The 55,954-nt window shown below is 59.7% G+C and carries 54 protein-coding genes (1 of these 54 running past the window's edge); 19 read left to right on the top strand and 35 right to left on the bottom strand.

What is annotated here, in order from left to right; translation table 11 throughout:
* From AB5Y99_RS09600 to AB5Y99_RS09550, 11 genes are all read right to left on the bottom strand, one after another.
* Positions 1–87 carry the start of a GIY-YIG nuclease family protein gene (locus AB5Y99_RS09600; protein WP_182963254.1) on the bottom strand. Its footprint begins 720 nt before the window's first position, so only the first 87 of its 807 coding nucleotides appear in the window; the start codon lies at positions 85–87; the stop codon falls past the left edge of the window.
* Between the two features lie 119 nt (positions 88–206).
* The gene (locus AB5Y99_RS09595) at positions 207–1,385 is read right to left on the bottom strand and encodes a DUF2971 domain-containing protein (protein WP_335853940.1); all 1,179 of its coding nucleotides are present in this window, start codon (positions 1,383–1,385) and stop codon (positions 207–209) included.
* A 493-nt stretch (positions 1,386–1,878) separates the two neighbouring features.
* Complete coding sequence (locus tag AB5Y99_RS09590) at positions 1,879–3,516, bottom strand: PAS domain-containing methyl-accepting chemotaxis protein (protein WP_368209569.1); 1,638 nt, start codon at positions 3,514–3,516, stop codon at positions 1,879–1,881.
* Positions 3,517–3,792: 276 nt separating this feature from the next.
* Positions 3,793–4,653 (bottom strand): TIGR03899 family protein, encoded by an 861-nt coding sequence (locus AB5Y99_RS09585; protein WP_005354697.1) that lies wholly within the window; start codon positions 4,651–4,653, stop codon positions 3,793–3,795.
* A 104-nt stretch (positions 4,654–4,757) separates the two neighbouring features.
* Positions 4,758–5,231, bottom strand: a complete 474-nt coding sequence (locus tag AB5Y99_RS09580) for a DUF3299 domain-containing protein (protein WP_026034852.1) — start codon at positions 5,229–5,231, stop codon at positions 4,758–4,760.
* 32 nt (positions 5,232–5,263) lie between these two features.
* Positions 5,264–6,511, bottom strand: a complete 1,248-nt coding sequence (locus AB5Y99_RS09575) for an ABC transporter permease (RefSeq protein ID WP_368209566.1) — start codon at positions 6,509–6,511, stop codon at positions 5,264–5,266.
* A complete protein-coding gene (locus tag AB5Y99_RS09570) occupies positions 6,505–7,194 on the bottom strand; it encodes an ABC transporter ATP-binding protein (protein ID WP_042063153.1) in 690 nt (229 codons plus the stop codon). The genes AB5Y99_RS09575 and AB5Y99_RS09570 overlap by 7 nt, the downstream gene beginning before the upstream one ends.
* A 4-nt stretch (positions 7,195–7,198) precedes the next feature.
* Positions 7,199–7,795, bottom strand: a complete 597-nt coding sequence (locus tag AB5Y99_RS09565; protein ID WP_100645132.1) for a DUF2796 domain-containing protein — start codon at positions 7,793–7,795, stop codon at positions 7,199–7,201.
* A 33-nt stretch (positions 7,796–7,828) separates the two neighbouring features.
* Positions 7,829–8,128, bottom strand: coding sequence for a hypothetical protein (locus AB5Y99_RS09560; RefSeq protein WP_368209564.1), 300 nt, complete (start codon positions 8,126–8,128; stop codon positions 7,829–7,831).
* A gap of 44 nt (positions 8,129–8,172) precedes the next feature.
* A complete protein-coding gene (locus AB5Y99_RS09555; protein ID WP_005343253.1) occupies positions 8,173–8,715 on the bottom strand; it encodes a YtfJ family protein in 543 nt (180 codons plus the stop codon).
* Positions 8,716–8,935: 220 nt separating this feature from the next.
* Complete coding sequence (locus AB5Y99_RS09550; RefSeq protein WP_043821720.1) at positions 8,936–9,826, bottom strand: hypothetical protein; 891 nt, start codon at positions 9,824–9,826, stop codon at positions 8,936–8,938.
* Positions 9,827–9,965: 139 nt separating this feature from the next.
* On the opposite strand from AB5Y99_RS09550, the gene AB5Y99_RS09545 reads away from it, so the two are divergent.
* Positions 9,966–10,313 (top strand): hypothetical protein, encoded by a 348-nt coding sequence (locus tag AB5Y99_RS09545; protein ID WP_204478167.1) that lies wholly within the window; start codon positions 9,966–9,968, stop codon positions 10,311–10,313.
* 29 nt (positions 10,314–10,342) lie between these two features.
* On the opposite strand, the gene ppa is transcribed toward AB5Y99_RS09545, so the two are convergent.
* The 3 genes from ppa to AB5Y99_RS09530 all read right to left on the bottom strand — a co-directional run bounded on the left by ppa (position 10,343) and on the right by AB5Y99_RS09530 (position 13,661).
* Positions 10,343–10,873: an inorganic diphosphatase gene (ppa, locus tag AB5Y99_RS09540; RefSeq protein ID WP_005335667.1), complete on the bottom strand. Its 531-nt coding sequence runs from the start codon at positions 10,871–10,873 to the stop codon at positions 10,343–10,345.
* A 216-nt stretch (positions 10,874–11,089) separates the two neighbouring features.
* On the bottom strand, positions 11,090–12,670 hold the full coding sequence (locus AB5Y99_RS09535; protein ID WP_236356782.1) for a DUF3369 domain-containing protein: 1,581 nt from the start codon (positions 12,668–12,670) through the stop codon (positions 11,090–11,092).
* 109 nt (positions 12,671–12,779) lie between these two features.
* Positions 12,780–13,661 carry a LysR family transcriptional regulator gene (locus AB5Y99_RS09530; RefSeq protein WP_021229560.1) on the bottom strand — a complete coding sequence of 294 codons (882 nt, stop codon included), beginning with the start codon at positions 13,659–13,661 and terminating at the stop codon, positions 12,780–12,782.
* 158 nt (positions 13,662–13,819) lie between these two features.
* On the opposite strand from AB5Y99_RS09530, the gene AB5Y99_RS09525 reads away from it, so the two are divergent.
* Together AB5Y99_RS09525 and AB5Y99_RS09520 are read left to right on the top strand one after the other, a co-directional pair.
* Complete coding sequence (locus tag AB5Y99_RS09525) at positions 13,820–14,206, top strand: multidrug efflux SMR transporter (RefSeq protein ID WP_021229559.1); 387 nt, start codon at positions 13,820–13,822, stop codon at positions 14,204–14,206.
* A complete protein-coding gene (locus AB5Y99_RS09520; RefSeq protein WP_368209561.1) occupies positions 14,203–14,523 on the top strand; it encodes an SMR family transporter in 321 nt (106 codons plus the stop codon). Before AB5Y99_RS09525 ends, AB5Y99_RS09520 begins: the two co-directional genes overlap by 4 nt.
* Before the next feature lie 78 nt (positions 14,524–14,601).
* On the opposite strand, the gene AB5Y99_RS09515 is transcribed toward AB5Y99_RS09520, so the two are convergent.
* The 3 genes from AB5Y99_RS09515 to hrpB form a co-directional block, all read right to left on the bottom strand.
* The gene (locus AB5Y99_RS09515) at positions 14,602–15,003 is read right to left on the bottom strand and encodes a VOC family protein (protein WP_005362902.1); all 402 of its coding nucleotides are present in this window, start codon (positions 15,001–15,003) and stop codon (positions 14,602–14,604) included.
* A gap of 58 nt (positions 15,004–15,061) precedes the next feature.
* The gene (gene mrcB, locus AB5Y99_RS09510; protein WP_042052390.1) at positions 15,062–17,380 is read right to left on the bottom strand and encodes a penicillin-binding protein 1B; all 2,319 of its coding nucleotides are present in this window, start codon (positions 17,378–17,380) and stop codon (positions 15,062–15,064) included.
* Between the two features lie 73 nt (positions 17,381–17,453).
* Positions 17,454–19,901, bottom strand: coding sequence for an ATP-dependent helicase HrpB (hrpB, locus tag AB5Y99_RS09505; RefSeq protein WP_368209559.1), 2,448 nt, complete (start codon positions 19,899–19,901; stop codon positions 17,454–17,456).
* 178 nt (positions 19,902–20,079) lie between these two features.
* On the opposite strand from hrpB, the gene thpR reads away from it, so the two are divergent.
* The 9 genes from thpR (at position 20,080) to AB5Y99_RS09460 (ending at position 28,461) form a co-directional block, all read left to right on the top strand.
* Positions 20,080–20,622, top strand: a complete 543-nt coding sequence (thpR, locus tag AB5Y99_RS09500; protein ID WP_139436865.1) for an RNA 2',3'-cyclic phosphodiesterase — start codon at positions 20,080–20,082, stop codon at positions 20,620–20,622.
* On the top strand, positions 20,619–21,362 hold the full coding sequence (gene sfsA, locus AB5Y99_RS09495; protein ID WP_019444756.1) for a DNA/RNA nuclease SfsA: 744 nt from the start codon (positions 20,619–20,621) through the stop codon (positions 21,360–21,362). Before thpR ends, sfsA begins: the two co-directional genes overlap by 4 nt.
* 119 nt (positions 21,363–21,481) lie before the next feature.
* Positions 21,482–21,931, top strand: coding sequence for an RNA polymerase-binding protein DksA (gene dksA / locus AB5Y99_RS09490; protein ID WP_005335644.1), 450 nt, complete (start codon positions 21,482–21,484; stop codon positions 21,929–21,931).
* A 111-nt stretch (positions 21,932–22,042) separates the two neighbouring features.
* Positions 22,043–22,951 carry a tRNA glutamyl-Q(34) synthetase GluQRS gene (gene gluQRS, locus AB5Y99_RS09485; protein ID WP_368209557.1) on the top strand — a complete coding sequence of 303 codons (909 nt, stop codon included), beginning with the start codon at positions 22,043–22,045 and terminating at the stop codon, positions 22,949–22,951.
* 255 nt (positions 22,952–23,206) lie between these two features.
* Entirely contained in the window at positions 23,207–24,673 is a 1,467-nt protein-coding gene (pcnB, locus tag AB5Y99_RS09480) for a polynucleotide adenylyltransferase PcnB (RefSeq protein ID WP_139440709.1), read from the top strand.
* An 11-nt stretch (positions 24,674–24,684) separates the two neighbouring features.
* A complete protein-coding gene (folK, locus tag AB5Y99_RS09475; protein ID WP_005354659.1) occupies positions 24,685–25,194 on the top strand; it encodes a 2-amino-4-hydroxy-6-hydroxymethyldihydropteridine diphosphokinase in 510 nt (169 codons plus the stop codon).
* The gene (gene panB / locus AB5Y99_RS09470; protein ID WP_042063124.1) at positions 25,191–25,985 is read left to right on the top strand and encodes a 3-methyl-2-oxobutanoate hydroxymethyltransferase; all 795 of its coding nucleotides are present in this window, start codon (positions 25,191–25,193) and stop codon (positions 25,983–25,985) included. The genes folK and panB overlap by 4 nt, the downstream gene beginning before the upstream one ends.
* Before the next feature lie 113 nt (positions 25,986–26,098).
* Positions 26,099–26,953, top strand: a complete 855-nt coding sequence (gene panC / locus AB5Y99_RS09465; protein WP_019445357.1) for a pantoate--beta-alanine ligase — start codon at positions 26,099–26,101, stop codon at positions 26,951–26,953.
* A 143-nt stretch (positions 26,954–27,096) separates the two neighbouring features.
* On the top strand, positions 27,097–28,461 hold the full coding sequence (locus AB5Y99_RS09460; RefSeq protein ID WP_368209599.1) for a cation:dicarboxylase symporter family transporter: 1,365 nt from the start codon (positions 27,097–27,099) through the stop codon (positions 28,459–28,461).
* An 83-nt stretch (positions 28,462–28,544) separates the two neighbouring features.
* On the opposite strand, the gene AB5Y99_RS09455 is transcribed toward AB5Y99_RS09460, so the two are convergent.
* From AB5Y99_RS09455 to hpt, 8 genes are all read right to left on the bottom strand, one after another.
* Positions 28,545–29,072: a rhodanese-like domain-containing protein gene (locus AB5Y99_RS09455; RefSeq protein ID WP_368209555.1), complete on the bottom strand. Its 528-nt coding sequence runs from the start codon at positions 29,070–29,072 to the stop codon at positions 28,545–28,547.
* 4 nt (positions 29,073–29,076) lie between these two features.
* Positions 29,077–29,496, bottom strand: coding sequence for a MauE/DoxX family redox-associated membrane protein (locus AB5Y99_RS09450; RefSeq protein ID WP_368209553.1), 420 nt, complete (start codon positions 29,494–29,496; stop codon positions 29,077–29,079).
* A 14-nt stretch (positions 29,497–29,510) separates the two neighbouring features.
* Positions 29,511–29,819 (bottom strand): DUF3343 domain-containing protein, encoded by a 309-nt coding sequence (locus AB5Y99_RS09445; RefSeq protein WP_213388010.1) that lies wholly within the window; start codon positions 29,817–29,819, stop codon positions 29,511–29,513.
* Positions 29,816–30,598, bottom strand: a complete 783-nt coding sequence (locus AB5Y99_RS09440) for an acyl-CoA dehydratase activase (protein WP_368209551.1) — start codon at positions 30,596–30,598, stop codon at positions 29,816–29,818. Before AB5Y99_RS09440 ends, AB5Y99_RS09445 begins: the two co-directional genes overlap by 4 nt.
* Before the next feature lie 9 nt (positions 30,599–30,607).
* On the bottom strand, positions 30,608–31,759 hold the full coding sequence (locus AB5Y99_RS09435; RefSeq protein ID WP_368209549.1) for a double-cubane-cluster-containing anaerobic reductase: 1,152 nt from the start codon (positions 31,757–31,759) through the stop codon (positions 30,608–30,610).
* A 226-nt stretch (positions 31,760–31,985) separates the two neighbouring features.
* Positions 31,986–32,759, bottom strand: coding sequence for an ABC transporter permease (locus AB5Y99_RS09430; RefSeq protein ID WP_368209547.1), 774 nt, complete (start codon positions 32,757–32,759; stop codon positions 31,986–31,988).
* Complete coding sequence (locus AB5Y99_RS09425) at positions 32,756–33,673, bottom strand: ABC transporter ATP-binding protein (protein WP_368209545.1); 918 nt, start codon at positions 33,671–33,673, stop codon at positions 32,756–32,758. Before AB5Y99_RS09425 ends, AB5Y99_RS09430 begins: the two co-directional genes overlap by 4 nt.
* A 111-nt stretch (positions 33,674–33,784) precedes the next feature.
* Positions 33,785–34,315, bottom strand: coding sequence for a hypoxanthine phosphoribosyltransferase (gene hpt / locus AB5Y99_RS09420; protein WP_005335618.1), 531 nt, complete (start codon positions 34,313–34,315; stop codon positions 33,785–33,787).
* A 201-nt stretch (positions 34,316–34,516) separates the two neighbouring features.
* Here hpt and AB5Y99_RS09415 point away from each other — a divergent pair, with 201 nt between their 5' ends.
* Positions 34,517–35,131: a TetR/AcrR family transcriptional regulator gene (locus tag AB5Y99_RS09415; protein ID WP_042052376.1), complete on the top strand. Its 615-nt coding sequence runs from the start codon at positions 34,517–34,519 to the stop codon at positions 35,129–35,131.
* Between the two features lie 72 nt (positions 35,132–35,203).
* Here AB5Y99_RS09415 and AB5Y99_RS09410 read toward each other — a convergent pair whose 3' ends face one another.
* Positions 35,204–35,815 carry a flavin prenyltransferase UbiX gene (locus AB5Y99_RS09410; RefSeq protein WP_167565406.1) on the bottom strand — a complete coding sequence of 204 codons (612 nt, stop codon included), beginning with the start codon at positions 35,813–35,815 and terminating at the stop codon, positions 35,204–35,206.
* The gene (gene mpl, locus AB5Y99_RS09405; RefSeq protein WP_368209543.1) at positions 35,812–37,182 is read right to left on the bottom strand and encodes a UDP-N-acetylmuramate:L-alanyl-gamma-D-glutamyl-meso-diaminopimelate ligase; all 1,371 of its coding nucleotides are present in this window, start codon (positions 37,180–37,182) and stop codon (positions 35,812–35,814) included. Before mpl ends, AB5Y99_RS09410 begins: the two co-directional genes overlap by 4 nt.
* A gap of 258 nt (positions 37,183–37,440) precedes the next feature.
* On the opposite strand from mpl, the gene AB5Y99_RS09400 reads away from it, so the two are divergent.
* Positions 37,441–38,142 (top strand): phosphatase PAP2 family protein, encoded by a 702-nt coding sequence (locus AB5Y99_RS09400; protein ID WP_368209541.1) that lies wholly within the window; start codon positions 37,441–37,443, stop codon positions 38,140–38,142.
* A gap of 69 nt (positions 38,143–38,211) precedes the next feature.
* Here the strand turns inward: AB5Y99_RS09400 and galE are convergent, their stop codons facing one another.
* The 7 genes from galE to barA form a co-directional block, all read right to left on the bottom strand.
* Positions 38,212–39,225: a UDP-glucose 4-epimerase GalE gene (gene galE, locus AB5Y99_RS09395; RefSeq protein WP_005335608.1), complete on the bottom strand. Its 1,014-nt coding sequence runs from the start codon at positions 39,223–39,225 to the stop codon at positions 38,212–38,214.
* 94 nt (positions 39,226–39,319) lie between these two features.
* Complete coding sequence (locus AB5Y99_RS09390; protein WP_368209539.1) at positions 39,320–40,309, bottom strand: FAD-binding oxidoreductase; 990 nt, start codon at positions 40,307–40,309, stop codon at positions 39,320–39,322.
* Between the two features lie 121 nt (positions 40,310–40,430).
* Positions 40,431–42,080 carry a hydroxylamine reductase gene (gene hcp, locus AB5Y99_RS09385; protein WP_100645152.1) on the bottom strand — a complete coding sequence of 550 codons (1,650 nt, stop codon included), beginning with the start codon at positions 42,078–42,080 and terminating at the stop codon, positions 40,431–40,433.
* A gap of 289 nt (positions 42,081–42,369) precedes the next feature.
* Positions 42,370–42,837 carry a Dps family protein gene (locus AB5Y99_RS09380; RefSeq protein ID WP_005362843.1) on the bottom strand — a complete coding sequence of 156 codons (468 nt, stop codon included), beginning with the start codon at positions 42,835–42,837 and terminating at the stop codon, positions 42,370–42,372.
* 155 nt (positions 42,838–42,992) lie between these two features.
* Positions 42,993–43,880 (bottom strand): N-acetylmuramoyl-L-alanine amidase, encoded by an 888-nt coding sequence (locus AB5Y99_RS09375; RefSeq protein ID WP_368209537.1) that lies wholly within the window; start codon positions 43,878–43,880, stop codon positions 42,993–42,995.
* A 34-nt stretch (positions 43,881–43,914) separates the two neighbouring features.
* On the bottom strand, positions 43,915–44,394 hold the full coding sequence (locus AB5Y99_RS09370; RefSeq protein WP_368209535.1) for a DUF1456 family protein: 480 nt from the start codon (positions 44,392–44,394) through the stop codon (positions 43,915–43,917).
* Positions 44,395–44,483: 89 nt separating this feature from the next.
* Positions 44,484–47,201, bottom strand: a complete 2,718-nt coding sequence (barA, locus tag AB5Y99_RS09365; protein ID WP_368209533.1) for a two-component sensor histidine kinase BarA — start codon at positions 47,199–47,201, stop codon at positions 44,484–44,486.
* A gap of 153 nt (positions 47,202–47,354) precedes the next feature.
* On the opposite strand from barA, the gene rlmD reads away from it, so the two are divergent.
* The 5 genes from rlmD to eno all read left to right on the top strand — a co-directional run bounded on the left by rlmD (position 47,355) and on the right by eno (position 55,322).
* Positions 47,355–48,677, top strand: a complete 1,323-nt coding sequence (gene rlmD / locus AB5Y99_RS09360; protein ID WP_368209531.1) for a 23S rRNA (uracil(1939)-C(5))-methyltransferase RlmD — start codon at positions 47,355–47,357, stop codon at positions 48,675–48,677.
* A 390-nt stretch (positions 48,678–49,067) separates the two neighbouring features.
* Positions 49,068–51,281 carry a GTP diphosphokinase gene (gene relA / locus AB5Y99_RS09355; protein WP_005335588.1) on the top strand — a complete coding sequence of 738 codons (2,214 nt, stop codon included), beginning with the start codon at positions 49,068–49,070 and terminating at the stop codon, positions 51,279–51,281.
* A 73-nt stretch (positions 51,282–51,354) separates the two neighbouring features.
* A complete protein-coding gene (gene mazG, locus AB5Y99_RS09350; protein WP_236351245.1) occupies positions 51,355–52,152 on the top strand; it encodes a nucleoside triphosphate pyrophosphohydrolase in 798 nt (265 codons plus the stop codon).
* Between the two features lie 141 nt (positions 52,153–52,293).
* The gene (gene pyrG, locus AB5Y99_RS09345) at positions 52,294–53,931 is read left to right on the top strand and encodes a glutamine hydrolyzing CTP synthase (RefSeq protein ID WP_005343329.1); all 1,638 of its coding nucleotides are present in this window, start codon (positions 52,294–52,296) and stop codon (positions 53,929–53,931) included.
* A gap of 89 nt (positions 53,932–54,020) precedes the next feature.
* Positions 54,021–55,322 (top strand): phosphopyruvate hydratase, encoded by a 1,302-nt coding sequence (gene eno, locus AB5Y99_RS09340; protein WP_005335583.1) that lies wholly within the window; start codon positions 54,021–54,023, stop codon positions 55,320–55,322.
* Between the two features lie 123 nt (positions 55,323–55,445).
* Here the strand turns inward: eno and AB5Y99_RS09335 are convergent, their stop codons facing one another.
* Positions 55,446–55,931: a GNAT family N-acetyltransferase gene (locus AB5Y99_RS09335; protein WP_368209529.1), complete on the bottom strand. Its 486-nt coding sequence runs from the start codon at positions 55,929–55,931 to the stop codon at positions 55,446–55,448.
* Positions 55,932–55,954 lie beyond the last annotated feature (23 nt).

Here is a 55,954-nt window from a genome sequence, read left to right as displayed (position 1 = left end):
ACGTGTGCCTTCGGGCTCCTGTTTTGCTAAATGAAACCTGTAAAGAGAATTGTTATTCAATTCAGGAAATATTAACTCTAACTTCATAGGTGTCTCTATATATTGGTGGCGTATAGTGCTGAGTTAAGGGAACGGTGCTGCATAAATCAACGTTCCACAAGAAACCTTTATCATATAATCCATCACGCACTAAACTGGTAGCTTAGTTAGCGTTGTTCTAAAATACTGTTGCTTAACTTGTCCAAATACTCTTTTTGATCCGAGTTTAAATATTTGTACTCTTGTAGGGGGAGATATTTTGATGAAAAAAACGTTGATACTATACCTATGGGAGAGACTCGATAAGAGTAACTTTCGTGAGAATCTAAAGCCTGAAATACAGCTAAGCTCGGGTTGCCTTTAGTAAGTTCTAATAAATGAGCACAAGCCATTAAAACTCTCTCTTTTGAGCTGTCTGAAGTCTTAGAGCCGAATATAACCCCTTTTATGTGACGACTATTTACTTGTAAGCAACGATGCTCTGAAGGTATCTCTTCATAAGCGGGGAATAGTAAACGGACCTCTTTCTCATACTTCCAATCAGTATACTTAACTAATCCAACTTTATTTTCTTCCATTCGGTCAATTACACCAAGAAGGCTTTCAGGTACATCGTAATGATCTTCTCTTTCGCTGTAGCGAAATTTATGTATAAGCTTTTCAAAAGCGTTAACCTTGCAAGGTCGATTAGAGTAATTAACGTCTTGTAACAACAAGCGTTCGTTAGCGTAGCTACCTATCTCAGTCCACCCTTCCTCTTTTTCTCTATAGCCAGATAAGTTGGACAGTGACGATTCAACATCAACAAAGCCATCAGAGCTCTCATATATAATTACAAAGCCAGTTTCAGCTGCACCATAGTGCCCCCACATTGTAGGATTTATAGCGTTTTTGGAAAAAGAACAAATATGTTTGTTTTCCAGGAGTTCGTTCTCACTTAGCGCTAACAAGTAGTGTTCCGTACATTGTTTGATCTTCTTCCTTTCATCGGGACTAAACTCTTCACCTAGAGCGTTATCGAACCCATACTTAAAAAGTAAAACAGCATCATATATAGTCAGATTTCTTTTCTTTATTCTGCTACGACCAGCCTCAAAGATAGGCTCAGCTAACTTAATTAACTTGTAAGCATCCTGAATAGAACGATAAAGTGGATATTCAGAGCAAACTTTACACAGCACATAATCTACAAATCGAACCCAAACATCTTTTGGAGCATTAAATAAATATCTAGCTCTGCACTCATGCCTGTCATTCAACTCGCTTGCAGAAGCAAAATAGACTTCACCACGCTTTAGCATCATTAAAGACAGAGGACTAACACTCTGATATTTGTAAAAGTACATTTGTAAAAATCTCGACTTCCATACACTCTAAAAAGCTAACTGTGATTAGATGGGAGGCGGTACTAACACATTAGTGCCTCCAGAGGTATAACTCCACTCAGCCCTTATCCCCACTATCTGCTTATCTATTTCCTCAGCCAAAGCTACCGCCCCTGAATTCCAGCCTCCAGTTTGCTGTTTTTTACCTGCGATATAGCTCTGCACTGGCTCATGGCTGACTCCTGCGAGAGGCCACCAAGCGGCTATGTTACCAAATGGGGCTGGGGTGAGAAGTGCAAGCGGGCGGTTTTCTGAGCAAGATCAATAAATTAATAAATAACGGACGGTGATATAACTACACCACCGCACCACCGCACCACTGCAGCAGCCTATCCGCGCAGAGTGAGATTGGAAGGTGAAAGCAAGAGTGCCGCCAGCTTGTTGGCGGGTATGAAAAAACCCTATGGGCCCAAAGGCCCATAGGGTTTGTCTGCGGTGATTGTTTGGGTAGTGGTTATCTGGCTTGGCGTACCGGCACGGCGCGGGTGGTGGCCACTTCGTAGCGGCTCTGGTTTGCCGGAGCCCCTTTCTGGAACTGGCGTACCAGCCGGTCGAGATCGCTCAGCTGGTTTACCAGCTGGGTGATGCCGTGCACGGCGTGCTGGCTGCCGACGCTGGAGTCATCGGCCAGGGTCTTGATGCTGAGCACGTTGCGGTTGATCTCGGCGGTGACGTGGAACTGCTCCTGTACCGCCTGGGCAATCTGGCCGCTGCCAGAGGCCACCTGCTGCAGCATATCGTTGATCTGCTGGAGTATGGTGCCGGTCGCCGAGGCTTTTTGCTGGCAGCTTTCGGAGAGTTGGCAGCCCTTCTCCATCGCCTGCTCTGCATCCCCGGCGCTGGTTTGCAGCTCGGTGATCATCTTCTGGATTTCGCTGGTCGAGGATTGGGTCTTGATGGCGAGCGTGCGGATCTCGTCAGCCACTACCGAGAAACCCCGACCCGCTTCGCCAGCCCGGGCCGCTTCGATGGCGGCATTGAGGGCCAGCAGGTTGGTCTGGTTGGCGATGTTGTTGATCACATCGAGGATGCCGTCGATATCGCGGCAGTGGCCGACCAGCGCACTGATCACGCTCTTGGAGGTGGTCAGCTCGCTGTTCATACCCGCCACGGCAGCCACGGTTTCGGCCACGCTGTGGTTGCCGCTCTTGAACAGGTCGGCGGTCTCGTCCAGCAGGCTGGAGGATTCGCTGGAGCTCTGTGAAACCTCGCGAATGGATTCCGACATCTCGGTCACGGCGGTCGCTACCTGATTGGTTTCGGCCTGCTGCTGTTGCAGGTTGTCGGTGATGGATTCGGCGTTGCGCAGATCCCCCTCGGCGGCCTGCAGGATCTTGCTGCAAGTCTGCTGGGTACGGGCCAGCACGGCGTTGAACTCGGCCTGATTCATCACCATCGAGAGTTCGATGGCGGCGATGTTGTCCACCTTGTTGGTGTAGAGCAGCTGCATCAGCGGGTTGTCAAAGCGGCTGCGGGCCATCTTGTTGAGCTTGCCGAGGCGGCGGGAGAGGGCATTCAGGGTGATGGCCGCTATCGCCAGCGGCAGGGCGACCAGCGCCAGTTGCCAGTTCATGTCGTGGTTGTAGCCCAGGGCAAACATGGCGAGCAGGCTCAGCAGCAGGCAGAGGTTGATGGTCAGGGTATGGGAGAAGGTGGGCAGCTTGAGCGCCAGCGGCAGCTTGTTGTTGCGAAGGTCGGCATAGACCTTCTCGGCCCGCTGTTTGATCTCCTCGCTCGGGGCGGTGCGCACCGACTGATACTCCACCACCCGGCCACTGGAATCCTTGATGGGGGTGACAAAGGCGCTGACCCAGTAGTGGTCGCCACTTTTGCAGCGGTTTTTCACCGGCCCCATCCAGCTTTTGCCATCCCTGATGTGACCCCACAGATCGGCAAAGGCCTGTTTCGGCATGTCAGGATGGCGCACCAGATTGTGGTGTTCCCCCTTCAGCTCGTCGAGCGAGAAGCCTGCAATATCGCAGAACTCATCGTTGGCGTAGGTGATACGACTCTCCAGATCCGTGGTGGAGATCAGGCTCTGGTGGTCTGGATAGAGACGTTCTCTTTGGGTAACCGGTTGATTGATTCTCATGGCCTTGCTCCCGAGCTGTGGTGGTTAAATTTTGATCTGCATCAAGACATGAGCAAAGGGCGGGCCAGCTGGCAAAAAATAATGATTGATGTGTTATTAGCGAGGTTTGGAGAGGAAAAACGCGTGGTTGTTTGCAATATGCAACGGATCTGACGGGGTGTGCCTCTGCGGCATCTGCAATTTGCAACCTATTCTGGACAAGCCCATGAGCTTGGAGCCAGCAGCTGGATGCGAAGGAACCACGAACCGACGGGGCATCAGCTGCCCCGCCAGAGCTCAGGGGAGAGGGTCGGGAGCGGGTGAGGAGGGGGGGCTGACGAGCTGCATCACTTCAATCTGGATCCCCTGCACCAGCACGGTTTTCAGATCCTGCAGGTACTCCTCCAGCGGCGACTCTTGCAGCAGCTGGGCGAGCTCGTTGCCCACCGGGGTGAGGCGGTAGTAGAGCAGGGTGATGTTGTTCTGCTTGCACTGCAGCCGCCATCGCTGGTTGCCGAACTCCAGCTCGACCCCATCGGCGGGCAGCGGGCCGGACTCCAGCTCCGCGCGATGCAGCAGCCCGAGCTCAAACAGTTGCAGCAGGGCGTTGTAGGGCAGTCGGTATTTGCCAAGGCCAAGGCGGGTTGCCTTGGCGCGACTCAGCAGGGTGGCCCCCTTGTGCAGCCCCAGCAGCAGTCGCTGCTCGTCGCTGCCGGTGTAGTGGCAAGTCAGTGAACAGATGCGCTGAAACAGCTGGGCCTCGCGCTGGGTCATCTCTTTGAGGGTGGCGAGCGCCCGGATGGAGAAGCGGCCCGGGGTGGCTACTTCCAGCGCGAAGATCCGCCCCCACAGCTGCTGCATCGGCACCATGCTGATATCTTCCGCCAGTTGCAGGAAGCGGGTCAGCCAGTCGCTGTCCATCTCGCCGCCGGCCGCGGTCTCTTCGCAGTGGCGGGAGGCCATCACCATGATGGCTTCCAGATTGCGCTGGCGGGCGGCCTGATCCGCCAGATGGCGAAAGGTGGCGCGCTGTTCGAAGGTGCTGTCGGTATTGCGGGTGAGCATGCCGTCGATACCGCGACTGCGGGCCAGACGCAGGGTCTGCTCCTGGCTGCTCAGGATCGAACTCTCTTTTTTCGGGGGGGGGAGGTCTGCCATGCTGACTCCATTCGCACAGGTTCTGGAGCTGAATGTTACTCCAACCGGGATGCCAAGATAACAAAGCGGCCTCCGTGGAGGCCGCTTTTTTTGCAACGGGAGGATTACTCCTCGTAGACGCTCACCTCGACCGCTTCCATCGAGTAGGAGGCGGTGGCCATCTCGTGGCTGGAGCTGACCGTGCGCATCTTGCCCTTTACCCAGATGGCATCCCACAGATCATCCACCGGCGCACCCTTGGGGTAGCTCACATAGATCACCTGATTGGTGGGGGGCGGCGGCACATGGATGCAGGCGCCGAAGTAGGGCACCAGCAGGAAGGCGGTGATCTTCTTGGCATCCCCTTCCAGCGGCACCACGAAGCCCGGAATGCGCACATCCTGGTTGTCCAGCTTCTTGTTTACCCCACCCACCGGTTGCGGCACCGACATGGGATCTTCGTGATTGACCTGGGGTGGTGGCAGCAGTTTCTCCCCTTCCGGGATGAGCACATCCCAGTCGATGGTCTTGTAATCGGCGGCCAGGGCGGGCAGCACCAGCAGGCTGGCGAGCAGCGCCACAATTTTCCACTTCATCATCTGTCCTTCTGTTTCGATTTTTGGGCGTCTCGCTAGACGCGAATGCTCATACCATCGCTCAGGCTGTAGCGGTAAGCGCGTGCAGCAGGGAGCAGGCCGATCACCATGCCTGCCAGCCACACGACCCCCAGCAACTGCCACTCGTAGGCGCTCGGAAGCCCCAGACTCAGTTGCAGGCCATAGTGGCTGAGCAGCCAGGGCGAGGCAAGCCCCTGCCCCAGATAGAGCACGGCGACCCCGAGAGCGATGCCAACCGTGGTCAGCGCCATCGCTTCCAGCGCCAGCAGCAGGAACAGGTGGGCAGGGCCCGCACCGAGGGATCGCAATATGGCGAGCTCCCGGCGCCGCTCGTTAAGCCCCGCCAGCAATGTGGTCAGCATGCCGATCAGGCCCGCCACCACCACGAAACCGGCGATGACCGAGAGGGCGGTTTCCGCCACGCTCATCAGGCTCCACAGCTCCTGCAGGGCGGCCCCCGGCAGGATCGCCATCAGCGGCTCTTTGGGATAGGTGTTGACGTTACGTTGCAGCTGGAACGCCAGGATCCGGTTGCTCAAGCCCACCATAAAGGCGGTGATGGTTTTCGGGGTGAGATCCTGCGCCAGCGCCTGCTCCGGCGTCACGTTCTTGCTGTGGCGGCCGGTATCCCAGCCCAGATGGATCGCCTCTATCCCCGCCAGCGGCACATGGATGGTGCGATCGATGGGCGTACCGGTCGGTGCCAGAATACCCACCACCTTGAACGGCAGATTGTCGTGCTGGCTGAACGAGGTGTTGCCAGCGCCGTGGGCGATGACGATGGATTGGTCGAGGTGATAGCCGAGCTTCTCGGCCACCTGAGCGCCGAGCACCGCTTCAAATGGCGTCTCGAATGGCCGCCCCTCGCGCAGTTGTAGCGACTGCTGCTGACCGTACTTCAGGTGGGTGAAGTAGTCGCCATTGGTGCCGAGCACCCGAAATCCCTTGTGGGAGTCACCAAGGGAAAGCGGGATGGTCCAGGCGACGCCCGGTTTCTGTTTGATGGCCTGATAGGAGTCCCACCCCACGTTGTTGGTGGGGTTGCCGATGCGAAACACCGAGTAGAGCAGCAGGTTCACCTGACCGGAGCGGGCGCCAACGATGAGATCGGTGCCCGAGACGGTGTTGGAGAAGCTTTCGCGGGCCTGGGTGCGCACCCGCTCCACCCCGAGTAGCAGGGTGACGCTGATGGCGACAGCCAGCAGGGTGAGCCCGGCGGTAAGGCGACGGGCCCAGAGACTTTGCAGGGCGAGCTTTAGCACGTAGCCCTCCGGTTAAGTTGTTGCAGGTTTTCCACCCGTGGGAACAGGGGTTCGAGGTAAGGATCGTGACTGACGAAGATCAGGGTCGAGCCCTGTTTGTCGCACTCCTCGAACAACAGCTTGATAAAGGCCGCCCGGTTGTCGGTATCGAGTGCCGAGGTGGGCTCGTCGGCGATCACCAGTGGCGGCGAGCCGATCAGCGCCCGTGCGGCAGCAACCCGTTGCTGCTGGCCAATGCTGAGGGCATGGACGGGGCGATGCAGTGCGTCATCCGGCAGTTGCAGCTCCGCCAGCAGACGGCGCGCCTCCTGCTCCGGACTCCCTTGCAGGCGAGCCCGTTTGGCGGGCGAAAAGGTGAGGGCAGCGGTCACGTTGTCCTGCACCGAGAGAAAGGGCAGCAGATTGAACTGCTGGAAGATATAACCCAGATTGGCCGCCCGGAAGTGGTCACGGGCACGGCCAGAGAGCCGGGCCAATGGTTGGCCCAGCACCTCCAGGGTGCCGTGGTTGGCGGTCTGGATCCCGGCCAGCAACCCGAGCAGGGTCGACTTGCCAGAGCCCGACGGGCCCTTGATAAAGACCCGCTCACCCTCGCGGATGGTGAGGGCGGGCAGATCGAGTACAGCGTCGCCACCTGGCCAGGCAAAGGCCAGATCGCGGATCTCAACCACGGCTTTTTTCATGGCGTTACCAGCTCAGCTTGTTGGCGGACGGGGTCAGCTCGCCTGCGGTCTGGCCGGTGGGCAGGATCCCCTGCACGCTCAGCTTCTCAAGGCTCGGATAGACGCTGAACAGGGTCGCCTCGAGGCCGGTCAGTTTGGCTGGCGTGGCGCAGGTGTAGGTATACATGGCGCCCATATCGGCGTGACCCGCTTCGTCATGATCATGGTGGTCTTCATGTTTGTCGCTGGCAGCCTTGTCATGGTCATGGTCATGGTCATGGTCATGGTCGTGATCATGCTCTTCTTTGGCGGCTTGCAGCTCCTGCTGGGTTAGTTTGCAGCCAGCGGCCGGGTCGAAGCGGAACAGGGCGTCAGGCTGCTGGAGGCGGGTGACCGCTTTGGCATATTGCGCCTTCTCTTCATCGCTCTTGGCGGCGTGCTCGAAGCCCACCAGATCGGCTGCGGGCGCCTGCAGTTCGATCATCAACTGGTCGCCATCGACCACCAGATTGAGGTGGCCGTGGCCATGCTCGTGGGCGCCGTGGCTGTGGCTCTCGTGTTCGTCGTGATTGGCGTGTGCGCCAAAGGCCGCTGCGGCCAGCAACAGAGTAACTGCTTTCATCTTTAATCCTTTTTTTCAAAACAAATAGCGAAATTAAACAAAGGGATAGAGAAAAGCAGAGGCGGGCGGCGCACGGATGGCATAGCTGTGAAGCGTGGCGGTATCCGCCGAGCGTTGCATGGTTGCAACAGCGGGCAGAACAGAGGTCGAACCGGGGAAACAATAGGGGGTGGCGGTGATGACCTGTTTGCCATCCAGATGGAGGGCGCAAACCAGGCAGTGATGGTAGTCGTGGCCGGGCAGGGCAGATTCAAACTGGTGCCGGGCAAGGGCAGGCTGCAGCCATAACCAGCCCAGCAGCAAGATCCAGATTTTCAGCTTGATACGACCCATAGACCCTTATGGAAAGGGCGCCATCAGCGCCCTTTCTCTCTGACTTAGAGATGGGACTTGATGAGCCCCATCACGGTAGCAATGTTGTTGGCATCGAGCTGGCCATCTTTGGCAAACAGCACCTTGCCCTCTTTATCCAGCAGGATGATCGCCGAGCTTTCCGGCGTCAGATCCCAGGCGTTGCGGGCCATGCCCTTGGCATCCAGCACCATGGCGGACCAGGGGAACTCTTTCTTGCTGTCCTCGGCACTGCTCTTCACGAAGCCGGAGGTGCCCCAGATGGCGTCATTGCTGTTGATGACGGTAACGGTCTGGTACTTGTCTTGCGGCAACTTGGCGGCCTTGATCGCCTCGATCATCGGGGCGTTCAGCTCCTTGGCACTGGAGCGACCGGCAATATGCTGGATCAGGAACACCTTGCCGGTGAGCGAGGTGCTCTGCCACGGCTGGTAGCCGATATCCTTGCCGTTCAGTACCAGCTCACCCTTGTCGCTGACATTGACCAGCGGCACCGGGTTGCCATCCTTGAAGTTGTGAGCAAAGACCAGAGATGGCAGCAGCGCCAAAGTAAGTACGAGATGTTTCATCCTGATGACACTCCATTTGTTATGTTATAACGAGTTTCGGATTGAGGGAATGGGCGAGCTTCATCCTAAACTGATCGGATCTGTTTAAAAAGTGTTAAATAAGATCGCAATTCAGAAGCGTCGGCGCCCCGCCAGTCAGGTGGTTGGCTGGCAAGGGCGGCTAGGATGGCATGACATCGATAAAAATCAATAAATTGGCTGCTGGTCTGAGCTGTCTGTGTCAGTAGAGCGACTCGCTGATGAGGGGGATCTTGGCCATGGTCATCTGCTGGGCCAGCAGGGACGAGCCGGTCAACAGCACATGGCGCTGATTGTTGATCACCACCACATCACCGGGTACGCCACTGTCTGCCGTAATGGCCAGCCAGGCAGGGGAGACGCTGCCGATGCTGATATCCGGATAGATGATGCTGAGCACATATTGCGGCGCCAGCTCCGCCAGCAGACTGGCCATCAGCAGCGCCTTCTCGTCGCTGTCGGCCTTGTTATCCTGCAACGCTTGCAGCGGCGGCGCGAAGTGATCCAGCTGCTCCGGCTGAGTGGGGATGGCGTTCAGCCACTCCTGCAGCAGGCTGACGCTGGTGGCGAGATCCTTGGCGGCAAACTGCTGCGCCAGCGGCTTGAGATGCCCCTTGAAGTGGTAGAAGAGCTGGGAGTAATCGGGTCGCACGCAAGGCAGTTTGCGATTGGCAGGATGGACGCAGGGGATCACCCTCATCTGGTAGAAGGCATCCTCCTGATACTGCTGGTAGGCTTGCCAGAACAGCATCGACTCCATGCTGTCGTCCCGCAGGGTGAAGGCCTGCTCCAGATTGCGAAATTTGGTAGCGGTCTCGGGGCTGCTCTGATTGATCAGGTTGATGCTGTTGTAGAGCCGCGGGCTGATGTAGGCGTAAAGCGTCTCCAGCGGATTGGTGAGGGAAGCCTTCAGCAGGCTCATCTCGTGGCGACTGGCGGCCATCACCTGATCGTCGGTGGTCAGCTGGAAGTGCTTGCGCTGGCCATCGGTGGATTGCCACTGCCAGCTCATGTTGATTTCGCTGGCGTTGCTTGTAGCACCAAGAGTGGTGCAGAGAGTGAGGCTGAGCAACAGCGCGGGGGTCAGCTTCATGGTGGTGCTTCCTGCCGTGGACGATAATTAACAACTAGGTGAGCCGGCACCACTTTGGTGATGTTTCGTTTTGTGATCTGGATAACAGATTGATGTGACTTTTAATTTAATTGTGAAATTAAGTCACTCTGGAGGGGTTATGAAGCCTTGGATCATAGTGCTGTTTGGGCTGCTCAGCCTGCCAGCCATGGCGGGTCAGGTGATCGTCAACAAGGGGATGTCCGTTGCGGATACCTTTGCCCTGCGTGACCAGCTGGCGCGCGAACACGAATGGCAGGAGTGGTTGCGCTACCAGCAGGCCATCAAGTGGCTGGAGGTGTTGCCGGTCAACTGCGAGCTGATGAGCCAGCCGGGCGGCGGCTATCGCTGTGGCGGTGATTACTATCGTCCCTACCAGAAAGATGGCCGTGAAATATACATTCAGGGCAATCCTGCCGAAGATGAGGCCGGTCAGCTGCCGCAAACACCGACAAAAAAGGCGCCATAAGGCGCCTTTTTTTACAAACCGAGTGACGCTTACTTGGCAGCGTAACGCTCGGCAGAGGTCTTGATCTCGGCTTCGGCAGCGGCCTTGTCGCCCCAACCTTCCACCTTGACCCATTTGCCCGCTTCCAGCTCTTTGTAGCGCTCGAAGAAGTGCTGGATCTGGGCTTTCAGCAGTTCCGGCAGATCGTTCACATCCTGGATGTGGTCGTACTGCTTGGTCAGCTTGGAGTGCGGTACAGCAACGATCTTGGCATCTTCGCCAGATTCGTCGGTCATCTTCAGCACGCCAACCGGGCGGCAGCGAATGACGGAACCGGCCAGCAGCGGGTAGGGGGTCGGAACCAGTACGTCGACGGGGTCACCATCCAGAGAGAGGGTCGCGTTCACGTAGCCGTAGTTACACGGATAGAACATCGGGGTAGACATGAAGCGATCGACGAAAATAGCACCGCTGTCCTTGTCGACTTCGTATTTGATCGGGTCGGCATTCTGCGGGATTTCGATGATGACATAGATATCGTCGGGCAGGCTCTTGCCGGCCGGTACCAGGTTCAGGCTCATGATAATTCCTTCGTTGTTAGTATCAGGTTTGCAGGCCGATATTATAGCGATGTGATGTTAAATGACCATATTTCAGCGGATATCGCTAACAAAGAAGGGGGATGTTTCCGCTTTGCGGCACTTTGATGTGTGCGGGATGCAACAAAACGGCTGTTTTGATGCCCTGCCGCTGACCTTGGTCACCGGCAGGGCATGTGGAGTTGCGAGCAAAGGGGGTCAGAGCGAGTAGGGGAGTCTCGACTCGTTGACCAGTCGCGACAGGGCTGTCACTACATGAGGGTCAAACTGGGTGCCGGAGCGGGACTGGATATACTCCATGGTCTGCGCCAGCGTCCAGGGCTCCTTGTAGGGGCGCTTGCTGAGCAGGGCATCGAATACATCGACTACCGCCACAATCCGCGCCGACAGCGGGATCTGCTGACCAGCCAGCTGCTGCGGGTAGCCCTTGCCATCGAAGTGTTCATGGTGGCCCCGAGCGATTTCGGCGCCGAGAGAGAGGTAGCTGGTTCCCTCCACCATTTCACCCGCCTTGTGCAGGATATTGGCGCCGATACCGGCGTGCTGCTCCATGATGGCCCGCTCTTCCGGGTCGAAACGCCCCGGCTTGTGCAGGATATGGTCCGGGGTGCCCACCTTGCCCACATCGTGCAGGATGGAGGCCATGCCGATCATCTCGACAAACTCCGGGGTCAGCTGCTCAGGATAGGCCGCCATCTTCTTCAATTCGGCCACGATGGCATCCGAGAGCTTCTGTACCCGCAAGACATGCTCGCCGGTATCGGAGTCGCGAAACTCCGCCAGCGCCGCCAGTGCCACCACGGTGGCCTCTTGGGCGCGCAGCAACTGGTTGTAGAGATAGAGGTTGTCGTAGGCCGCCGAGATGCGCTGGCAGAAGACATCCAGCAGATCGCACTCGAGGGGATCGAGAGGCTGGGTCGGGGTAAAACTCAGCACGAACTCGCGACCATTCTGGGCGGCGATATAGAGGGAGTCCTGTGGATGTTCAAAGCGGTTGCAGCGCGCCGCCAGTGCCTTCATGACCGAGTCATTGAGGGTGGGAAAGTCGGTGATCTTGCCATCATCCAGCAGAGTCTCGTAGTCGCCGGTGGCGGCGAGGATCTCCAGCCCCTGTTCGCCGGGACGGCGCTCGGCGCAGATAGCCCCTTCGGTGCCCACATCGAGAATGGCGCTGATCTGTTTCAGCACGCCGGAGGCAAACTCCTTGAGTGAATGAAGATGGTAGAGATCGCCCGCTCCTTCCAGAATTTTGCCGAGCCCCTGACGGCTCTTGTCGATGGCACTGAGGGTTTCGTATGAACGCAGGGATGCGATGACAGTGGTGTAGAGCTTTTGTACCGTCAGCTCGGTCTTGGTCTTGTAGTCATTGATGTCGTAATCGAGGATCACCCGCTGCTCGGGGGCTTGGCCGGGTTGGCCGGTACGCAGCACGATCCGTACCAGCGAGTTGTGCATTTCGTTGCGGATCCGGTGCACCAGCCGCAGACCTGCGTCTTCGGTCTCCATCACCACATCGAGCAGGATCAGCGCAATCCTGGGGTTGGCCTCCAGCATGCGGCCAGCCTCAGCGCCGCTGTAGGCATTGAGCAGCTCCAGCGGACGGGATTTGTAATGAATGTTGGAGAGGGCCAGGCGGGTGGCATGATGGATATCCGGCTCATCATCCACGATCAGCACTTGCCATGGGTTGAGTGCCTTGGGGACCACGACCTCCTCATCATCGAGTTCGATGATGTCGTCGTCCAGCAAGATATCGTCCTTGTCTTGGGCACTGCTCATATCGGTTACGCCTCCGGCGCTCAATGAGTATGTGAACAGTATGCACGATCACATCCTCTCGGATCATCAGGATAAGTAGATATCGTGAGCTGGCTCCGCCTCTTTATCGCTACTCGAAAGGTTCCAGATACCCCTGGATAGACTTCTTCAACCAGGCCAACACCTTGCCGTGATAGGCGTTTTCCGCCAGATAGACCCCGTAATCCCGCCACTGCAGGCTGAACTTGTGTTTCAGGGTCAGCAGGGAGCCTTGTCGCAACTGGCTCTGGATCAGTGGCGAGGGGAGCACTGCCCAGCCCAGCCCGTCCAGCACCGCATTGCGCATCAACTCGAAGCTGGAGAGACCGATATGCTGGCCTCCCACAGGTAGCAGGCTTTTTACCGAAAATTCATCTACATACGAGAGGGTGACCTGAGTGTGATCGGTCAGATCCTGCTGTTTGACCCGCTTCAGTCCAGCCAGCGGATGGCTGGGTGCCACCACCATCAGGGTGCGGATCGGGTTGAGCACGTCGATATTGAGGCCGCTGCGCTCCTGATCTTCGGTAATAAGGCCAAAAGCGGCATCGACGAACCCCTCTTCCACCAGCGCCGGCAGTTCGGGCGGAGAGGCGAGCACCAGCGAGATACTGGTGCCGGGAAACTGATTGTGCAGGCTGGCCAGCATCTCGCGCCACACCGGCTCGGGAATGGCGTCATCGCGGGCAACCCGCAGCGCCACTTCGGCCCCCGAGGCGTAATGTTTGCACTTCTGCTGCAAGCTGTTGGCTGCCTGCAGCAGGCGAGTGCAATCATCCAGCACCAGCTCGCCGATCTCGGTCAGACGACTCTGATTGGCACCTCGTTCAAAAAGTTCGACGCCAAGCTCAACTTCCAGCGCCGCGATGGAGGTGCTGACGGCGCTGCGGCTTTTGCCGAGACGACGGGCAGTGTTGGCAATAGAGCCACTATTGGCGGACTCTACAAAGAGTTCTATCTGATATAGCTTCATCTTTTACAGGCCATGACGGATTTTTTCACCATCACCTTAGCGTGCCGAACCAAGGCAAGGCAAACCTGTGGCGTCGGAATAATCGACGCTGAGCGATTGTTGCGAGTTGCTGCTCCCCGTTTACCATCTCTCCCGTCGAAGCAACAAAGGCATCTTATATGTTATTAAGTCGTATGTTTCTGGCCCGGCTGTTTTTGACCGGCGCCATCGTGACCGAGGTCGCCGGTACCTCCAGCATGGCCATGATCCCCGAGCAGGGGGCTGGCTGGATGAATTACATCCCGATGTGGCTGTTGATCGGTTTCTCGTACTGGTTGCTGGCGAAAGCCGCCAAAACAATCTCCATTGGTATTGCGTTTGCGCTCTGGGAGGGGCTCGGGATCACCCTGATCACCATAGTGTCGGTCATGTTCCTTGGTTACGATGTGACCGTTCAGGAGCTGATTGGCCTGGCTCTCGCGATAGTGGGGATTGTTATGGTGACCATGGGGGAGACCCATGATGAGCCTGCAGACAAGTCAGTAGACGCGGAGGCCACAGCATGAGTCCGTTTGTGATTGTATTGGGTGCCGCACTGATCGATATCGGCGCCAACATGGCCATCAACCGCTCCAAGGGTTTTCGTTACAAGGAGTGGGGATTCCTGGGGATCATGCTGGTACTCGGCGCCTTTACCCTGCTCTCGGAAGCGGTAAGTGGCGGCCAGATTGACCTGGCTGTTGCCTACGCCACCTGGGGGGCTATCGGCATCGTCGGTACGGCGCTGGGCGGTTTGCTCTTCTTCGGTGAGCGGCTCAAGCCCATCGGCTGGGCTGGCATGATGGTGATGGCGCTGGCTGTCGTTATGCTGACTACCGCCTGATAACCAGAAGCAATAAGAAAAGCCGCCCGGTAGCAACCGGGCGGCTTTTGTTTGGCTGATTGCTTGGTCAATGCAGGCTCAGCGCGGCGCTTCGTAGAGCTCCAGCGGCAGGCCGTCTGGGTCGGCGAAGAAGGTAAAGCGCTTGCCGGTCAGCTCGTCCACCCGCACCGGCTCTACCTCGACCCGATGGGCCAGCAGGTGGGCGATGACCCGGTCAAGGTCGCTGACCCGAAAGGCGAGATGGCGCAGGCCGCACGCCTCGGGCCTGGAGGGGCGCTCGGGAGGCGAGGGGAAGCTGAACAGCTCCAGCTGGCTGCCGTCCGGCAGGGCCAGATCCAGTTTCCACGACTGGCGCGCTTCGCGCAGGGTCTCGGCGATGATGGGCAGCCCCAGCACCTCGTGGTAGAAGTGGCGCGAGCGTGGGTAATCGCTGGCGATGATGGCCACATGGTGGATGGCGTCAAACAGCGGAAAGGTCATGGTGTTTCCTTGTCAGCAGCATAGTGAACGGGCAGCCTGCGCTGCCCGTGTCGTTGATCTAGTTGAAGAAACCGCCGAACCAGTCATCCAGCGCACTGCGCGGCGTCGCGCTGCTGGCGCAGCCGGCCGGGGAGCCCATGGTGGAGGCTTTGGCCGGCACCTGCAGGCTGCCCGGGCAGTCGCTGGTGACGCGGGTGCCGCTGGCGCGGGAGAAGTTGGCCCAGGTGACCCCTTCCGGCATCTTCAGCCCCAGACTGTTGACGCCGCGTTGGCTCATGTAGCCGCTAAATAGCTGCAGAGCACCGCTGGCACCGGTCAAGCCCGCCGGGGTGTTGTCGTCGCGACCGACCCAGATACTGACCAGTTCGTTGTTGTCCATCCCGGCAAACCAGGAGTCGCGCAGCTCGTTGGTGGTGCCTGTCTTGGCCGCCATGGTGGCGCCGGGGAACTTGGCACTGAGCGCGCGGGCCGTGCCCTGACTCACCGTCTTGGTCATGGCGAACAGGGTCAGCCAGCTTGCCTGCTGGTCGGTGACCCGCTTGGCGGTCTGATCATGCTGATAGAGCAGGCTGCCATCACCGTTGACTACGGCGCGAATGGCCGACAGCGGCTGGGTCAGTCCCTGATTGGCGATGGGCAGATACATCTGGTTCACCTCCAGCGGGGAGAGGGCCACCGCCCCCAGCACCAGCGACGGATAGGGCTGGATCTCCTGCTGGACTCCCAGCTTGTGCAGGGTGTCGACCACTTTTTCCAGCCCCACCTGCAGACCCAGATTGACGGTCGGTACGTTGAGGGAGCTGGCCAATGCATCCATCAGCGGCACGCTCTGGCGGAACTTGCGATCGTAGTTTTGCGGCGTCCAGACCTGACCATCCTGACCGCGAATGCGGATCGGCTGATCTTTGAGCGGGGTCGCCAGGGTCAGGCCGTTGGATAGACCGGTCAGGTAGACCGCCGGTTTCACCAGCGAGCCGATCTGGCGGCGGGCATCCAGCGCCCGGTTGAACCCTGCGTAGCGGGGATCGCGGCCACCCACCAGCGCCACCACTTCGCCCTTGTGCCAGTCGGAGACCACCATGGCCGCCTCCAGCTTCTTCTTGCCGCGCAGTTTCTCGATATCGGCGAGGCCCGATTCGACCGCCCGCTCGGCCGCGTGCTGGGCGATGGGATCGAGGCTGGTGAAGATCTTGAGGCCGGACTGCTTGAGCAGATCGGCGCCGAAGCGGCTCTGGATCTCCCGCTTGAGCAGTCCCATAAAGGCCGGGGTGCGGCCATAGCTCATCTGGCCACGGGCGATGATGCCGAGGGGTTGGCGGCTGGCCAGTTCATACTCGGCCTGGGTCAGGCTGCCGTGATCCATCAGCAGCTTCAGCACCAGATCACGGCGGGTCTTGGCTCGCTCCGGGAAGCGCCATGGGTCGTAATAGGAGGGGCCTTTCACCAGACCGACCAGCAGGGCGACCTGATCGATATCCAGCTCGTTGACCGGAATGCCGAAGTAGAAGTAGGAGGCGAGGCCGAAACCATAGACCCCTTGCGAGAAGTTTTGCCCCAGATAGACCTCGTTGAGGTAGGACTCGAGGATCTCGTCCTTGCTGTAGCGATAGTCGATCAGTACCGCCATGTAGGCTTCCTGCAGTTTTCGCCACAGGCTGCGCTCGCGGGTCAGGAAGAAGTTTTTGGCCAGCTGCTGGGTCAGGGTACTGCCCCCCTGCACGGTACGACCCGCGATCAGGTTGGCGAACATGGCCCGCATGATGGCGACCGGCGAGACGCCGCCATGCTGGTAGAAGTCGCGATCTTCGGTGGTGAGCAGGGTCACCAGCAGGCTGTCGGGCACTTCGGCGATACGCACCAGCAGGCGATCTTCCCGATCCTCGGTATTGAGGCGATCGAGCAGCACCGGGTCCATCTGGGCGTAACCGAGCTGGCGCTGGTTCTCCAGCGACTGGATCCCCTCAAGGCGCGGGCCGTTGAAGGTGAGGCGCAGGCCACGGGCTCCATCGGCGCCATCATAGAACTCGAACGGACGGCGAATAAGCTCGATGCGGTTGCCATTGATGGTGTATTCACCCGGCGTGTGAGGCTGGCGCACCTGCTTGTAGCTCAGCATGTTGAGCTCGCGCAGCATCTGGTCCCGCGACAGGCGCTGGCTGGGGTAGAGCTCCAGCGGACGGCTGTAGACCATCACCGGCAGCTGCCACTTCTCGCCATCGAAGCGCTCGCGCACCTTGGTATCGAGGTAGATGCCAAACACCACCATAAAGGCTGCCACCACCAGGGAGAGCTTGAAGCCAAGCCAGAACAGCTTGCGCCAGATGGTGCGTTTGGGCGCTGCCTTCTTGGGGGCACGCTTGCGTCGTTGGGTTGCCATAAATCCTCTTTGCTTTCCTTTCTACTTGTTATGTCGCATTCGCGAACGTCCGAGCGGGATTAACCCATCGAACCTAGATGCCCATCTTCTTTTTGGTGACCTTGGTCGGCATTGCCTCCAGCGGATTATCCGGCCAGTAGTGGCGGGGATAGCGCCCCTTCATCTCTTTCTTCACCTGCTCGTAAGAGCCAGCCCAGAAGGCGGCCAGATCGGCGGTGATCTGCAGCGGTCGCTGGGCGGGGGAGAGCAGCTCCACCACCAGCGGCACCCGGCCATCGGCCACGCAGGGGGTCGAGCCTTGCCCGAACATCTCCTGAATGCGTACCGGGATCACCGGTGCCTGCCCCGGCTGATAGCGGATCCGCACCCGGCTGCCGGTGGGCGCAGCAAAGTGGCTCGGCAGTGCCTCGTCCAGCCGTTTGGGCAGTGGCCAGGGCAGGGATTGGCGCAGGATGTCGCTCATATTGAGCCTCTTCAGCTGCTCCAGCCGGGTCATACCGCTCACCGCTGGCAGCAGCCACTGTTCGAGGGTGGCCAGCAGGCTGTCGTCATCCATCGTGGGCCACCCCTCATCAGGCAGCCAGTCGCGGGCGCAGCGCAGGCGGGCCAGCAGCCCTTCGCTGCTCTCGTCCCAAGGCAGTACATGCAGCCCCTTGCGGCGAATGCCTTGCAGCAGGCAGCGCCCTTTCTGCTCGTCAGAGAGTTCGGTCAGCGGTCGCTGGCTCAGCACCAGCTCGCCGATCACCTGCTGGCGCTCGGCCCGCACCCGCTCCTCGCGCTCATCCCAGTCGAACCACTGCCGTTCGCTCACCAGCTCCGGCAGCAGGCGTACCAGCTCGTCCAGATCGACCGGTTCGGCGATAAAGATGCGGCTGCCGCGATCGTTCTGCCCCATCTCGATGGCGATAAGGGCGGCTTGTCCCTGACAGGGATGACCTTCTACCAGATCGCAGCTAACCCCACCACTGAGTTGATAGCGACTGCCGCTACGCAGTTTGCCAATGCGATCCGGCCAGGCGAGAGCACAGAGCAGCCCCAGCCACTGACCCTGCGCATTGGCTGGGCGCACGCCAAGCCGTTCAAACCAGCGGGCCGCGCTCTGGCGCAGGGCGTTTTGACGGCGGTGGAACAGCACAGAGAGGCGCTCCGATCCTCGCAGATCTTCTTCCTGCAACGCCACCAGATAAGCAGCATCGGCGACAATCCCTGTCAGACCCTCGGATTCCAGCTCGCGGGCGCGCAGCAGCATGCGGGCGAGGCGAGGGTGGGTACCGAAGGCGGCCATGGCGCGGCCAGCGGGAGTGAGTTGTTGCTCACCCTCCGGCTTCATGGCGCCAAGGGCCACCAGCAACCGCTGGGCGCTGGCCACCGCGGCGGCGGGAGGCATATCGAGAAGCGGCAGATCTTCCACCTTTGCCCCCCACTGGGCGGCGTCCAGCAGCAGGCCTGTCAGCTCCTGAGTGAGGATATCTGGCGGGCTCTGCTCGGCGAGTCGCTCCTGGACCTCGCTGCTCCAGAGCCGGTAGCAGACACCGGGGCCGAGACGGCCAGCTCGGCCTGCCCGCTGGGTGGCGGAGGATTTGGCTATCTGGCGAGTTTCCAGTCGGGTGACACCGCTTTTCAGATCATAGGAGGCCCGTCGTTCCAGCCCGCTATCGATCACCACCGAAATCCCCTCAATAGTGAGGGAGGTCTCCGCCACATTGGTGGTGAGCACCAGCTTACGGCGGCCGGCAGGCGCTGGTTCGATGGCTGCCTGCTGCGCCGCCATGTCGAGGCGGCCGTAGAGGGGGGCGAGGGTCACGTCGTCCGGCAGTTTGTCTGCCAACCATTGCGCCAACCGCTCGATCTCACCCTGTCCCGGCAGAAAGACCAGCAGGCTGCCATCTTGCTCGGCCAGCGCTTCGAGTACCACGGCGCCGACCTGCGGCTCCAGCCACTGCTGGCGATTGGCGGGGCGGTAGTGGTAGTCGATGGGGAAACCGCGCCCTTCGGAGCGAACCACAGGGGCATCCGGCAACAAGGTCTCGAGTGCCATGCCATCCAGGGTTGCGGACATCACCAGTAGCTTGAGGTCATCGCGTAATCCCTGCTGGCTCTCGATGGCGAAGGCCAATGCGGTATCGGCGTGTAGGCTGCGTTCGTGGAACTCATCGAAGATGACCAGCGAGACGCCAGTCAGCTCAGGGTCTTGCTGCAACATCCGGGTCAGCACGCCTTCGGTGACGATCTCGAGCCGGGTTGCTGCGCTGGTGCGGCTCTCGCCACGCACTCGCAGGCCGATGCGCTCGCCCACCTTCTCCCCCAGTTGGCGCGCCAGAAAAGTGGCGATATTGCGCGCCGCAAGGCGCCTTGGTTCCAGCATGATGATGCGGCCGGGTAGCCGGTTCTGACGCACCAGCTCCAGCGGCAGCAGGGTCGATTTGCCCGCGCCGGGCGGCGCCTGCAGGATCACGCTGGTGTGGCTGTCGAGGGCGGCAAAGAGTTCGGGCAATACCGAAACGATGGGGAGCTGGGACAAAGCGATGAGCACCTTCTGTGGCAACCGGTAAAACGGCGCCTATTCTGCCACAGCCACCCGCGCCACCGTGAGTGGATGTGCGCAGATGGTCACTCGGGCGGGAGGGTGGCGAGACATGGCCGGATGGCTGCCATAGAATGGGCCCATCCAATGAGCGTGAAAAAGGCATTATCACCACATGGCCAAACTCTTCTTTGCCCTGCCCGTCAAAGAGCTCGCCCCCGAGCTCATCGCCTGGCGCGATCAGCTGCCCTGGCCCGGTCAGCCGGTGCCGCAAGCCAACCTCCACCTGACCCTGGCATTTCTGGGTGAGGCGGACGAGTTGACCACCCGCCGCCTGATCGCCGCCGTAGAGCGCCAGCACTGTCCGCCGCTCTCCATCAGGCTGGATGAGACCGGCTGGTTCAGCCGGGCCAAGGCTGCCTGGATTGGCCCGAAGGAGTGGCCCAACGAGCTGACCGTGCTGGCAAAGGCGCTGCGCCGCCACGGCGAGAAGTTGCGTCTTGGCAATGGCGAGCAGGGTTATCGCCCCCATGTCACCCTGTCGCGCAAGGCGGTCGAGGCGCCTGCCATCCTGCCTGCCCCAAATTTTCTGCTGCAGGCCGATGAGTTCTGCCTCTATCAATCCATCTCGACCCCGGACGGGGTTCGCTACGAGCCGCTTGCCTGCTGGCCGCTGCGTGCCCGGGTAAAAGAAGATGCGCGGAGGGCTAACCCGTGATTTTTGATCCCCCCCTGCAATCGGGCCAGCTGGTGGCCCGCTACAAGCGCTTTCTGACCGATGTGCAACTCGATAACGGCGAGGTCATCACTATCCACTGCGCCAATACCGGTGCCATGACCGGTTGTGCCGATCCGGGCACCCGGGTCTGGTACTCCACTTCCGATAACCCCAAGCGCAAGCTGCCCAACAGCTGGGAGATCGCCGAGAGCCCGGCGGGCCACTTTATCTGCGTCAACACGGCGCGCGCCAACCAGATTGCCCGGGAGCTGATCGAGCAGGAGGCTATCGCTCCGCTGGCGGGGTACAGCCGGTTGCGCACCGAGGTGAAGTATGGCGAAGAGAACAGTCGCATCGATCTGTTGCTGGAAGATGATGAGAAGGGCAATTGTTACATCGAGGTAAAATCGGTCACCCTGCTCGACGAGCGGGAGGAGGCTGGCATGGGCTACTTCCCCGATGCGGTCACCGCCCGTGGTGCCAAGCATTTGCGCGAGTTGATGGCGATGAAAGCGGCGGGCCACAGGGCCGTGCTGCTCTTTATGGTGTTGCACTCCGGAATAAGCCGGATGCGCCCTGCAACCCATATAGATCCGCACTATAGTCTGCTAATTGAGCAGGCAATCGCGGCGGGGGTTGAAATTTTATGCTATCGGCCCCATGTTGGGGTGCAAGGCATGGTGGCTCAAGGGTTTATCCCGTTTGAATCTGGTCACCTGTTACCCGAGGGGAGTGCATAAATATTGGAGTGGGTAACATTATTGGTACGGCTCGTTTGCTTACCCGTTACCCTTCTGCTATAGATGTCGCCCTCAATTTATGGATGGCACGGGTAGCGTGCTGAATTAGGAGACAGGGCATGCCAACAGGCGAAAACAGGAAATCTCTGGGCCCCCTGGCCATTGCGGGTGTCGCGCCTTACCAGGAAAAGCCGGGTGAGGAGTACATGAATGACCAACAAAAGGCGCATTTTCGCAAGATCCTGGGTGCCTGGCGCAACCAACTGATGCAGGAAGTTGATCGTACCGTCGACCATATGAAAGACGAGGCTGCCAACTTTCCGGATCCCGTGGATCGTGCCGCGCAAGAAGAAGAGTTCGCTCTTGAACTGCGTACCCGCGACCGTGAACGCAAGCTGATCAAGAAGATCGAGAAGACCTTGCAGCTGCTTGAAGACGATGATTTCGGTTACTGCGAACATTGCGGTATCGAGATCGGTATCCGTCGTCTGGAAGCCCGTCCGACAGCCGACCTCTGTGTCGATTGCAAGACGCTGGCCGAGATCAAGGAAAAACAGATGGCCGGTTGATCCCGACCCTCTGGTATATGAAAAAGGGAGCTCGCGGGCTCCCTTTTTTATTGAGCTTTTGGCGGTCGCACCCCAGAATGCAGCCTCAATGAATCGCTTACCCGAACAGTCATGCCAGTGAATCCCCCGTCCTCACTCCTTGTGCGCCCCTATGTCGGCCGCTTTGCCCCCTCACCCTCAGGCCCGCTTCATTTCGGTTCGCTGATCGCCGCCCTCGGCAGCTTTTTGCAGGCCAGAGCGCAGCAGGGACGTTGGCTGGTACGCATCGAAGATATCGATCCGCCGCGGGAGATGGCAGGGGCAGCGCACCTGATCCTCAAGACTCTTGAAGCATATGGCCTCGAGTGGGATGGGGAGGTGATGTTCCAGAGCGCGCGCCACGGCCGTTATGACGAGATCATCGACCAGCTCTATCGGGCGGGGGATCTCTACTGGTGCCGTTGCACCCGGCGCGAAATCATGGCCGCGGGCGGTCTCTACAGCGGCCACTGCCGCACGCTGGGACTTGCGGCCGAAGGTTGTGCCGCCCGGCTGCGCCAGCACCATCCGGTCTACCACTTCGACGATCGCTTGCAGGGCCGTATCGCGGTCCCTGCGGCGCTCGCCGAGGAGGATTTTATTATCCGTCGCCGCGACGGGCTCTATGCCTACAACCTGGCGGTGGTGGTGGATGATATGGACAGCGGCATCACCGAGATAGTGCGCGGCGCCGATCTGCTGGAGCCCACGGTGCGCCAGATTGCCCTCTACCAGACCCTGGGTGCACCGGTGCCCGACTGGGTGCATTTGCCGCTGGCGGTGCTGGCAGATGGCAACAAGCTCTCCAAGCAGAACCATGCGCCGGCGCTGGCGCTTGATGAGGTGCGACCGGCCCTGTGGCAGGCGCTGCACTTCCTCGGCCAGTGCCCGCCGCCCGAGCTGATGGCGAGCCGGATCGACGAGATCATCGAATGGGGTATCGCTAACTGGCAGCTAGAACGGGTGCCAGCCAGCGAGAAGATCCCGCTGGACATTGAGTAAAGAGAGCCGGTTTTCGTGTAATAGGACGTGAGCTGGGCGCTGATAGACAGCTATTTTCGCTGGCAGACGGTTTCATGCGGGATCAATTGTCAGCACGGTTTTTCATTTGGTCAGGCGTGAGCTATGTGCAGATTGACCGCTATTTTCGCTGGCAGGCGGTTTCATGCGGGATCAATTGTCAGCACGGTTTTTCATTTGGTTAGGCGTGAGCTATGATAGGCCGCTATTTTTTGGCCTCCCGTCAATTTAGAAGTCATGAAGAGGTGTACCATTTTTTCCCAGATCGCAAACTTTTGCCGCAAGGTGCTCGGCAAGGAAGACGGCGAGCAGTCGGTGGAATCCCCCATTCCAGCCCGTGTCGCCGGTCAACGTCGTACCTTAAGCCGTGATCAGCACCCTATTTCGCGCAAAGAGATCAGCGAGAATGCACTCAAGGTGCTCTATCGCCTGAACAAAGGGGGCTATGAGGCCTACCTGGTCGGCGGCGGAGTCCGGGATCTGCTGCTCGGGAAGACGCCCAAGGATTTCGACATCGCAACCGATGCGACGCCGGAGCAGATCAAGGCGCTGTTCAGCAACTGCCGCCTGATTGGCCGTCGTTTCCGCCTGGCCCACATTGTCTTTGGTCGTGACGTGATCGAAGTGGCCACCTTCCGGGGTCACCACCATCAGGTCAATACCAGTAAACATGTGTCGGCCCAGTCTGATGAAGGCATGCTGCTGCGCGACAACGTCTACGGCACTATCGAAGAGGATGCCGAGCGCCGCGACTTTACCGTCAACGCCCTCTACTACAGCGCCAAAGATTTCACCCTGCACGATTTCGAAGGGGGTCTGGAAGATCTGGCCGAGCGCAAGCTTGAGCTGATCGGCGATCCCGAGACCCGTTATCGTGAAGATCCGGTGCGGATGCTGCGCGCCGTGCGCTTCGCCGCCAAGCTGGATATGACCATCAGCCCGCGTACCGCCGCCCCCATCAAGGAGCTGGCGCCACTGCTGCAAGACATCCCTGCTGCCCGCCTGTTTGAGGAGACCCTCAAGCTGTTCCTGGCTGGCGACGGTCTGGCGACCTACAAACTGCTGCGCGAGTATGGCCTGTTCCAGCAGCTGTTCCCGCAAGTGGCTGCGCTGTTTACCCCGCACGGCAACTCGCCCTACGAGCAGTTTATCGAGCAGGCGCTGATCGATACCGACACCCGCGTCCGCGAAGATAAGCGCGTCACCCCCGCCTTCCTCTACGCCACCCTGCTGTGGGGCTGCGTCGAGGCCCGTGGTCGGGTGCTGGAGAACGAGAGCGGCCTGCCCTGGTATGACGCCTTCATGCTGGCGATCAACGAGGTGCTGGACAATCAGGTGCGGATCATCGCCGTTCCCCGCCGTTTCACCACAGATGTCCGCGACATCTGGGCACTGCAACAGCGGCTGACCCGTCGTCAGGGCAAGCACCCCGAGCGCGCCATGGAGCATCCCAAGTTCCGCGCGGCGTTCGACTTCCTGTTGCTGCGCAACCGGGTCGAGCGCGGTCTCGGCGAGCTGGCCAGCTGGTGGGAGCGCTATGTTGCCTCCAATCCGGATGTGCGCCCGCAACTGCAACGGGAAGCGACCCGTCGCCCGGCAAGCGGTGAGCGCGGTGAGGTCCGTAGCCACGATGGCGAGAAGCGCAGCAGCAACAGCCGCAACCGTCGTCGTCCCCGTCGCCGCAAACCGAAAGTGGCCGAGTGACAACAGACGTGATGACCGAGGTCTTCATCGCCATTGGTTCCAACCTGTCTGATCCGCTGGGTCAGGCTCGTCGCGCCGTTGCCGCGTTGGCAAGGTTGCCGGAATCTGTGCTGGTGGAGGCCTCGTCGTTTTACAGCAGCCGCCCCATGGGGCCTGCTGACCAACCGGACTACGTCAATGCCGTGGCCCGGCTCAATACCCGGCTCGCGCCCCTTGCGCTGCTGGATCAATTACAAAAAATCGAGCTGGAACAGGGACGTGTGCGCAAAGATGAGCGTTGGGGGCCGAGAACTCTGGATCTCGATCTGCTGCTCTATGGGGATCAGGTGATCAACCATGAGCGCCTGATCGTACCCCACTACGGCATGAAGGAGCGGGAGTTCGTGCTGCTGCCCCTTGCCGAAATTGCGCCTGCTCTGGTGCTGCCCTGCGGCACCCCGCTCGCCCGACTGGTTGCCCGCTGCCCGCACAATGATTTGGCCATCATTGCCCCGCGTGCAGACGTACAGGAGCCTCTATGAGCAAGATCACCACCGCCAGCCTGCTGAAGATGAAGCAGGACGGTCAAAAGTTCACCGCCATCACCGCCTATGATGCCACTTTTGCCAAGCTGTTCGACGACGAGGGGGCCCACGTGCTGCTCATCGGCGATTCACTGGGCATGGTGCTGCAAGGGGGTCAGGATACCCTGGCGGTCAACATGGATGAGATGGTCTATCACACCCGCTGTGTGGCGCGCGGTGCCAGCAAGGCACTGGTTGTCGCCGACATGCCGTTCATGAGCTACGCCACCCCCGAGCAGACTTACCAGAACGCCGCCCGCCTGATGGCGGCCGGTGCCCGCATGGTCAAGATGGAAGGGGGCGACTGGCTGTGTGACTCCATCCGCCACCTCACCCGCAACGGGGTGCCGGTGTGTGGTCACCTCGGTCTCACTCCGCAATCCGTTCATGTCTTTGGCGGCTTCAAGGTGCAGGGGCGCGATGAGTTTCAGGCGCAGGAGATCTACCGTCAGGCCCTCGAACTGCAAGCGGCCGGTATCCAGCTGCTGGTGCTCGAGTGTGTGCCCACTGCGCTGGCCGAGCGCATCACCAAGGCGCTTCGCATCCCGGTGATCGGCATTGGTGCCGGCCCCGCGACCGATGGTCAGATTTTGGTGATGCACGATGCCTTTGGCGTCACCTCCGGCTATGTGCCCAAGTTCACCAAGAACTTCCTGGCCGAGACCGGCGATGTGCGTGCCGCCATCCGCCTCTATGTCCAGCAGGTGAGCGAGGGGAGCTTCCCCGGCCCGGAGCACTGCTTCAACTGATCCTGGCGGTTGCATGATGGGGGCTGCGGCCCCCGTCTCTGCTTGTCAGCCTCGCACAGTTAATCTGTATAGCTAATCCGTATCTTATTGATTCATCTAAAGGTGAACTGCTGATGTTGGTCGTAAATAATCCCGTCGTTCTGCGTGAGCAGATCAGCCAATGGCGCCGTGAAGGGCGTGCCATCGCATTCGTGCCCACCATGGGCAATCTGCATCAGGGCCACCTGACACTGGTGAAAGAGGCGCACAGCCACGCCGAGAAGGTGGTGGTCAGCATCTTCGTCAACCCGATGCAGTTCGACAAGGCCGAGGATCTTGCCAACTACCCGCGCACTCTGGAGCAGGATTGCGCTGCGCTGGAAGCCGCCGGCGTCGATATGGTGTTCACCCCGACCCCGGAGATCATGTATCCGCAGGGGCTGGCCAGCCAGACCTTCGTCGAGGTGCCGGGTCTCTCCAATCTGCTGGAGGGGGCGCTGCGCCCTGGTCACTTCCGTGGTGTCAGTACCGTCGTCACCAAGCTGTTCAATCTGGTACAGCCGGATGTGGCCTGCTTTGGCCAGAAGGATTACCAGCAGCTGGCTCTTATTCGCAAGATGGTGGCCGACATGGCGATGCCCATCGAGATCGTCGGTGTGCCGACCGTGCGGGCCGAAGACGGGCTGGCGCTCTCTTCGCGCAACGGTTATCTGACGGCCGCCGAGCGGGCCATTGCCCCCGAGCTGGCGCGCACCATGAACTGGATCGCCGAGCAGATTGAAGCGGGTGACCACCACCTGCCCTCCTTGGTGGCGCAGGCCAGCCAACGCCTCGACAATGCCGGTTTTCGTACCGATGCCATCGACATCGTCGATGCCGCCACCCTCGAATCTGCCACTGACGAGAGCGCGCAGCTGGTGATCCTGATGGCTGCCTATCTTGGCAAGGCCCGCCTTATCGACAACCGCGTCGTCACCGTAAAGAAGTAATTCCCCCGATTGCCAGCGGACGCCTTCCCGGGCGTCCGCTGCTTTTTCACGCCTGCCATTTGGTGTTTTCCCTCGCGACTCTGCTCGCACCCGCTGTTTTCTCTCTCCACAATCGGCCCTGATGGCCGCTACAGGTATTCATGATGTTTGTCCTGATTGCATCGCTTGTTTTCTGTCTGCTCTGTTTTGCTCTCACCCGGTTGCCTACCGGTTTGCCGCTCTCGCGCAAGGTGCTTGCGGGTCTGCTGCTTGGCGCCCTGTTCGGGCTGGCGCTGCAATTGGGGTGGGGCGCCGATGATGCCGGCGTCCAGCAGACCCTGGAGTGGGTCAATATCATCGGCGGTGGCTATGTCAGCCTGCTCAAGGTGGTGATGATGCCGCTGGTGTTCACCTCCATCCTCTCCGCCATCAACAAGCTGGAGCAGGCCCAGTCCCTCGGCAAGATCAGCGCCGTGCTGATCGGCTCCATGCTGACCCTGGTGATGATCGCCGGTGTGGTGGGGATGACGGTGACCCATCTGAGTGGCCTCACTGCCGAGGGGCTGTTGAGCCACGGCAGCGACAGCGCTGCGCTGCAACAGAGTATGAGCACCATCGACGGTGCCCAGACCCTGCCGGCCCTGCTGCTCTCGCTGGTGCCCACCAACTTTGCCGCCGATATGGCGGGTAGCCGCGGCCTCTCGGTGATCGGCGTGGTGATCTTTACCGTGCTGGCGGGGGTTGCCCTGCTGCAGTTAAAGGCGGAGCATCCGCAGGCGGGGGCTCGCGCCGCCGTGGCCATCGACACTCTGCAACTGTGGGTGATGAAGATGGTGCGGGTGGTGATTGCGCTCACCCCTTATGGCGTGATGGCACTGATCGCCCGGGTGGTGGCTCACTATCCCCTGAGCGAGATCCTCAGCCTGCTCGGCTTTATTCTGGTCTGCTACGTCGCCATTCTGGCGATGTTTGCGGTACACATGGTGATCCTGCTGCTGATCGGTCAGAACCCGCTGCACTATTTGCGGGAAGTGTGGGGCGTGCTCACCTTCGCTTTTGTCTCCCGCAGCAGCGCCGCCTCCATTCCCCTCAGCATCGAGACCCAGCAGCGCCTTGGGGTGCCCGCCAGCATCGCCAACTTTGCCGCCTCGTTCGGTGCCAACCTCGGCCAGAACGGCTGTGCCGGCATCTATCCAGCCATGATGGTGGCGATGATTGCCCCCATGCTCGGCATCAACCCGTTTGATCCCCTGTTCCTGCTCACCCTGCTGCCGGTGATTGCGCTGGGCTCCATCGGGGTGGCTGGCGTCGGCGGTGGCGGCACCTTCGCTGCGCTGATCGTGCTCTCCACACTCAACTTCCCCATCGCGCTTGTGGGGGTGATGATCGCCATCGAGCCGCTGGTGGATATGGGCCGCACAGCTCTCAACGTCAACGGCTCCATCATGGCGGCCATGATCACCAAACGGTTGCTGGGCAAGCAGCAGCTGGCCAACGTGGAGACGGTGCAGACGCAGGCCGCCAGTTAACTCCGAGTGTTGCCCAATATGAAAGAAGCCCGCAGTTGCGGGCTTCTTTCATATCGGCTGTGTTGCCTTGTGGGCAGACGCGGTTACTCGGCAGAGACGGGGTAACCGGCTCCTTTCCAGGCGAAGATGCCGCCCGGCACCCGATAGACTTGCTGATAGCCCTGAGTCACCGCCCAGGCGGCGGCGTTGTGGCTGCGGCCGCACTTGACGAAGCCGCAGTAGATCACCACCGGGCGGGACTTGTCTTCACCCAGCAGCGCCTGGAACTGCTCCGCCGTACCGCTCCCCTCGACAATCTCGCTCCAGTTGTCGCCTGACTTGGCCTCCTTCACGAAGACAAAGTTCTTGGCGCCCGGGATGTGCTCTTTCTTGTAGGAGTCCTCATAGGGCATGGTGTCGATGATCACCAGCTCCTCGCCCTTGTCCATCCGGGTCTTCAGCTCGGCCACGGTCAGCAGCTGATAGCCCCCCTGCTGCGCCTCCTGTGCCAACTGCACCGCCGACTGCTCCATCTTCACCTCCTGCTCGAACTGGTTGTCGCCACAGCCCGTGAGGGCAAAGCTGGCGGCGATCAGCGAGGCCACCAGAGTGCGGGATCGCAATGTCATCATGTCACTACTCCTTTGGAATGGAAAAAACGGGGCGGGAAGTTCGCAGCAGGGCGCCCGCAAGCGTCAGTAGCAGCAGATCCCGCACAATGGCCTCAGGCAGCGAGCTGAGATCAGCCCTGCCCAGACAGCCGCAAGAGATGTCGAGCCCGATGGCAACGCCATAGCCCAACACCGGAATAAACAGGGCGAGCAGCCCGATCACCAGCCAGAGTCCCCAGCGCCGGTTGGCGATAACTGCAAGCCCTGCGCAGAGCTCAAGGGCAATCAGCCCCCAAGCGGCGAACGGGATCAGCGGCGGCCAGATCAGGCCAAAGGCGCCGATCTGCTCGATGAACAGGGCGGGGGATACCAGCTTGAATCCGGCCGAGGCGAGGAAGAATCCCCCCAACGCCAGATTGGCCAGCATGCGCAGATAAACGGCCATGGGATAGCTCTTTATCATCCATGACTCCGACTGCCAGCCACAGGCGTATGCTTGGCCATGTCCTGACTATCGGCCGGATAGCGGGCCAGCTCCTGATAGTCGCCGCCCGCTTCGCAGCGAAAGACGGCGGCGGTTTCACCGTGCTGACACCACTGTTGCCACTCGTCTGACGGGCAGTGGAGACGAATGGCGAGGCCACAGCCGGCGCTGAGCAGACGCGGCACATCGCAGACCCGAAACGACTGACCGTGCTGCTCCAGCCGTTTGCGCAGCCTGACTGTGCCGAGGGTGGAGTGGAACAGGTAGAGAAACTCCTGATTCATGATTTTCCTCCCGTGCTGGCGCGCGCGCCGAACAGGGCGGCCCCCAGCGCACCGGCAAACTGGGCATCCGGGTGGGTGGCCACTTCGCAGCCCAACCCTTCGGCCAGATAGTTGCGGAAGGTGGCGCAGTGGCTGACGCCGCCGGTAAAGAGCACGCTCGGTCGGGCGCCGAGGCGGCCGATAAAATTGGCACTGCGCCGGGCCATGGAGCGGACGATACCGGCCAGGATCGACTCGGCGGGAATGCCCGCCGAGCGCAGGCTGATCGCCTCCGATTCGGCAAACACGGTACACATGCTGCTGATGTCGTGGGGCTCGGCCCCTTGCAGCAGTTCGTCAAGCAGCTCTACCCGGGCACCCAGAGTGCGGGTGATCACCTCGAGAAAGCGACCGGTACCGGCGGCGCACTTGTCGTTCATCAGAAAGTCGGTGAGGTTGCCGTCGCTATCGAGCTGGATCACCTTGCTATCCTGCCCGCCGATGTCGATGACGGTGTGTACCAACGGGCAGAGCAGGCGAGCCCCCAGCCCATGGCAGGAGATCTCGGTAACCCGGCGATCGGCGAACGACGCCAGATCGCGGCCATAGCCGGTCAGGGTCAGGTGGGGGCGCTCTGGCAAATCGGACGAGAGCTCCTCCCAGCCTTGCTCGATGGCAGCCAGCGGACGAAAGGGGGTCGGCACCAGAAAACGGCGGACGATGCGCCCGCCATCCCGGCTGTCGAACAGGATCCCCTTGGTCGCGGTGGAGCCCGAGTCAATCCCGATGGAGAGTGACACGGCGCCTCCTCACAGCATTTCGATAAAGGCGGCCAGCCGGGTGGCCAGTTGTCCCTTGTCGGCGCTGGAGTAGTCGGTCTCCACCGCCATGTAGGGGATGCCGTGGCGTTCGCGCACGTGACGCTTGATGGCGAGCGACTCTACCGCATAGGTGTGGCAGGCCTGCAGGATCACATCGATCACCCCGTCTGCATGATACTCCTCCACCATCTGGCTCAGCAGATTCATGCGCTGGTGGTTGGGAGAGATGCAGGAGCAGCCGATGGCCAGATACTTGTCGGTTAGCGCATCGAACGGGTCGCCCTCTTCGCTGACGCACTGCTCGGTTGCCTTGGCGCCGGTGCAGTTCTCGTAACCCACCACCCAGCCGCCGTGCTCCTCGATGAGGCGCACCACCTTGTCGGCCGCGCCGCCGATGGGGCAGCCGGTGATGAGGATGCGCGGGCGGGCATCGAGCCGCTTGCCTTCGGCATACTCGACCTTGATGCTGCGGGTCATCTCCTGCAGCTCGCTGATGAGCTGCTCCTTGTCGAAGCGGAAGGTGGCACCATAGACCACCTTGAGCAGGTCGGTACCGCTGAGTGCCGGCGGATTGAGCTGGCCCAGCCGGTAGAAATCGGCCAGCGCGCGGCGCTCGCGGTTTTTCAGCACGATGGCGTCTCGCAATGCCTGCTCGCTGATGGGCTTGCCGAACTGCTGCTCCAGCAACTTCTTGAAGCGGACGACTTCGCTGCGCCACAGGGTGCGGGAGGCCTCGTCATCGGCGCGGTTGGGCAACTGCATCACATGCACCGGTTTGAACTCGGCCATGTAATCGTACATCTTCTTCTTGCCGTCGCAGGTGGTTTCCCCCACCACCAGATCGGAGAAGTAGAAGTAGGGGCACTTGTCGGTCTTGCCGAACCCGTAGCTGCTCTTGATCAGCGGGCAGAGGTTGCGGGGCAGGTCTTTCTCGGCCTCCTCGATGGTCTCGTCGCTGGTGGAGCAGAGCGATACCACCACGGCGCCGGCGGCCATCGCCACCTCCTGCGGCATAAAGGTACAGTAGGTGCCGACCAGGGGGATCTGTCGCTCCTTGAGTGCCATTACAGCCAGAAAGCCCTGACGACGGGCATCTGAAAAGCTATCGAATATGGCTGGCAACTCGGTGATAAGTGACATAGGCGATCCTGCCCTGATGAGAGAAATGAAGAGACGGACGAGCCATCCGTGACGGCACATCCAACCGCGAGAATTATACCTTTGGGGGTAATTCGAAAATTGCGGTGGATCACAAGGTGTCAGGTAAATCCTTAATGACAGGCAGGTTATTGAGAAGGGGGCTGGCAGGTTGAAGGGGCTACAGGGGGAATAAAAAACGGGCACCGCGAGGTGCCCGTTTTGGTCATTAGTGGCGCAGGCCGGTGCCGCGGGAGATAAGCCACCAGGCGATACCGTAGAGGGCCACGATAAAGCCGATGATGATGAGGTAGGCGGTGCCGAGCGGCACGTCGGAGATGCCGAGGAAGCCGTAACGGAACGCGTTCACCATGTAGATGATGGGGTTCACCTGGGAGACACTCTGCCAGAAGGGGGGCAGCAGGCTGATGGAGTAGAACACCCCGCCCAGATAGGTGAGCGGTGTCAGCACGAAGGTGGGGATGATGCTGATGTCGTCGAAGGTCTTGGCAAACACCGCGTTGATAAGGCCACCCAGCGAGAAGAGGATGGCGGTCAGCAGCACGGTGAAGCAGACGCTGAACAGGTGGTGGATCTGCAGCGGCACGAAGAACAGCGACACCAGGGTGACGATGAGGCCGACACAGAGGCCGCGTGCCACGCCTCCACCCACATAGCCGGCGATGATGACGTAGTTGGGCACCGGTGCCACCAGCATCTCCTCGATATTGCGCTGGAACTTGGCGCTGAAGAAGGAGGAGGCAACGTTGGAGTAGGAGTTGGTGATCACCGACATCATGATGAGGCCGGGCACGATGAACTCCATGTAGGTGAAACCGCCCATGTCACCGATGCGCGAACCGATCAGGTTGCCGAAGATGACGAAGTAGAGGCTCATGGTGATGGCCGGTGGCACCAGGGTCTGGATCCAGATCCGGGTGAAGCGGCTCAGCTCCTTGGCCAGAATGCTCTTGAAGGCGATGTAGTAGATGGCCAGATTCATGCTTTTCTCCCCTCTTCGACCAGATTGACGAACAGCTCTTCCAGCCGGTTGGCCTTATTGCGCATGCTCACGACCTGCACCTGCTGGTTCGACAGTTGCTCGAACAGGCTGTTGAGTGACTGGCTCTTGTCGAGATCCACTTCAAGGGTACGTTCATCCTGCATGCGGCCGTTGAACTCTGGCACCTCAGGTACGGCAGAATCTGGCGCAAGGTCGAGCAGGAAGGTCTCGCGACCCAGCTTGCCCAGCAGATTCTTCATGCTGGTGTTCTCGATCAGCCGACCCTTGTCGATGATGCCGATGTTGCGGCAGAGCATCTCGGCCTCTTCCAGATAGTGGGTGGTGAGGATGATGGTGACGCCCTGCTCGTTGAGATCCTTGAGGAAGGTCCACATGGAGCGGCGGATCTCGATATCGACCCCGGCGGTCGGCTCATCGAGGATCAACAGCTTGGGCTCGTGCATCAGGGCGCGGGCGATCATCAGGCGGCGCTTCATGCCGCCGGAGAGAGTGCGGGCAGGCATGTCGCGCTTCTCCCACAGATCGAGCTGGCGCAGGTACTTCTCGGCGCGGATCTTGGCTTCCGCCTTGGGCACGCCGTAGAAACCGGCCTGATGGGTGACAATCTGGATCACCTTCTCGAACTGGCTGAAGTTGAACTCCTGCGGCACCAGCCCGAGCTGGGCCTTGGCCTGTTCGAGATCGCTGTCGATGTCGTAGCCAAATACCTTCACCTTGCCGGCGCTCTTGTTCACCAGCGAGCTGATGACGCCGATGGTGGTGGACTTGCCCGCGCCGTTCGGGCCGAGCAGGGCGAAGAAATCCCCCTGCCTGACGGTAAGATCGATGCCTTTAAGGGCTTCGACGCCCCCCTGATAGGTCTTTTTCAGGCCGCTGATTTCCAGTGCGTTCATTGCAACCTCTGTGATGGTTGAATCCGGCTCGATACAGAAAAGGCGGCCAAGGCCGCCTGCACAGAGTAAAGGGCGCAAGGCCGCTTCACCCGTGATATTCCTGAACCTGGCTTACTCCTGGGGTACCACTTTGCCGATAAACGGCAGGTTGCGGTACTTCTGGGCGTAGTCGATGCCACAGCCGACCACGAATTCGTCCGGAATGGCGAAGCCAATCCAGTCGACCGGCACCTGCACTTCGCGGCGGGAGGGTTTGTCCAGCAGGGTGCAGATGGCCAGGGATTTCGGCTCGCGCAGGGAGAGGATCTCGCGCACCTTGTTGAGGGTGTAACCGGTGTCGATGATGTCTTCCACGATCACCACATCCTTGCCCTTGATGTCATCGTCCAGGTCTTTGAGGATGCGGACGTCACGGGTGCTGTGCATGCCGGAGCCGTAGCTGGAGGCGGTCATGAAGTCCAGGGTGATGGGCAGCTGGCACTGGCGGCAGAGGTCGGCCAGGAAGATGCAGGAACCGCGCAGCAGCGCAATCATCACGACTTCGTCAGAACCCTGATAGCGGGCGGTGATCTCTTCACCCAATTTGGCGATCCGGGCGGCTACTTCAGCCTCGGAGATCATCACCTCGACGGTGTGTTTCATCACTTACTCCCATAAGGCCAAAGGGGATTTGGCCGTTCATGAATATCAAAACCGATGATTCTACCACTCATGTTGAAGGGTGCTAGAGATACGTGGTGCTTTTATCGGCTTATTTTAATTGATAGAGTTAGCAGGCACTCAGGCATGATTAGTTAAAATACTATAAACACCATAATCAATAACTATTAGATGATAAAAACTATGGAACCACGCGCAGAAATAAGACGTCGTACCCGGCTGTCGCCGGAAGCTCGTCGCTCCCAATTGATGGAATGTGCCATCGAGGTGTTCTCCCGTCGCGGCATTGGCCGTGCAGGTCACGCCGAGATAGCCGAACAGGCCAAGGTCTCTGTGGCTACCGTCTTCAACTATTTCAACACCCGCGAGGAGTTGGTAGATGAGGTGCTGGCCGAGATCGAACGCTTTGTGAACCAAATGCTGTCGCAGGCATACGGTGACCAGGGCTCCATTTTCGACAAGATCCAGCGTCATGTACGCCTCTCTGTCGATGCCGCCTACGATCAACCGGATTATGCCGGTATCTGGCTGGAGTGGAGCTCATCGGTTCGGGAAGAGGTATGGCCCCGCTATACCCGGCTGCTCGATCACTGCCTTGAGCTGATCGCCAGCGAGCTGCAAACCGCCATGGATGCAGGGGAGATCACCAGCGTGCTGTCAGCACAGGATCTGGCCCGCTCTCTGACCGGTTTTGGCTATGTGATGATGCAGATGATCAATCAACCTCAGCGCCCGGTGCGCCAAGAGGTGACTGATTTCCTGTTCAAGTACGTGACGGCGCCAATTCAGGCTCGCTAACACGGCTTAACGAAAAAACGGCGTCACTCATTGAGTGGCGCCGTTTTTTTATGGCCGGATATGGCGGTCACCTCACTGGTGGCCATAGCCCCAGCGGTGGGTCAGCTCATGCTCGACACCTAGATGATCGAGGATGCGGGCGACCATAAAGTCCACCAGATCGGCGATGCTTTTCGGCTCATGATAGAAACCGGGGGCGGCAGGCATGATGGTCACCCCGAGCCGCGCCAGTTTCAGCATGTTCTCCAGATGGATCGCCGAGAAGGGGGTTTCGCGGGGCACCAGGATCAGCTGGCCACGCTCCTTGAGCACCACATCCGCTGCGCGCTCCAGCAGGTTGTCCGAGGTGCCGTTGGCAATGGCCGAGACGGTGCCCATGGAGCAGGGGCAGACCACCATCTGTTTGGGGGCGGCCGAACCGGAGGCGACCGGCGAGAACCACTCCTCCTTGCCGCAGGCGACAATCTGCCCCTCCTTGGCACCATATTGGCGACAAAGATAGGCAGAGAGCTCTTTCGGCGAGCCGGGCCAATCCTGCTGCTGCTCGGTCTTGAGTACCACACGAGCTGCCGAGGAGGCGAGCAGATAGACCCGATAGTCCGCCTGCACCAGACACTGGAGCAGGCGCAGGGCGTAGGGGGCGCCGGAGGCGCCGGTCAGCGCCAGGGTGATCGCTTTGTTCATAGTTCGCCGTGGTAATCCTTGAGGCGGGCGATCAGCTTGTCATGAATGCCACCGAAGCCGCCGTTGCTCATGATCAGAATATGGTCGCCATCGCGGCTCTCGGCCACCAACCGGTTGATCAAGGTCTCCAGATCGTTGAATACCTTGGCCGGTCGGGTCATATGGGCGGTCACCTCGCCGAGATCCCAGCCGATGTTGGGGGGCTGGAAGAAGAACACCTCGTCGGCGCCATCGAAGCAGCCAGCCAGCTCCTCCTTGTGAACCCCCAGCTTCATGGTGTTGGAGCGAGGCTCCAGCACCGCCAGAATACGTGAGCTGCCTACCTTGGCGCGCAGGCCGCCGAGGGTGGTCTCGATGGCGGTGGGGTGGTGGGCAAAGTCGTCATAGACACTGATGCCAGCCACTTCGCCCTTGAGTTCCATCCGCCGTTTGGGGGATTTGAATTGGCAGAGGGCGGCGATGCCATGCTCCACCATCACGCCAGCATGACGTGCGGCAGCAATGGCCATCAGACCGTTGTTGACGTTGTGCTCGCCGATGCACTCCCAGTGCACTTCGCCCTGCTTCACCCCGTCCAGCCACACCTCGAAGGCGGAGCCGTCATCGGCCAGCTTGACCGCTTTCCACTTGGCGTCATCCTGACCCACCAGCTCCACTTCGCTCCAGCAGCCCATCTTGCGCACGGCGGTGAGGTTGTCATCCGCCTTCGGGAACAGCACCCGACCGTTGCTCGGTACGGTGCGCATCAGGTGGTGGAACTGGCGCTGGATCGCGGCGAGATCCGGGAAGATGTCCGCGTGGTCGAACTCCAGATTGTTCATCACCAGGGTGCGCGGATGGTAGTGGACGAACTTGGAGCGTTTGTCGAAGAAGGCGCAGTCATACTCGTCCGCTTCGATGACGAAGAAGGGGGCAGAGCCGAGACGGGCGGAGACCGGGAAGTTGCCCGGCACGCCGCCAATAAGGAAACCGGGCTCCAGTTTGGCGTACTCCAGCACCCAGGCCAACATGCTGGCGGTGGTGGTCTTGCCATGGGTGCCGGCGACGGCCAGCACCCAGCGATCCTGCAGCACGTGCTCCAGCAGCCACTGGGGGCCGGAGATGTAGGGCAAATTGCGGTCCAGCACATATTCAACACAGGGGTTGCCGCGGCTCATGGCGTTGCCGATCACCACTAGTTCCGGCGCCGGATCGAGTTGGGAGGGGTCATAGCCTTCGGTCAGTTCGATGCCCTGTTGCTCGAGCTGGGTGCTCATGGGGGGATAGACATTGGCATCCGAACCGGTCACCCGGTAACCAAGCTGTTTTGCCAATACCGCCAGACCACCCATAAAGGTGCCGCAGATCCCGAGAATGTGAATATGCATACCGCTTCCTTTCGCAGTAAAGGGAAGTGCGCATTCTAGGGGGTGTTGCGGTGGTGGCACAAGCCGCACTCATGGTGAGAGGCCCACAGATGCAGCACTGGAGGCAGAAATCTTGGCGCTGTTGGGATATGCGAGATTGGAATGGGCTGGAAGGCTTTATTTGAGACTTGATATTGTGACGCACTTTCTTACAATTCTTCGGTTTTGTGACGCACGCGACAGTTTTACGATATCGCCCTTTTCCAAAGGAGAGTCCCCATGGGCAAGTTCCTGCTTTGCTATCTGGTCGGTGGTCTGGTGGCCATCAGTTGGGCTGCGCTGCCCGCTCATGGTCCCTGGGATCAGTGGGACCTCGCGATTTTTCATACCGTCAACAGCTGGCTCGGCCAGTCGGCTCTGTGGGCCGATCTGGTGGCCATCACCAATAACCGGCTGTTCGATTTGGCGGTGTTGGCCTGTATGGGGCTGATCCTGGCCCGATGTTTCTTTGCACGGGATCTGGCGGGTCGTCGCCAACTGGTGGCAATGGGTATAGTGATGCTGCTGAGTGCACTGGTGATCAACCAGCTTGGTCACCGATTGCCGGTGGAGCGACCCAGCCCGACCCTGATGGTAGCTGATGCGCTGCGGGTGACCCAGATCAGCGCTATTCCGACCAAGGACTCTTCCGGTGATAGCTTCCCCGGGGATCACGCTCTGTTCCTGATGATCTTCGCCGGCTATGCCTTGCGCTATCTGCCGCGCTGGGCGGGAGTCACCGCATTGCTGATGGTGCCGATCTTTTCCGCGCCGCGCATTCTGGCTGGCGCCCACTGGTTTACCGATGTCTACGTCGGCGCGCTGGGGCTGGCGACCCTCTGCCTGCCCTGGCTGCTGTTGACCCCGCTGGCGGATCGGCTGATAGAGCGCATCGCCCCCCGATTGGCCCGTGTGCCGCTGCTGCGCAGTCAGATCCACTGATTGAGCGTTGCAAAATAAAACGCCCCGACATGAAAATGTCGGGGCGTTTTGTTATCAACCCGCGAGAGATCAGCCTTGATAGCCGTTCGGGTTGTTGCTTTGCCAGCGCCAGGTATCGACCATCATCTGCTCCAGACCGCGTTCTGCCTGCCAGCCCAGCTCGGCACGGGCCAGCGTTGGCTCTGCCCAGCACTCGGCGATGTCGCCCGGGCGACGGGGTTTGATCTGGTAGGGAATGGGTCGGCCGCTGGCCGCTTCAAACGCCTTGACCATCTCCAGTACCGAGTAGCCCTGACCTGTGCCCAGGTTGTAGGTGAAGACGCCGGTGTCGCTCTTGATGCGCGCCAGTGCTTTCAGGTGGCCGATGGCGAGATCCACCACATGGATGTAGTCACGTACGCCGGTGCCATCCGGGGTCGGGTAGTCGTTGCCAAATACCCCCAGCTCCTTGAGCTTGCCGACACCCACCTGGCTGATATAGGGCAACAGGTTGTTGGGGATGCCGTTGGGATCTTCACCAATCAGGCCGCTCTCGTGGGCGCCGACCGGGTTGAAGTAACGCAGCAGTACGATAGCCCAGCGGGGATCGGATTTGGCGAGATCGCGCAGGATCTCCTCCACCATCAGCTTGGAGCGACCATAGGGGTTGGTGGCGCTGGTGGGGAAATCTTCCCGCAGCGGTACCGAAGCGGGATCGCCATAGACGGTGGCCGAGGAGCTGAATACCAGCCGGAAAACCCCGGCCTTGGCCATCTCTTCGCACAGCACCAGAGTGCCGCTGATGTTGTTCTGGTAGTAGGTGAGCGGGATCTGGCTCGACTCCCCGACCGCCTTGAGGCCGGCAAAGTGGATGACCGATTCGATCTGGTGGTTGGCGAACAGCTGCTGCAGGCAGGCTCTGTCCAGCACATCCCCTTCGACGAAGGTGACCGGTTTGCCGGTGATCTGCTCGACCCGCTTGAGTGACTCCGGTGAGGAGTTGGAGAGGTTGTCGAGTACCACGACCTGCTGCCCCGCGCCGAGCAGCTCAACCAGGGTGTGGGAGCCGATATAGCCGGCGCCCCCTGTGACCAGTATTGTCATTTTTTATCCCGTGTTCTGGTGAAACTGGGGCAGAGTCTACCCGTCCTGCCCGCTCGGGAAAAGGTTGAGATACCAATGAAGCCCTTTGCGTATCTCAATAATCGAGACTTATATCCCCTTTCGCGGTGCAGGAGCAGGCCAGAGCAACGCCGCTCTCCAGATCCTGAGCACTCAGGGTCATCACGCTCTGGCGCTCGATGTCACCTGTGGTGGTGCAACGACAGCTGCCACATACCCCGGCGCGACAAGCCGCCATCATGGTTTCGCCCGCCGCTTCCAGCGCCGCCAGCAGGGTCTGACCCGGCAGGATCTTCACCTTTTTGCCGCTCTTTTTCAGGGTTAGCCAGAAGTGGTCGCTGGTGGTGGTGGCAGGCTCTGCTGGAGGAAGGCCAAAAGACTCCTGATGCAGCTGCTCCGGTGGCAATCCCAGCTCTGCCAGCATGGTGCTGACCGCCGCCATATAGGGGGCCGGGCCGCAGAGATAGACATGGTGTTCGCGCAGATCTGGGGCCAGCTCGGCCAGCATGGCGGGGGTGAGTCGGCCCACCCAGGGATGAGCCGTTGGCGCCTCTTCCAGTATCAGGGCATGGCGTACACCGGGATGAGCTTCGGCCAATGCAGCCAAGTCATCTGCGAAGATCACATCTGCTGGCGAGCGGGCGCTATGGATAAAGCGGATATCGGCATCCGGCCGTTTGGCTAGCTCGTCCCGCAACATGGCCCACATGGGGGTGATGCCGGAACCGGCACTGAGCAGCAGTGGCCGTTTGCAAGGCAGGGCGGTCAGGTTGAAATCGCCGAACGGGCCATCCACCCGGATCTTGTCTCCCACCTGCAAGGTCTGGTGCAGATGGTGGGAGACCCGTCCCACATCCTTGATGGTGACCTGCCAGCAGGCATCCTGCGGGCTGGAGGAGAGGGTATAGGCGCGGCACTCCGGCAGGCCGTCGATCTCGGTGTGCAGGGTGATGCACTGGCCAGCCAGTACGGGAGGGAGGCTGCCGGAAAGCGGCGCCAGCTGCCAGCTCACTACGTCGTGGGTGTTCTGTTGGCGGCCAATGCAGGTGAGCGTGAGAGAGGTCATCACAAGGCTCCTTGGGTTTGATAAGGTTTGAAACGGTTTGAAAAACGTCTGGTGAAAAAGCCGGGTCCAGAAAAAAGGCGAGCCGGGCGGCTCGCCAAACGCTTACAACATGAGGTGCCGATCAGGCCGCCAGGATCTCGGCCAAGTCAGCCTCGGCCGTGGTGGTCCCTTTCAGACCGAACTGCTCTTCCAGCACCTTGAGCAGAGCCGGAGTGAGGAAGGCGGGGGCGGTCGGGCCGGTACGAATGTCCTTCACCCCGAGGGAGAGCAGGGTGAGCAGAATAACGATGGCTTTTTGCTCGAACCAGGAGAGCACCAGCGTCAGCGGCAGATCGTTGACACCGCACTCGAACGCTTCGGAGAGCGCCAGCGCCAGCTGGATGGCGGAGTAGGCATCGTTGCACTGACCCACGTCCAGCAGACGCGGAATGCCGCCGATGTCGCCAAAGTCGAGCTTGTTGAACTTGTATTTGCCGCAGCCCAGGGTGAGCAGCAGGCTGTCGCGCGGTGCCGCCTTGGCAAACTCGGTGAAGTAGGCGCGCTCGGCCTTGTCGCCGTCACAGCCACCCACCAGGAAGAAGTGGCTGATCTCCCCGGCCTTGACCTTCTCGATCACCGCGGGTGCTGCCTGCATCAGAGCGTTGCGGGCAAAGCCGATGGTGATGAAGTGCTCGAGCTCTGTGTGTTTGAAGCCTTCAAGCGCTTGGGCCTTGGCGATCACGGCGGAGAAATCATCCCCCTCCAGATGGGTTACGCCCGGCCAGCCGACGATGGAGCGGGTGAAGATGCGGTCACTGTAGTTGCCCACGTTCGGGTCGATAATGCAGTTGGAGGTCATCACCACGGCGCCCGGGAAGTTGGCAAACTCCTTCTGCTGGTTCTGCCAGGCGGAGCCGTAGTTGCCCACCAGATGGGGGTACTGTTTGAAGAAGGGGTAGGCCAGTGCGGGCAGCATTTCACCGTGGGTGTAGACATGGATGCCGGTCCCCTTGGTCTGCTCCAGAATGAGCTTGAGATCCATCATGTCGTGGCCGGAGACCAGAATGCACTTGCCGGGGATCGGCGTGACCCTGACCCGGGTCGGTTCCGGGTGGCCGAAAGCACTGGTTTCACCGAGATCCAGCATCTCCATGATTTTGAAGTTGAGCTGACCGATCTCCATGGCACAGCTGAACAGCCGACCCATTTCGCTCGGATCTGTGCTGAGCCAGCTCATGATGCGGTGGAATTCGGCGGCCACCTCGTCACTCTGCTGATCCAGCACCCGGGCGTGCTCCATATAGGCGGCCGCGCCCTTGAGGCCGTAGAGACAGAGCAGACGCAGCCCCATGATGTCCTCGTTCACCTCGCTCTTGCCCCGATTGGGGGCGGCTGGCGCGGCATGGGCAAGTTGTTCCAGCAGTTCGGCACCGGGTTCGAAGTAAGCGGACTGTGGCAAGTCGTTGACCTGCACCGCCATGGCGGTCAGACGATTGGCTAACTGCTGGCGATAGGCGAGGGCCTGATTGACGTAGGCCACGATGCGATTCGAGTCGAAGTTGACGTTGGTGAGGGTGGCGAAGAAGGCTTTGGGCACGAAAGCATCGACCTCGCGATCCATGATGCCCTGCTCGCGGGCGGCCAGCGCCCAGGCGCTGAGCCCCTGCAGGGTGTAGATCAGCACATCCTGCAGATCCGAGGTTTCCGCCGTCTTGCCGCACATACCTTGTGCGTAGGCACAGCCGTTGCCTGCCGGGGTACGAATTGTCTGTTCACATTGCACACAAAACATCATGTCTCTCCTAATTGGACATTTCAGTTGTCTGTTTTGTGGCGATTCTATTCCTCTCGCGAAAAACTTAATAGGTATTCAATTTGCAAATTAAGATTCCCTTGATGCAGATCAAAAACAAAAAAAGCCGCCCAAACAGGGCGGCAAGCGGGTGGATAAAAGGAGAGACAACTCAGGTTTGCAACAGAACATAACAATCAGACGGATTGGGCCGTGGTCTGGTCAGGAGCTTTCGGCCCGGTACTTACTCAAGCCAGCATACGTACGCTGTAGTCGGCTTGGTTCACTATCAGGCCAGATAAGCGCGCAGCATCCAGACCAGTTTTTCCTGCTGCTGCACATAGTCGGAGAGGATGGAGGCTGTGCCCTCATCACCGGCTTCGGCGGCTTGACCCAGAATACGGCGCTGGGCGACCAGCAGTTCACGGAAGCTATCCAGCAGGGATTCGACACAGGCGCGGCCATCGTGCAGCCCTTTTTGCTCGGGGATGGCAGAGACTTTCAGATAGTCGCTGAAGCTGTGCATGGGCACGCCATCCAGGGTCAGGATCCGCTCGGCCAGTGCATCGACTTTCAGCAGCAGGTCGTTGTAAATCTCTTCAAATTTCAGGTGCAGCTCGAAGAACTGGTTGCCACGGATATTCCAGTGGAAGCCGCGCACGTTCATGTAGAGGATCTGGTAGCTGGCCAGCAATTTGTTCAACTCGGCTGCCAGGGCTTGTGATTGAGCAGTATCAAGACCAATCGGGCTTTTCATCATTCACCTCCAGATTTGGAAATCGGTTTGAAATTCTCTTTCGGAACGCAGTCAGAATAACGCCTTGCAAAATGCAGGGACAATTGCTTGTGCCTAACTGTTTGATAGCTAACGGCTATCAAACAGTACGCAGCAACGGGGGCAATGGATGAGTATTAGGGGAAGTATTTTTCGAGCAGCGCCATCAGGATGGCCTGACACTCGCGGTCCGGTTTGCTATCGACCTTGCTGGCGCGAAAGTGGAGCTGAAAGGCGCCCATGACGGCGCGGCTCTGCTCATCCCACTGGCTGCTCCGGGGCAGGCCATAGCCATAGCGGGCCAACTGCTGCTGCCACATGGCCGCATCCCAGTCGGGCAAGGGGCTGGCCAGCAACTCAGTCACCCGACCTTCATCGGGCCAGGCGCCGACCCCGTACGTCAGATAGAGCTGGCGCCAGGGGAAGTGGGGGCCGGGATCCTGCTTGCGCTCGGGGGCGACATCGCTGTGGCCCAGCACCTGGGTCGGTGGAATCTGGTAGCGGGCGACCAGCTCCCGGCTGAGGGCGCCGACGGCAGCAATCTGCTGCGGGGTATAGGGTTGCCAGCGCCGCGCATCGGGTGGCAGTGACTCATCTTCTGCTGGATAGCCGAGGTTGACGATCTCGATGCCAAGGGAGCTGGCATTGAGCCCGGCATATTGGTGCCAGCGGCTGCGTCCCGCATGCCAGGCGCGTGCGTTGTCCGGCACCAGCTGATAGACGGTGAACGGTGTCTCGTGGCTGTCGCGGGGGATCAGGTAGTGGGCGCTCACCTTGTGCTCCTGCTCGGTCAGCAGGCGCAGGGAGTTGGCATCATCTTCGTCGGTGTAGTGGAGGATCAGAAAGGCGATCCGCTCGTTCTGGTTGGCGCTCTGATAGCGGGTAGATAGCTGGTACTCGGATGGTGTGCAGGCGCTCAGCAGCAGAACCAGTGGTAAAAAGAAGAGGGGAAGAAGACAGTGCCAGCGCCATCCCCCTGCTGCAGCCAGGCTGCTGAGCGTGGGAGGAGTGAGTCGCTGGCACATGTCGAAGGCCCTGTCTGGTCAGTCGCGCGGCTGGTTAGCCGCGGTATTTGGCCGTGAGACCGATCAGGAAGTTGCGCAGGATCTGATCCCCGCAATCCTGATAGTGCTTGTGATCCTTGGAGCGGAACAGGGCACTGAGCTCGGACTTGGAGAGGTTGAAGTCGGCGAGCTTGAGGGTACCGAGCATGTCCTCTTCCTTGAAGTTGAGACCGATGCGCAGCTTGCGCAGGATCATGTTGTTGTTGATCCGGTTCGGGATCACCTGGGCCGGTGCATCTTCCCGCACGCCGCGGCGGGCGATGATGAAACCGTCGAGGAACTGGCTCAGGGCCGAGTCGGGACAGGCGACATAGCCTGCCTCTTGCTCTTCACCTTCCGCTGCCTCTTTCATCAACCAGTTGTGCAGCTGGGCGTGAGTGACCGCCAGGTTGCCCTTGGCAAACATCTCGACCATCTGGTCGTTGCTGATGGTGAGGGCGTAGCGCAGACGGCGCAGAATATCGTTGTTGGTCATGCTGACTCCTGTGTAAACGGCGCAACTTTACCATCTGGCGGCCCTCGCGTCAGAAAAAGCGGGGGCCGATACAGTTCAGGTCAAGCTCATCAAGCTTTGCCGAGATAGCGGGGCGCCTCCTGGCGCACCAGTTCCAGCGCATCTTGCAGCTCCAGCAGCTCTGGTTCCAGCTCGCTCACCGGCACGCCGTCACGCAGCTGTTGCTCCAGCTGGGAGAGCAGCCGTTGCAGTCCCGGCACCCCGGAATAGGCACAGCCACCGTTGAGGCGATGGAGCTGGGCCAGCACCTCGCTATCTTCAATTTCGCCCGCCAGTGCGCTATCCAGCACCGGCTCGACCTCGTCAAAACTGGCCAGCAGCATGGTCAGCATCTCTCTGGCGAGATGCTCTTTTCCCGCCGCTTGCCGCACCGCCAGTGCCCAGTCGATCTGTTGGGCACCATTATTCTGGTGACGGCGATGGGCAAAGTCGGTGATGAGCTGGGCCAGCATGCTCTCGTCGATGGGCTTGGCCAGATAGTCGTCCATCCCCTGCCGAATCAGCCGCTCCCGTTCGCCGGGGATGGCGTGGGCGGTCACCGCCACGATCGGGGTGGTGGTGTTGAGGGACTGGTTGCGGATCGCCTGGGTGGCGCTGATGCCATCCATGATCGGCATCTGGATATCCATGAAGATGATGTCGAACGGCTGGCTCTGGGCCTGTTTGACCGCCTCCTTGCCGTTTTTGCACACCACCACCTGACTCACCATCTCCTTGAGCATGGCGGCGATCAGCTTGAGGTTGGCGGCGTTGTCATCCACCGCCAGCACCTTGATTGGCTGCAACTGGCGCGGCGCAGGTTGCGCAGGCAGCTTCTGGCGGCTCGATTCCGGCGAGAGCAGGGCGTGCAGCAGCTTGCGGTGGTTGACCGGTTTGGAGAGACAGTGCTGGGCGCCATGGGCCAGCATCGCGTCATAGAGCGCCGGCTCGTGGCTGCTGAGCAGCACTATGGTGTTCTGCTGCTGGCCGTTCAGTCTGTCGAGACGGCCGAGCACCTGCTGCGGCGTATGCAGGGGGCTGCTGCCGATGATCACCATCTCCTTCTCGCTCATCTCGGGCCAGGGATCATCGCTGGTCAGTGGGTGCACGTCGAGGTGCCACTCCGCCAGCAGGGCGAGCAGGGAGGCTTGCGCGAAGGGATCCGGCTCCAGCAGCCAGAGCCGTTTGCCACGGATCCGGTCCAGCGGCAGTTGATCGGTCTGGGGCAGGGGCGAGACCTCCACATCCAGACTGAAGGAGAAGATGGAGCCCTTGCCGAGCTCCGATTCGAAGCGGATCTGGCCGCCCATCTGCTGCACCAGCTTCTGGGTGATAACGAGGCCCAGGCCCGTGCCGCCATAACGGCGGGAGATGGAGGAGTCGGCCTGATTGAAGGCCTGGAACAGCTGATGTTGCTGCTCTTGGGAGATGCCGATGCCGGTATCGCGGATCTGGACATTGAGCCTCACCTTGTGGTTGCCACTGCCGGTCTGCTCGATATGGACATCCACGTTGCCTTGCTCGGTGAACTTGATGGCGTTGCCGGTGAGGTTGGTCAGCACCTGTTGCAGACGCATGGGGTCGCCGGTGAGGTAATCCGGCACATCGGCATCCACCCGCAGGGAGAGCTCCAGCTGCTTGTCGTGGGCGCTGGGGCCGAGCAGGTGCATGGTCTCGTTGAGGGTGTCGCGCAGGCTGAAGGGGATATGCTCCAGCTGCAGCTTGCCCGCTTCCAGCTTCGAGAAGTCGAGGATGTCGTTGATGATGCCAAGCAGGTTGCGCGCCGATTTCTCGATGGTCTGCATGTAGTCGGTCTGGCTCGGGGTCAGGCTGGTTTTCAGCAGCTGGCGGGTAAAACCGATGACCCCGTTGAGCGGGGTACGCAATTCGTGGGACATGTTGGCCAGAAACTCCGACTTGACCCGCGCCGCCTCCTGCGCCCGCTTCTTGGCCATGTCGAGCTCGACGTTCTGGATCTCGATCTGCTCCAGGGTTTCGCGCAGGTCAGAGGTGGCCTGATCGATATTCTGCTGCATCTCTTCGTGATATTCGGAGAGCGCCTTGGCCATGGCGTTGATGCCGTTTTTCAGCATATCCAGCTCGCCGGTGAGCTGGCCGCTGACCCGGGTATCGAGCCGCCCCTCCCTGATCTTGTGCACCGCCTGCACCATGTTGGTGATGGGCTGGGTCACGCTCTTGACCAAGCGGAAACCAAACAGGGTACTGAAGGCGACCCCGATGAGCACCATGATCACCGCAAAGAAGGTGTCGCGGTACTGCAGCAGCATGGCCCTATCGGTTGCCATCTGCATCGAGATGTAGCCGATCATCGGCGGCTCTACATCGCTGGGCAGCGGGAAGCCATCCAGACTGGTTTCAGCCTGGATCGGGGTGCGCAAAATGATGTCGTCCCCCTGAAACGTCACGCTGGTCAGATCCGGAATGGGCTCGCCATCGGGCAGCCTGAGCCGGGTGAAATCCCGGTGATAGTTCGAGGTGACGAACAGCTGGTTGTCCTGGGTGAAGACAGCGATGGACTTGATGAAGGGAGAGTTCTTGCGATGGGTCAGACCAATCAGCCGCTTGAGGGATTCTCGGCTGTGCTGGGTCATCCCGTATTCACTGGCGATCGCCAGCGGTTCGATGATGTTGATCCCCTGATCAATAAGGTTGTTTTCCAGCTGCTGGTAGCGGTGGAAGGTGAAGTAACCGGCCATCAGGCCACCGATGATCAGGGTCGGCAGGATGGTGAAGGCGAGAACGCGTGCTCTCAGGCCATATTTGGTCATACGAACAGGCCACCAGTGAACAGGGTTGGCGATAGGGTTGATGGCAATACACGGGCTCTGTGGCCGTATTTGGTCATACTATTATTCTTGTGGGACAATACCCGGCAGCAGATTCCACAATCATGACATAGCCACCTATAGGCACCAAGTTTTATGGCCCAGTTTTTCAAGCCCCAAAAGAAGTCCACCCAGCTCCAACGCATTGAATTTACGATAAACACCCTCGATCACCACTGCGTCGGTATCGGTCGCCATCAGGGCAAGGCGATCTTCGTCGAAGGGGCACTGCCCGGCGAGACCGTCAAGGCACGCATCACCGAAGAGAAAAAGCAGTATGGTCACGCCGCCTTGCAACAGGTGGTGACCCCGGCAGCCAACCGTATCACCCCCTTCTGCAGCCACTATCGCGAGTGCGGCGGTTGCAGTGCCCAGCACATGTCGGTTGCCGATCAGCAAGCCGCCAAGGCGGCCGGACTGGTCAGCCTGTTCGAGCGGTTGGGCAACATCAAGGCGCCGGCGCTGGAGCCGGTACTGACCGGTGAAGATCGTGCCTATCGCCGGGTCTGTCGTTTGGCCATCAAATTTGACAAGAACGGTCGCTGCACCCGGGTCGGTTTCCGCCGCCGCAACAGCAACGATCTGGTGGAGATCGACGGTTGCCCGGTACTGGCCGAGCCGCTCTCTGCGCTGATTGCCCCGCTGCGTGAGTGCCTCAATCGCCTCAAGAGCCAGCGCGAGCTGGGCCATGCGGAGCTTATCCAGGCCGAGCAGGGGATCATGATGCTGCTGCGCCACACCGGCCGCCCCAATGAGGCGGATCGCGCCCTGCTGGTGGAGTTTGCAAAAGCGCAGGGGATCGACCTCTATCTGCAGGCGGCCGATGATCGCATCGAAGCGCTGCAGCAACAATTTTCCCCATCCTACTCGCTGGATGGCCTGTCTCTTGCATTTGCCCCCGGTGATTTCATTCAGGTCAACGGTCCTATCAACCAGAGCATGGTGGAGCAGGCGCTGACATGGCTCGAGGCGAGCAAGGATGACAAGGTGCTCGATCTCTTCTGCGGCATCGGCAACTTCACTCTGCCGCTGGCCCGTCAGGCTCGCGAAGTGGTGGGTGTGGAAGGTGAACTGGCCATGGTGCAGCGGGCCGAAGAGAACGCCCGTCGCAACGGCATCACCAATGCCCGTTTCTACAAGGCCGACCTGAGCGATGACATCGTCGGCATGTCCTGGGCGCGGGAAGGGTTTGATCTGGTACTGCTGGATCCGGCTCGCCCCGGCGCGCTGGAAGTGATGGGGCACGTCGTGAAACTTTCACCCAAGCGGGTGGTCTACGTCTCCTGTAACCCGGTCACCCTGGCGCGGGACAGTCAGGTGCTGGTGAAAGGGGGTTATCGTCTGGTGCGCCTCGGCATGCTCGACATGTTCCCTCACACCGGTCATCTGGAGTCCATGGCGCTGTTTGAACGGGAGTAAATGACTCATCAGTACGGCGATGCCGGATAGGTCATCCGGCATGTTTGTTACTGTTTGAGCAGGTGTGTATATGAAGTCATCCTGCTCATCGGTACGGCGATGCGGATATGTAATCTGGCATGTCTGCGTCTGTTTGAGCTGGTGTGTATTTGAAGTAATCCTGCTCATCGGTACGGCGATGCGGATATGTAATCTGGCGTGTCTGCGGCTGTTTGAGCTGATGTGATTGGGGTAATCTAGACCCTCGTCGTTCGGCAGGGCCTGTTGGCGCGCTCTATTGTCTTTCTGGACAATATGCCTTGAAAAGTGCGCTGGATATCCCCATTTGAGGCAATCTCATGAGGGGAGAAAGTGACAGCTTTCGGCCCGATAATTTAAAGGATTGATACCATGGTTGCGGTTCGCGATATTCATTTGAAAGACAACTTCACCCTGGAAGAGTGGGTCAGCTCGCTCTCCTTGAGTGACAGTGAAAAGGATCAGCTGCGAACCGTCTACCAGTATTGTCTGACGCTCGGTGACGAGGCGCTGACCAGCAAGCTGCTGGTACGCGGCATCGAAATGGTGGGCATCCTGCAGATGCTCAGCATGGATATCGGCACCCTCAAAGCGGCCATCATCTACCCCTTCGTCGAAGCCGGTCTCATCAGCCAGGAGCGGATGGACGAGGACTTTGGCTCCAAGATCGCCAAGCTGGTGGAAGGGGTGTTGGAGATGGAGGCCATCCGCTCCCTGCAAACCCTCCATCGCAGCGAAACCTCGCCGGAGCAGGTCGACAACGTGCGTCGCATGTTGCTCGCCATGGTCGAGGATGTGCGTGCCGTGGTGATCAAGCTGGCGGAGCGGATCGCCTGCCTGCGGGAAGCGAAGACGGCAGATGAAGAGACCCGGGTGCTGATGGCCCAGGAGATCACCAACATCTATGCGCCGCTCGCCAACCGTCTGGGCATCGGCCAGCTCAAGTGGGAGCTGGAAGATCTCGCCTTCCGTTACCTGCACCCGGATACCTACAAGCAGATCGCCAAGCAGCTCGACGAGAAGCGGCTCGACCGCGAGCGCTACATCCGCGAGTTTGTGCAATCCCTGCGTAATGGCCTGAAAGAGGCGGGAGTTGACGCTGAGGTGTACGGTCGGCCGAAACATATCTACAGCATCTGGCGCAAGATGCAGAAGAAGCACCTCGAATTCAACGAGTTGTTCGACGTGCGCGCGGTGCGGGTAGTGACCAAGCGGCTGCAGGATTGCTATGCGGCGCTCGGTATCGTCCACACCCAGTTCCACCACATTCCCCGCGAGTTTGACGACTATGTCGCCAACCCCAAACCGAACGGCTATCAGTCGATCCACACCGTAGTGGTGGGGCCTGAGGGCAAGACCGTCGAGATCCAGATCCGTACCGATCAGATGCATCAGGATGCCGAACTCGGCGTCGCGGCGCACTGGCGCTACAAGGAAGGGGCACAGGCAGGCGGCAAGGCCAACACCTTCGAAGACAAGATCGAGTGGCTGCGCAAACTGCTCGCCTGGCAGGAGGATCTCTCCGAGAGCGGCTCCCTGCTGGAAGATCTGCGCAGTCAGGTGTTCGAGGACCGGGTCTACGTCTTCACCCCGAAAGGGGATGTCATCGACCTGCCGGCGGGCGCCACCCCGCTCGATTTTGCCTATCACGTCCACAGCATGATCGGTCACCGCTGCATCGGCGCCAAGATTGATGGTCGCATCGTGCCGTTTACCTACGCGCTGCAGACCGGCGATCAGGTGGAGGTGATCACCCAGAAAGAGCCGAACCCGAGCCGCGACTGGATGAACCCCAACGCCGGCTTCCTGCGCTCCAGCCGGGCGCGGGCCAAGGTGGCGACCTGGTTCAGAAAACTGGATCGGGACAAGAATATCGTGGCCGGTCGCGAGCTGTTCGAGAAGGAGCTGGATCGCCACAACCTCAGCATGTCCAAGATCGACAAGGGCAACATGCTGCGCCGCTTCAATCTGGAGAGCACCGACGATCTGCTGGCCGGTATCGGCAGCGGCGATATCCGCATCAACCAGGTGCTCAACTATCTCGACACCTGTTACAACAAGCCGACGGCGGAAGAGGAAGATCGCCGCCTGTTGGAGAAGCTGGAGCAGAAGGCCAATGCGCCGATGCGCCACAAGCCCAAAGACCACATCGTGGTGGAAGGGGTCGGCAACCTGATGACCCATATTGCCCGCTGCTGCCAGCCCATTCCGGGGGACTCCATTCAGGGCTTTATCACCATGGGCCGTGGCGTTTCGATCCACCGGGAAGATTGTGAGCAGCTCAAGGAGCTGTCACGGCGCAATCCGGAGCGGCTGATCGATGCGGTGTGGGGGGAGAACTACTCCGGTGGCTACGGCCTCACCATCCGGATCATCTCCAACGATCGCTCCGGCCTGCTGCGCGATATCACTACCGTGCTGGCCAACGAGAAGATCAATGTGATGGGGGTGCGTTCGCGCTCCAACGTGCGCGAGCAGACCGCCGAGATCGACATGGAGCTGGAGATTTACAACATCAACGCCTTCAACCGGGCGTTGGCCAAGCTCAGTCAGCTCAACGATGTGATCAGCGCCAAGCGGCTTTGATATCGAACCGACCGGCCCCAGTGGCCGGTCTGTATTTATGACCCTTTTTGAACGAATCGAAAGCGAATATCTCATGTCTCAACGTTACGATCTGCCTCAACTGCTCGACATCATGGCTCGTCTGCGTGATCCGCAAAACGGCTGCCCCTGGGATCTGAAACAGAACTTCCAGACCATAGTGCCGCACACCCTGGAAGAGGCCTACGAAGTGGCCGATGCCATCGAGACAGAGGATTGGCAGGGGCTGAAAGGGGAGTTGGGCGACCTGCTGTTTCAGGTGGTGTTTTACGCCCAGCTGGGTAAAGAGCGGGGCTTGTTCGACTTTGCCGATATCGTGGATACGGTGAGTGAAAAGCTCATTCGCCGTCATCCCCACGTTTTTTCCGATGCAGACCTTGGCGACGAGAAAGCGGTAAAAGCGAACTGGGAGGCGGAAAAGGCCAAAGAGCGGGCGGCCCTCGACAAAGAGAGCGTGCTGGACGATATCCCGCAGGCGCTGCCGGCCCTGACTCGCGCCGCCAAAATTCAGAAACGCTGCGCCACCGTCGGTTTTGACTGGAAGACGTTGGGGCCTGTGGTGGACAAGATCCACGAGGAGATCGACGAGGTGATGGAAGAGGCGCTGATGGCCGATGTGGACGAGGCGCGAGTGAGCGACGAGCTCGGCGACCTGCTGTTTGCCACCGTCAATCTGGTGCGTCATCTGGGCAAGGATCCGGAGCAGGTACTGCGAGGCGCCAACGCCAAGTTCGAACGTCGTTTTCGTCAGGTTGAGCAGATAATCGCCGCAGAAGGCTTGAAAATGACCGATTGCACCCTCGAAAAGCTCGATGCCGCCTGGGATAAGGCGAAGGAAACCGAGCAAAGTTGATTTGGCGCAAGATGGGGGGGCGGCGAGCCTGATAGATTTTTGCTCATTGTTTGGGAGAGGGGTTTTTGGTATACTGTTTCCCCGTCCTGCTTCATCCCCGAAGCACCCCTTAAAATTCCCTAAACTTCTTTCAGGTTCAGCATGACGACCAAATATATTTTTGTTACTGGTGGCGTTGTTTCATCCCTCGGCAAAGGCATTGCCGCAGCTTCTCTGGCAGCCATTCTGGAAGCCCGTGGTCTGGATGTGACCATCATGAAACTGGACCCGTACATCAACGTGGATCCGGGCACCATGAGCCCGACCCAGCATGGTGAAGTGTTCGTAACCGAGGACGGGGCCGAAACCGATCTGGATTTGGGCCACTACGAGCGTTTCATCCGCACCAAGATGACCCGTCGCAACAACTTTACCACCGGCCGTATCTACGCCGACGTACTGCGTAAAGAGCGTCGTGGTGACTATCTGGGCGCCACCATTCAGGTTATCCCGCACATCACCAACGCCATCAAGGAGCGGGTGATTGCCGGTGCCGAAGGCCATCAGGTTGCCATCGTCGAAGTGGGCGGTACCGTAGGTGATATCGAGTCCCTGCCGTTCCTCGAAGCCATTCGTCAGCTGGCTGCCGAAGTGGGCCGCAACAATGCCATGTTCATGCACCTGACGCTGGTTCCTTACCTGGCTGCTGCCGGTGAAGTGAAGACCAAGCCGACCCAGCACTCCGTTAAAGAGCTGCTCTCCATCGGTATCCAGCCGGATGTGCTGATCTGCCGCTCTGACCGTGCCATTCCGGCCAACGAGCGCGCCAAGATCGCCCTGTTCTGCAACGTGCCCGAGCGCGCCGTCATCTCCATGAAAGACGTCGACTCCATCTACAAGATCCCGGCACTGCTGAAATCCCAGAACCTGGACTCCTACTTCACCGAGCGTTTCGGTCTGGAGTGCAAAGAGGCTGACTTGTCCGAGTGGGAACAGGTTATCTACGAAGAGGCCAACCCGACTGGTGAAGTGACCATCGGTATGGTCGGCAAATACGTCTCCCTGCCGGACGCTTACAAGTCCGTCAACGAGGCGCTCAAGCACGGTGGTCTCAAGACCCGCCACTCCGTCAACATCAAGTACATCGACTCTCAGGATATCGAGACCCGTGGCGCCGAGCTGCTGGAAGGTCTGGACGCGATCCTGGTGCCGGGTGGCTTCGGTGAGCGCGGTGTGGAAGGCAAAATTCTGGCTGCCCAGTATGCCCGCGAGAACAAGATCCCCTACCTGGGTATCTGCCTCGGCATGCAGGTCGCCATGATAGAATTCGCTCGCAACGTAGCGGGCATGGAAGGGGCTCACTCCTCCGAATTCAAGAAAGATTGCGCGTACCCGGTCGTCGGCCTCATCACCGAGTGGGTTGATGAAGAGGGCAATATCGAGACCCGTACCGAGAAGTCTGATCTGGGCGGTACCATGCGTCTGGGTTCCCAGCTCTGCCACCTGGTCGAAGATTCCAAGGTGCGTCAGATGTACGGCAGCCCGACTATTTACGAGCGTCACCGTCACCGTTACGAAGTCAACAACAAGCTGCTGCCGCAGATTGAAGCGGCAGGTCTGAAAGTGACCGGTCTCTCCGCCGACAAGAAGTTGGTGGAAATCATCGAGATCCCGGATCACCCCTGGTTCGTGGCTGCGCAGTTCCACCCGGAGTTCACCTCTACTCCTCGTGATGGCCACGCTCTGTTCGCCGGTTTTGTGAAGGCGGCAGGCGAGTATCAGAAGCGTAATTTGAAGTAATTGAAAATAAATGCGGTTGGGGCACTGTGCCACAGCCGCTTTTTTTGGCATATTTTTGTTGTTTTTTTACGAAACCTGAGGAAATACACATGTCCAAGATCGTTAAAGTGATCGGTCGTGAAATCATCGACTCCCGTGGTAACCCGACCGTAGAGGCCGAAGTTCACCTGGAAGGTGGTTTTGTTGGTATGGCAGCCGCTCCGTCTGGCGCGTCCACCGGTTCCCGCGAAGCGCTGGAACTGCGTGACGGCGACAAGAGCCGTTTCCTGGGTAAAGGCGTGCTGAAAGCCATCGAAGCCGTAAACGGCCCGATCGCTCAAGCTCTGCTGGGTAAAGATGCCAAGGACCAGGCCACCGTTGACCAGATCATGATCGACCTCGACGGTACCGAGAACAAATCCAAGTTCGGCGCCAACGCCATCCTGGCTGTTTCCCTGGCTAACGCCAAAGCTGCCGCTGCTGCCAAAGGCATGCCGCTGTACGCCCACATCGCCGAGCTGAACGGCACCCCGGGTGTTTACTCCATGCCGCTGCCGATGATGAACATCATCAACGGTGGTGAGCACGCCGACAACAACGTCGACATCCAGGAGTTCATGATCCAGCCGGTTGGCGCCAAGACCCTGAAAGAAGCCGTTCGCATGGGCGCAGAAGTGTTCCACAACCTGGCCAAAGTGCTGAAGTCCAAGGGCTACAACACTGCAGTTGGTGACGAAGGTGGTTTCGCTCCGAACCTGAAATCCAACGCCGAAGCGCTGGAAGTTATCGCTGAAGCCGTTGCCGCTGCCGGTTACAAACTGGGCACCGACATCACCCTGGCTATGGACTGCGCTGCTTCCGAGTTCTACGACGCAGAGAAGAAAGAGTACAACCTGAAAGGCGAAGGTCGTGTCTTCACCTCCAACGGTTTCTCCGACTTCCTGGCTGACCTGACCACCAAGTTCCCGATCGTCTCCATCGAAGATGGCTTGGACGAATCTGACTGGGAAGGTTTCGCCTACCAGACTGCTGAACTGGGCAAGAAAATCCAGATCGTGGGTGACGACCTGTTCGTAACCAACACCAAGATCCTGAAGCGCGGTATCGACAACGGCATCGCCAACTCCATCCTGATCAAGTTCAACCAGATCGGTTCCCTGACCGAAACTCTGGCTGCCATCAAGATGGCCAAAGACGCTGGCTACACTGCCGTCATCTCCCACCGCTCCGGTGAGACCGAAGACGCGACCATCGCCGACCTGGCTGTTGGTACCGCTGCTGGCCAGATCAAGACCGGTTCCATGAGCCGTTCTGACCGTGTTGCCAAGTACAACCAGCTGATCCGTATCGAAGAAGCTCTGGGTGCCAAAGCTCCTTTCCGCGGTCTGAAAGAAGTTAAAAACCAGGCTTAATTTGCTGGTTTGCCAGCCTCGGCTGGAATGAAAAAAACCGGAACCCTTGGGTTCCGGTTTTTTTATGCCTGAGCCTTGCCACAACGCCCTGAGAGGCGAGGGGGTCATGCCTCTGGTTTCGGGTCAGACAAAGGGCAGCATGCGCTGATAGCGCCCTGCACGCGCTTTGAAACCCAGCTTTTCAAACAGGGCGATAGAGCGGACGTTATCTGCATCGATATCTGCGGTGAGGCAGGTGACTCCCAGTGTACTGGCGTGGGCGAACAGCAATCCCAGCGCTTCTGACATAAACCCTCTGCGCCAATAGGCCGCATTGAGCAGGCAACCTACCTCGCAGCTGTGGCCCGCCTCACTGAAACTGTGCAGGCCACAGGTGCCGATCACCTTGTTGCCCTCCCGCTCGACAATCGCCCACTCCAGCGACTCACCGGTTTGCTCCAGCCGCACCACGCTCGCCATCATCTGCGCCACCATGGCGGGAGAGGTAAAGCAGGGATCAGAGGCAAACTCCATGGTCAGTGGATTGCCATAAATCTCGAACAGATCGGCAGTATCGTGCGGGCCAATGGTGCGCAGTACAATCCTTGTACCGGTTAAGTCTGGCTTCATAAATCTCCTTGAGCGCATTCGCC

Origin of the sequence: Aeromonas sp. R4-2 (assembly GCF_040908295.1) — a bacterium.
Taxonomy (GTDB): Bacteria; Pseudomonadota; Gammaproteobacteria; order Enterobacterales; family Aeromonadaceae; genus Aeromonas; species Aeromonas veronii.
This window is presented reverse-complemented; position numbering and strand designations above follow the sequence as displayed.

Excerpts from the sequence above, each read along its gene's own strand:
- AB5Y99_RS09380 (WP_005362843.1), bottom strand. The coding sequence starts at position 42,837 with ATGAAAAGCCCGATTGGTCTTGATACTGCTCAATCACAAGCCCTGGCA.
- AB5Y99_RS09560 (WP_368209564.1), bottom strand. The coding sequence starts at position 8,128 with ATGGGTCGTATCAAGCTGAAAATCTGGATCTTGCTGCTGGGCTGGTTA.
- AB5Y99_RS09530 (WP_021229560.1), bottom strand. The coding sequence starts at position 13,661 with ATGAAGCTATATCAGATAGAACTCTTTGTAGAGTCCGCCAATAGTGGC.
- mpl (WP_368209543.1), bottom strand. The coding sequence starts at position 37,182 with ATGCATATTCACATTCTCGGGATCTGCGGCACCTTTATGGGTGGTCTG.
- folK (WP_005354659.1), top strand. The coding sequence starts at position 24,685 with ATGACCGAGGTCTTCATCGCCATTGGTTCCAACCTGTCTGATCCGCTG.
- eno (WP_005335583.1), top strand. The coding sequence starts at position 54,021 with ATGTCCAAGATCGTTAAAGTGATCGGTCGTGAAATCATCGACTCCCGT.
- AB5Y99_RS09390 (WP_368209539.1), bottom strand. The coding sequence starts at position 40,309 with ATGACCTCTCTCACGCTCACCTGCATTGGCCGCCAACAGAACACCCAC.
- AB5Y99_RS09555 (WP_005343253.1), bottom strand. The coding sequence starts at position 8,715 with ATGAAACATCTCGTACTTACTTTGGCGCTGCTGCCATCTCTGGTCTTT.
- AB5Y99_RS09435 (WP_368209549.1), bottom strand. The coding sequence starts at position 31,759 with ATGTCACTTATCACCGAGTTGCCAGCCATATTCGATAGCTTTTCAGAT.
- panB (WP_042063124.1), top strand. The coding sequence starts at position 25,191 with ATGAGCAAGATCACCACCGCCAGCCTGCTGAAGATGAAGCAGGACGGT.
- AB5Y99_RS09565 (WP_100645132.1), bottom strand. The coding sequence starts at position 7,795 with ATGAAAGCAGTTACTCTGTTGCTGGCCGCAGCGGCCTTTGGCGCACAC.
- AB5Y99_RS09545 (WP_204478167.1), top strand. The coding sequence starts at position 9,966 with ATGAAGCCTTGGATCATAGTGCTGTTTGGGCTGCTCAGCCTGCCAGCC.
- hpt (WP_005335618.1), bottom strand. The coding sequence starts at position 34,315 with ATGAAACACACCGTCGAGGTGATGATCTCCGAGGCTGAAGTAGCCGCC.
- mrcB (WP_042052390.1), bottom strand. The coding sequence starts at position 17,380 with ATGGCAACCCAACGACGCAAGCGTGCCCCCAAGAAGGCAGCGCCCAAA.
- AB5Y99_RS09525 (WP_021229559.1), top strand. The coding sequence starts at position 13,820 with ATGTTATTAAGTCGTATGTTTCTGGCCCGGCTGTTTTTGACCGGCGCC.
- AB5Y99_RS09550 (WP_043821720.1), bottom strand. The coding sequence starts at position 9,826 with ATGAAGCTGACCCCCGCGCTGTTGCTCAGCCTCACTCTCTGCACCACT.
- relA (WP_005335588.1), top strand. The coding sequence starts at position 49,068 with ATGGTTGCGGTTCGCGATATTCATTTGAAAGACAACTTCACCCTGGAA.
- AB5Y99_RS09580 (WP_026034852.1), bottom strand. The coding sequence starts at position 5,231 with ATGATGAAGTGGAAAATTGTGGCGCTGCTCGCCAGCCTGCTGGTGCTG.
- AB5Y99_RS09335 (WP_368209529.1), bottom strand. The coding sequence starts at position 55,931 with ATGAAGCCAGACTTAACCGGTACAAGGATTGTACTGCGCACCATTGGC.
- mazG (WP_236351245.1), top strand. The coding sequence starts at position 51,355 with ATGTCTCAACGTTACGATCTGCCTCAACTGCTCGACATCATGGCTCGT.
- galE (WP_005335608.1), bottom strand. The coding sequence starts at position 39,225 with ATGACAATACTGGTCACAGGGGGCGCCGGCTATATCGGCTCCCACACC.
- AB5Y99_RS09520 (WP_368209561.1), top strand. The coding sequence starts at position 14,203 with ATGAGTCCGTTTGTGATTGTATTGGGTGCCGCACTGATCGATATCGGC.
- hcp (WP_100645152.1), bottom strand. The coding sequence starts at position 42,080 with ATGTTTTGTGTGCAATGTGAACAGACAATTCGTACCCCGGCAGGCAAC.
- AB5Y99_RS09430 (WP_368209547.1), bottom strand. The coding sequence starts at position 32,759 with ATGAATCTGGCCATCTACTACATCGCCTTCAAGAGCATTCTGGCCAAG.
- AB5Y99_RS09590 (WP_368209569.1), bottom strand. The coding sequence starts at position 3,516 with ATGAGAATCAATCAACCGGTTACCCAAAGAGAACGTCTCTATCCAGAC.
- AB5Y99_RS09450 (WP_368209553.1), bottom strand. The coding sequence starts at position 29,496 with ATGGCCGTTTATCTGCGCATGCTGGCCAATCTGGCGTTGGGGGGATTC.
- thpR (WP_139436865.1), top strand. The coding sequence starts at position 20,080 with ATGGCCAAACTCTTCTTTGCCCTGCCCGTCAAAGAGCTCGCCCCCGAG.
- AB5Y99_RS09515 (WP_005362902.1), bottom strand. The coding sequence starts at position 15,003 with ATGACCTTTCCGCTGTTTGACGCCATCCACCATGTGGCCATCATCGCC.
- AB5Y99_RS09595 (WP_335853940.1), bottom strand. The coding sequence starts at position 1,385 with ATGTACTTTTACAAATATCAGAGTGTTAGTCCTCTGTCTTTAATGATG.
- AB5Y99_RS09585 (WP_005354697.1), bottom strand. The coding sequence starts at position 4,653 with ATGGCAGACCTCCCCCCCCCGAAAAAAGAGAGTTCGATCCTGAGCAGC.
- AB5Y99_RS09425 (WP_368209545.1), bottom strand. The coding sequence starts at position 33,673 with ATGAACGCACTGGAAATCAGCGGCCTGAAAAAGACCTATCAGGGGGGC.
- AB5Y99_RS09400 (WP_368209541.1), top strand. The coding sequence starts at position 37,441 with ATGGGCAAGTTCCTGCTTTGCTATCTGGTCGGTGGTCTGGTGGCCATC.
- AB5Y99_RS09535 (WP_236356782.1), bottom strand. The coding sequence starts at position 12,670 with ATGAGCAGTGCCCAAGACAAGGACGATATCTTGCTGGACGACGACATC.
- ppa (WP_005335667.1), bottom strand. The coding sequence starts at position 10,873 with ATGAGCCTGAACCTGGTACCGGCCGGCAAGAGCCTGCCCGACGATATC.
- AB5Y99_RS09460 (WP_368209599.1), top strand. The coding sequence starts at position 27,097 with ATGTTTGTCCTGATTGCATCGCTTGTTTTCTGTCTGCTCTGTTTTGCT.
- AB5Y99_RS09415 (WP_042052376.1), top strand. The coding sequence starts at position 34,517 with ATGGAACCACGCGCAGAAATAAGACGTCGTACCCGGCTGTCGCCGGAA.
- dksA (WP_005335644.1), top strand. The coding sequence starts at position 21,482 with ATGCCAACAGGCGAAAACAGGAAATCTCTGGGCCCCCTGGCCATTGCG.
- AB5Y99_RS09410 (WP_167565406.1), bottom strand. The coding sequence starts at position 35,815 with ATGAACAAAGCGATCACCCTGGCGCTGACCGGCGCCTCCGGCGCCCCC.
- AB5Y99_RS09455 (WP_368209555.1), bottom strand. The coding sequence starts at position 29,072 with ATGATGACATTGCGATCCCGCACTCTGGTGGCCTCGCTGATCGCCGCC.
- panC (WP_019445357.1), top strand. The coding sequence starts at position 26,099 with ATGTTGGTCGTAAATAATCCCGTCGTTCTGCGTGAGCAGATCAGCCAA.
- barA (WP_368209533.1), bottom strand. The coding sequence starts at position 47,201 with ATGACCAAATATGGCCTGAGAGCACGCGTTCTCGCCTTCACCATCCTG.
- AB5Y99_RS09445 (WP_213388010.1), bottom strand. The coding sequence starts at position 29,819 with ATGAATCAGGAGTTTCTCTACCTGTTCCACTCCACCCTCGGCACAGTC.
- gluQRS (WP_368209557.1), top strand. The coding sequence starts at position 22,043 with ATGCCAGTGAATCCCCCGTCCTCACTCCTTGTGCGCCCCTATGTCGGC.
- AB5Y99_RS09570 (WP_042063153.1), bottom strand. The coding sequence starts at position 7,194 with ATGAAAAAAGCCGTGGTTGAGATCCGCGATCTGGCCTTTGCCTGGCCA.
- AB5Y99_RS09370 (WP_368209535.1), bottom strand. The coding sequence starts at position 44,394 with ATGACCAACAACGATATTCTGCGCCGTCTGCGCTACGCCCTCACCATC.
- rlmD (WP_368209531.1), top strand. The coding sequence starts at position 47,355 with ATGGCCCAGTTTTTCAAGCCCCAAAAGAAGTCCACCCAGCTCCAACGC.
- pyrG (WP_005343329.1), top strand. The coding sequence starts at position 52,294 with ATGACGACCAAATATATTTTTGTTACTGGTGGCGTTGTTTCATCCCTC.
- pcnB (WP_139440709.1), top strand. The coding sequence starts at position 23,207 with ATGAAGAGGTGTACCATTTTTTCCCAGATCGCAAACTTTTGCCGCAAG.
- AB5Y99_RS09375 (WP_368209537.1), bottom strand. The coding sequence starts at position 43,880 with ATGTGCCAGCGACTCACTCCTCCCACGCTCAGCAGCCTGGCTGCAGCA.